Genomic DNA, 55,919 nt, shown 5'->3' with positions numbered 1-55,919 from the left:
GTGAAGCTCTATACCCGCTCCGGACTCGACTGGACGGACAGGTACGTGGGTCTGCCGGAAGCCTTTCAGGCCCTCGATTGCGACAACGCGCTCATAGACGGCGAAGTAGTCTCAAGCGATCCTGGCAAGGGATCGCCCTTCTCGGCCCTACAGCGTGACCTTGAGCAGGGTCGACCCGTCTTCTTCATAGCATTCGATCTGCTGGAACTGAACGGTGAAAACCTGACGAAGAAACCACTCGCAGAGCGAAAGGCGACGCTTGAGCAATTGCTGACCGGGAGGCCGAAAAATTCGCCCCTCCGCTACTCTGAACATGTGCGCGGTAACGGCGCGAAAGTGTTTGACGCGGTGCGGAAGGCTGGCGGCGAAGGCATTATCTCCAAAGCGGCCGACAGCAAGTATACCGGCGCGCGGAGCGGCGCATGGCTGAAGATCAAGGCCAGGCGCCGACAGGAATTCATCGTCGGAGGTTGGTCTCCGTCAAAGGCAAGAGGCAGACCGTTCGCCTCGCTCCTGGTTGGCTCACGGGAGAATGGCGATCTGCGCTATCGAGGGCGCGTTGGCGGCGGGCTCGGTGAAGACGATCTGGACATGCTGTGTGAAAAGCTGAAATCGCGTGGCCGCAAGTCATCTCCATTCGACGACGCGCCGTCCGAGGTCGCGCGTTCCGCGCGCTGGGTAACGCCCGATCTCGTCATCGAGGTTGAATACGCTGAACTGACGGATCAGGATGTCATCCGACACGGCGTATTCCAAGGTTTGCGCGACGACAAGGAGGCGTCTATGGTAAAGTTCGAAAAGCCGGAGACGGAGAGCACAGACGCGCCGGATTATCTTGGCGTTCGCGTCTCCAGCGCCGACCGCATCGTGTTTCCCGACGCCGGATGCACCAAGGGTGACGTCGCCGCCTATTACACCAAGGCGTCCGAACGCATGCTGGATCTCGCCGGGAACCGCCCCATCTCGCTGCTGCGCTGCCCCGACGGGCGCAAGGGCGACTGCTTTTTCCAGAAACATGCCGGAAAGGGCTTTCCAGGCGAGATAGGCTCCATCGACATCAGGGAAAGCTCCGGCAAGACCGAACCCTACATGGTGATCACCCGGAAGGCCGGCTTCGTCGCCGCCGCCCAGATGGGCGCCATAGAATTTCATATCTGGGGTTCGCGTACGGACAATTTGGAAAAACCCGATCGCATCGTCTTCGACCTCGATCCTGATGCGGGACTGAATTTCAGCGACGTCAAGAAAGCGGCCGGCGAAGTGCGCGACCTGCTTGCCGATATCGGCCTGAAAAGCGCGCCAATGGTAACGGGCGGCAAGGGGATTCACGTCATAGCGCCGTTGCGGCGCACCGCTGAATGGGAGACCGTCACTGCATTCACGCGAACGATTGCCGCCTTTCTCGCCGAGCGCGATCCGGATCGTTACGTCGCAACGATGTCCAAGGCAAAACGGAAGGGCAAAATCTTTGTCGATTGGCTGCGCAACGACCGCGGGTCGACGGCAATCGCGCCGTATTCCATTCGCGCACGCAAGGGTGCTCCAGTTGCGGTTCCGGTGAGATGGGAGGAACTGGTTGAGCTCGACAGTTCCAGTAGCTTCGACATGGCCACCGCGCTCAAGCGGTTGGCTGAAAATTGCCCGCTAATCTCGGTGAGTTCGAACCAGTCGATATCGGCATCGGTAGTTCGTGATTTAGAGAGCATGATCTCTCGGTGACCATAGAGCTATCTGAAAGCGGTGAGGCTTGATCGTCGCTGTTTTGGAAATTCTTCCATGATTACACGGGCGCGCTGCCTTATTCGCAGAATTCGGTTTGGTTATTCAGGCTGGGCACCATCTAATCTTCGTCCATTTTTGTCACATAGTTAGCGTTTGATACCGGATACATGGTGTAGTGCACCCCGATTTTGAGACAAAAGCCGGGTTAACCGTTTTCCGCAAAGGAGGACTGATCCCGCACCTGCAACTTCATACACCGCCAGAAATTCGGCAAGATTGCCCGTATGACCATCGCTTTTTGACCACAGAATATCGGTAGACCTATGGCTCATTGATGAAATGCGCCGCCATAGTCGCGGTCGCGCTGTTGAACTTCAACTGTTGAGCTGCGGCTCACTCTCGGATGTCGATTGGGTGCTGCCCGAATATGACGGCGAACTGCTTCCCGCATGCGCGAATATTTTTGACACTCCAGAATGTCGCGCACATTTTTTTCTTGTGCGAGCGCTTTTGACCTCTCCGTCGGGCATGCCCTGAGCGATTTGACAGCGGAGAGCCGCCATGATCTTACCGCCTGTTTTATGGCGCAATTCAACAGCTATCGGGACGCGCTTTGGCGCCTGGCGCCTGCCAAAGCACACAGACGGAGAAGACAGAAGACTGGCGCTGTGCTGAACAGGAAATGCTCGGGAAACTCCTGAACGCCGAGCGAACTGCTCGACAAAAACCCGACGCTTCTTTGCCCACACCCCTCGCACGCGTCCTTCAGAGCAGGCCTCACCGCGAAGCAAGATCGGTGATGATCGTGTTGGCGAGCGTGCCGAGCAGTTCGGTGGCCGGGACGTCAAAACGGTTGATGGCGGCGAATACGCCGACGCCGCGGGCGGGCGAAAACGCGAGGTGGCTGACGATGCCCGAGCGCGCGCCGGTTTTCTGATAGACGAGAGGCCGATCTCCGTCCGGGTGCATGATTACCCAGGCGAGCCCCATCGCGTCCATCCGGCCGATCTCGGCGGTCGAAAGGAAGATCGGCGACAGACCGTCCCGCGACATCCACTGGGCGTGGTCAAGCAGGCGTACTTCGGCGTCATCGTCCCGCTCGGTGCGCAGATGCCAGGAAAGCCAGCGCACCATATCGTCGGCGGTCGAGAAAAAGCCGCCGGATGCGTCGGCGGGCGCGACGCCGGCGTCGGGAATCTCCTTGCCGGAGGGGCTTTGTCCATGCAGACGATTGTCAAGCTGGCTCGCATCCGGCGTCAGCGTCGTCGACGTGAACCCGTTGGGCTGCAGGATCGTCTTTGTCAGATAGTCGAAATAGGGCTCGTCCGCCGCGGCCGCCATGACGTGGGACAGGAGATCGAAACCGACATTGGAGTAGCTCACACCAGTCCCGGGCGCAAATAGGAGCGGTCGACTGAAGGTTGCCTCGAAGATCGACTGGTCGACCGACGCGGCGGGATCGAGCGTCTGGCCCTCGGGCAGGACGAGATCCCGCGGCAAACCGCTTGCATGGGTCGCAAGGTCGATGACGCGGATGTCGCGGCCGTCCAGGGAAGGCCATTCGATGTCCCATTTCAGATAGGTTCCGGGATGGTCTTCAAAGCCCAGCCTGCCTTCGGACACCAGACTGGAGAGCATCGCCCCGCTGAAGGTCTTGTAAAGCGAGCCTGTCCGAAAAATTGTCGACCCGTCGGGCGCCGGCGAACCTGGTCCCGCCCGCTCGCCGAAGCCGACCACAACAGACTTTCCGTCATGGACGACCGCCAGGATCAATGCAGGTACGCCGGTCGCCGCCATGAAGGCGCCGCCCGATTGCTGCGCGATCGTCTCAAGCAGGGGATCATCGTCGGCCGCTGCGCCGGCGCCCGGCGCCATGACTGCTATCGCCGCCATTATCGAACCAATGATGAAACCTCGCATGATGCTGCTCCTTGATAGCCAACCGCCGGCGCGACGCTGTCCGCCGTCCGCCGTTTTCCCTGGGACTTTGCCAGATGTCTGTTAAAAATGCATGCACCCGGGAACAGGAGACGGCGACTCGATCCGCTCAATTGTCCGGTCGACAGCCTGGCCTGAACGTATGAGACAGGCAAACCGGCGTAATGAAAATTCCGGGCCCTCAACGCCATGAAGGTCGGGATTCCGGTCATCGCGCCGCCATCTGCGCTCCTTCAAGGAAGCCGGGCGGTGAATTCGAGACGATCGTCCATCGGTCTACACTCCGACATCCAGCAACAAAACGGGAGAGGCCTGATAGGCGTCCGGGGTTCCGATGAACTGACCGAAAACATCTTGGGCGTGATACGGGGGGATGGAGAGATAATTTGAGGCTCGCAAAAGCGTCGTGCTTCATCCGAACTGATTCTACTCGCGGTTTCGCTTTTCGAAACGCGGAAGCATCGCAGAGAAATCCCGTCCCGAACCGTCTTCGTCCTCGACAAAAATCCGGTAGAGGTCCGTGGCGCGCTGGCCCATCGGCGTGTCGGCGTCGACGGCTTCGGCCGCCTGCTGCGACAGGCGCAGGTCCTTGAGCATGAGGTCGGATGCAAAACCCGGCTTGTAGTCGTTGTCGGCCGGGCTTTGCGGGCCGACCCCGGGCGCGGGGCAATAGGCGTTCATCGTCCAGGAATAGCCGGACGAGGTGGACACCACGTCGAACATCTTCTGCCGGTCGAGACCCAGCTTGTCGGCGAGCGCGAAAGCCTCGCAGGTTCCGATCATGGTGATTCCGAGGATCATGTTGTTGCAGATCTTGGCGGCCTGGCCGGCGCCGGATTCGCCGCAGTGAACGGCCTTCTGTCCCATGATGTCGAAGAGCGGCTTCGCCTTCGCAAAGGCGTCTTCCGAACCACCCGCCATGAAGGTCAGGGTTCCGGCCGTCGCGCCGCCGACCCCGCCCGAAACAGGTGCGTCGACCGGCGCCAGTCCCGCCGCGGCAGCATCTGACGCCACGGCCCGCGCGCTTTCGACGTCGACTGTCGAACAGTCGATGAAAACGGTCCCTTTATCCATTACCGGGATGATTTCGGCGGCGACAGTGCGCAGGATCGCACCATTGGGCAGCATCGTGATGACGGCCTCCTGGCCGGCGGCGCAGGCGGCGGCGCTCTCAGCCCCGGAGACGCCTTCCGGGTACGGCGCCGAAATATCGAAACCGGTCACCTGGTGGCCCGCCTCCACGAGGTTGCTGGCCATCGGCCCGCCCATATTGCCAAGGCCGATAAATCCGATCTTCATGTGAGTTTCTCCTCCAGATTCAAACTGTTTTCGCCGAGCGGCGCCAGCATTTGCGACACATCCTCTGCGGAAAGGTCGTCGATGTTTTGGTGGCGCCAATGCGGATTCCGATCCTTGTCGATAATCTGGGCGCGGACGCCTTCCAGAAAATCGCCATGCTGCATGGCGCGGAAAGTATATCTGTATTCCAATTCGAGCGCTTCGCGGATGCTCGTCTCGCCGCGCATGCGACTGGTCATTTCGATCGTGACGGCGCACGAAAGCGGGGAATTGCGTTTCAGCGTCTTTGCGCTATCGCGGGCGAAATCACTGTCCATGTTTTCAAGGGCGTCCAGGATATCGGCGAGACTTTTGCCGGAAAATCCCCGGTCGATCTCCGACTGCATGCCAGCGAGTACGCCAGCCGGCGCTTCGACAGCCCGTCTTGTCACCGCTTCGACGTCGCCACTGGTCTCCAGATCCGCGATCAGTCCGTGCCAGTCGGCCTCGGGAAGATAAGCGTCGGCGAAACCGGCGTAGATCGCGTCGGCGGCGTTCATCCGCGCGCCCGTCGTACCCAGATATTCGCCGCTTCGACCGGGCGCCTGCGCCAGAAGCAGCGAACCGCCGACATCCGGCACCAGCCCGATGCCGCATTCAGGCATGGCGATGCGGCTCGTGTCTCCGACGATCCGGTGCGAACCGTGGCAGGCGATGCCGACGCCGCCTCCCATGGTGAACCCTTGCATGAAGGCGACATAGGGTTTGGGAAACTCGGCGACTTTCGCATTCACCCGGTATTCGTCGGCCCAGAACCGGCGACCATAGGCGTAATCGCCCGCCTTGCCGGTCGAATAAAGCTCGGCGATGTCACCGCCAGCGCAAAACGCCTTCTCGCCCTCTGCGTCGATGATGACCACGTCGACGTCGTCGTCGCTACGCCATTCGTCCAGCGCCTTCTCGATCGACAGAACCATGTCGTAAGTCAGTGCGTTCAGGGCTTTCGGGCGCTGGAGCGTAATGCGCCCCGCCTTGCCGGATGTCCTGATATCGATGTCGCTCATCGCCTGGCCTCTGCGAGCATCGCGCGACTGATGATCAGCCGCATGATCTCGTTGGTGCCCTCGAGAATCTGGTGGACCCTGAGATCGCGCACGATCTTCTCTATACCGTATTCGGCGAGATAACCGTAACCGCCATGCAGTTGCAGGCAGTCATTGGCGACGTCGAACGCGGTGTCGGTGACGAAACGCTTGGCCATGGCGCAGAATTTCGTCGCATCCGGCGCGCCCGTGTCCACTTTCCAGGCCGCCTGCCTGAGAAAGGTGCGGGCCGCCTGCAAGCCGGTTTCCATATCGGCGAGCTTGAACTGCAGCGCCTGGAACTGGTCGAGCGTCTGTCCGAAGGCCTTGCGCTCGCCCATATAGGTAATCGTCGCATCAAGAGCCTGCTGGGCGCCGCCCAATGCGCCTGCGGATATATTGAGCCTGCCGCCGTCGAGACCGGCCATGGCGTAGACGAAGCCCCTGCCTTCCTCTCCGACGAGATTCTCGGCCGGAACCATACAGTCGTCGAACTGCACCTGCGCCGTCGGCTGGGACAACCATCCCATCTTCTCTTCGCGCGCGCCGAATGACAGGCCGGGCGTTCCGTCATTGACGATGACCGTGGAAATTCCCTTCGGTCCGTTGTCGCCCGTCCGGCACATCACGACATACGCGTCGGAATAGCCGCCGCCCGATATGAAGGCCTTGGTTCCGTTCAGCTTGTATCCCTCATTGGTCCGGTCGGCGCGCGTGCGCAACGCGGCCGCATCGGAACCCGATCCCGGCTCGGTCAGGCAATAGGAAACGACGGTCTCCATCGGGCACATCTTCGGCAGCCATTCGGATTTCATCTCCTCGCTTGCGAACTTGTCGATCATGCCGGCGCACATATTGTGGATCGACAGGAAGGAGCCGACCGACGGGCAGGCCATCGCCAGAGCCTCGAAGACCAGCGTCGCATCCAGCCGGGACAACCCGGAGCCGCCATACTCCTCGGACACGTAGATGCCGCCCAGACCCAGCGCGCCGACTTTCGGCCAAAGCTCTTTCGGTATCGAGCCGGCTTTCTCCCACTCGCGCGCGAACGGCGCGATGTGTTCCTGCCCGAAATCCCGGGCCATCTCGAAAATGGCCTCCTGTTCCGCACTCAGTTCAAAATCCATGGTTTCCTCTTCCCAGGCGTGGCGCGAATCCGACCCTGGCGTTATTCTTGCGCAGGTATATTATACGCCTAATCTCCCCTATCGGGTTACACTGTTACCGCAAGGATAAATCCAGGCGGGAGCGCTCCCGGCCATGTATATGCCGGGATCGGCGAGGAACCAACTGCCGCGATCGCAATCGTGAAGTCAATGTGATGAATTGTACTGGCAGCCAGTAGTCGCAAAGGCAGGCAAGACCGCGTCAGGACTCTGTGTCGCCAAGCTCAAGGCCTTCCAGCCGCCCGACCAAAGATGGTCGAAGTGATTGAATGGCATGCCTCAGACGGAACCGATGAAGGGCTGATACGGGTTGTCAACACCCTTGTCGCGCAGGCAGGTGACGGAAACGGCGGGGCCAGCTAAACAGGATGAACATAACAAGACAGGATACGCGGACCGATGAGCGAAAAGGCAAAGGCGACGACATCGCCAGGCAGGCGCAGGTCGACGCAGAAGCCCGGCGCAGACAATACCCGGGACAAGATTCTGGACGCCGCCGAGGTGTTGTTCGGCGAGCGAACCTTCGACACCGTATCGCTGCGCGACATCACCCGGAAGGCCGACGTCACACTGGCGCTGGCGAGCTACCATTTCGGAACGAAGGAAAAGCTGTTCGCGGAAGTGGTCGGACGACGCGCGGACATTTTGTGCACGATGCGTCGCGAGCGACTGAAGGCGCTGGAGGACGACGGAAATCTCAGCACCAAAACAATCCTCGACGCCTTCATGCACCCGCTGTTCGAACAGATGATCAAGGGTTCGGAAGGCTGGCAGTCCTATCTGCTTATCCTGGCGCAACTCGGACAGTCCAATCGCTGGATCGATCTGCTGCACGAGAATTTCGATGAAACCGCGGCGCTGTTTCTCGACCAGTTGCGAATCCAGCTTCCGGGCGTAGCGGAACCGGTTCTGATCCGCGGGTTTTCGCTTTCGCTCGTGGCCATGCTGCAAACGCTGTCGAAAAATCGGCGCGTGGACGCCATCACGTCGGGAACGGTGTCTGCCGACCAGCTCGACGACGCCTACCCGGTTCTGCTCACGTTCGTGGTCAAGGGTCTGGAAGGTCTGTCGGACCTCGCCTGACACTGGCTTTCTCCTTTGACACACTGACCACACCCTTCTAGTAGTTGGTCGATCAACCAATATGCGGGGAGAGCATTCTTTCATGACATCGGCGCTGTTTGATCTTACAGGCAAGACGGCCCTTGTAACCGGCTCCCATCGCGGCCTGGGTTTCGCCATGGCGCGCGAACTGGGACGCGCGGGCGCCCGCGTCGTCATATCCAGCAACGAACCCGCCGGATGCGAAGCCGCGCGGCAGGAGATCGCCGACGAAGGCGTCGACGTTCTGTCCATTCCCTGCGACGTCGGCGTCGACGCCGAGCTCGATCGTCTGGTCGCCGAAACCGAAGCCGGCTTCGGACCGATCGACATTCTTATCTGCAACGCCGGGATCAACCCGCATTTCGGATCGCTGACCGAGGCGACGGACGACGAATATGACGCCATCATGCGCATCAATCTGCGCAGCGTGGTTCAGCTCTGCAACCGCGTGATCCCGGGCATGGCGAAGAGGAAGGACGGCGCGGTCATTCTGACATCGTCGCTTTCGGGCCTGCGCGGAAACGGCAAGATCGGGGTCTACGCCCTCTCGAAGGCGGCGATCGCCCAGCTTGCCCGAAACTACGCCGTCGAGTTCGGCCCGGACAATGTGCGCGTCAACGCGATTTCACCGGGCCTGATCGATACGGAGTTTTCAAAGCCGATGACCGGCAATCCGGACATCCTGGCGCCACGCATCCTGAAAACCCCGCTGCGACGCGTGGGAACCCCGGAAGACATCGCGGGCGCGGCCGTGTACCTCGCCTCGCCAGCCGGCGCCTTTGTCACCGGCCACAATCTCGTCGTGGACGGCGGCACGGTGATCGGCGACTGATCAGAAGTCCGCGCGCTCGACCGCTATCCTGAAGTGATGGACCGATGGCGGCTCGGCGAAAAAAGGTCCGACCAGACTGCGCCACTGCTGAAACAGCTCCGATTCGCGAAAGTCGACGGTATGGGCCTCCAGGGTCTCCCAGCGGATGATCGCCTGATAGAGCTCCGGCGCTTCGAAGCACTTCTGCAAATGCAGTCCCTTGCATCCCTTTGCCTGGCGAAAGACGTCGACAGCTTCGCGAAAAGCCGCCTCGAACCGGGCCTCGTCTCCCGCCTTTACCTTGATGGACGCCACTTCAATGATCATGTGCAATCTTCTGCCTCTGTCCGTCGGTCAGGTCTTTACCACGCGAGCGCCGCGCCATCGACGCGGAAATCCGCGCCGGTGACACAGGTCGATTCGTCCGTTGTCCCTTCCGATCTTCAAACCGAGCGCCTATCCTTCCGCGAGATCGAGGAAAGGCCTGTCGCTCATATCGTCACACAGGCTTGTACCGGGCGATGGTCTGGTCGATCGCTCCGAAAATCGACTGACCGTCGCCATCGAACACTTCCATTCGCACGCGATCACCGAACTTCATGAATTCGGTCTTTGCGCCTCCCTCCTCGATATTCTCGATGGAGCGACGTTCGGCGATGCAGGCCGATCCGACTTCCCGGTAAGCCTTGTTGGAAACCGTGCCCGAGCCGAACAGGGTGCCGGCGGCGAGCTTCCTCGTATGGGCCGCGTGTTCGATAAGCTCGGGAAAGGAGAAACTCATTTCCGACCCGTTCGGCCTGCCAAACAGCTCTCCGTTCCAGGTCACGTTGAGCGGCAGATGCAACTTGCCCTCCCGCCAATGATCGCCAAGCGTGTCGGGCGTCACCGCGACGGGCGAGAAAGCGGTCGACGGCTTGGCGTTCATCCAGCCGAAACCGACGGTGATCTCGCGCTTGACGAAAGCCCGGCAACTCACATCGTTGATGAGAAGAACGAGCTTGATGTATTGTTCGGCGTCCTCCGCCTTCGTTCCCATCGGCACTTCGCTCAGAATAACGCCGATCTCCCCCTCGAAATCGATCTGGTCTTCCTCCCTCGGAAGCGCGATCTCGCCCTGCGGGCGATAGAAATCATCTGACATGCCCTGATACATCAGCGGATAGGGAGAATTCATCTCGATTTCGGGATCGCGTCCGGTCGCCAGCGCCATCAGCTGCAAATGGTTCTTGAAGCAGGAGCCGTCGATCCACTGGAACGACCGCGGCAGGGGCGACAGGGTCCTGGACTGATCGAAGGCAAAACTTTCCTCCGCATCGCCCTCCTGCAGCCGGAACGAGAGGTCGCGCAACGCCAGTTCGTAACGGTCCCAGTCTTCCATGACCGTTAGCAGGTTGGGCGCTATCGCCTTGGCCGAAATCGCCCGGGAGAGGTCATCCGAGACGACGACGAGTTCGCCGTCCCGTGTTCCGTTATCGATTGTTGCAAGTTTCATCGGTTATTCCTCAAGCAGCGTTCTTGCCGCCGTAGCGGCGCACGCGGATATCGGCCTGTTCCTTGTGGCCGGCGAAATTCTCGATGGCGCAAAGCCGCGAGCAATATTCGCCCACCATGGCGCTGGCCTCGTCGGTCAGCACTTCCTGATAGGTGCAGGTCTTGAGGAACTTGCCGACCCAGAGCCCGCCGGTATAGCGCGCCGCCGTTTTCGTCGGCAGCGTGTGGTTGGTGCCGATGACCTTGTCGCCATAGGCGACATTGGTGCGAGGACCGAGGAACAGCGCGCCGTAATTGCGCATGTTCTCCAGAAACCACCGCGGATTTGCGGTCATGACCTGGACGTGCTCGGAGGCGATCCGGTCAGCCTCGGCCAGCATTTCCTCGTCCGTGTCGCAGAGAATGACCTGCCCGTGGTCTCGCCAGGACACCCGGGCGATATCGGCTGTCGGCAGCGTCTCGAGTTGCCGCGCGATTTCCTCCTCAATGGAAGAGGCGATCCGCTTCGACGTCGTCAGCAGGATCGCCGGCGACGTCGGCCCGTGTTCGGCCTGTCCCAGCAGGTCGACGGCGCAAATTTCAGCGTCGACCGTGTCGTCGGCGATCACCAGAGTTTCGGTCGGTCCGGCGAAGAGATCGATGCCGACCTTGCCGTAAAGCTGACGCTTGGCTTCGGCGACGAAGGCGTTGCCGGGTCCAACCAGCATGTCGACGGGCGCAATAGTATCGGTTCCGAGCGCCATGGCCGCCACGGCCTGGACGCCACCGAGCAGGAAAATCTCGTCGGCGCCGGCCTTCGCCATCGCGGCGATGGTTGCGGCAGGAGCCACGCCATTGAGCGGCGGCGTGCAGGCGATCACCCGGTCGACGCCGGCGACCTTTGCGGTCAGCACACTCATATGGGCCGAGGCGACCATTGGATAGCGTCCGCCGGGAATGTAGCAGCCGACGCTGCCGACCGGGATATGCTTGTGCCCGAGTTTGACCCCCGGCAGGGTTTCGATCTCGATATCCTTCATCGATGCGAGCTGGGCTTCGGCAAAATTGCGAATTTGCGCCTGTGCGAAGTCGATGTCGCTCAGCACTTCTTCCGGCAGGCTGTCGATCTGACTTGCAATCTCGGCGTCGGAAAGCCTGAAACTTTCCGGAGACCACTTGTCGAACTTCTCCGACAGCTCCCGCACCGCCTCGTCGCCGCGCGCAGTCACATCTTCCAGAATGGATTCCACGGTCTGGCGGACCTTGCGGTCGGCCTCTCCGGTTTCCGCCTCGTCGGCGCCCTTTTTCAGATATTCGATCACTTCACCTACTCCTGATGCGCGTTAGTGCTCTCGTTTTATTCCGCTGTCCAGCCGCCGTCGACGACAAGCGGAGCGCCCGTCACCATGGACGACGCATCGGAGGCCAGAAAGACAACAGCGCCCATCAAGTCTTCGATTTGCCCCACCCGTCCGAGCTTGATCTTTGACAAAACCTCGTCGCGAAACGCCGTGCTCTCGAAATACGGACGCGTCAATTCCGTTTCGATGAATGTCGGGCAAAGCGTATTGACCCGAACGCCCATTGGCGCGAGCTCCACCGCCATCGCCTTGGTAAAGCCTTCCATCGCATGTTTCGAGGCGCAGTAGAGCGTTCTGTTGGCTGCTCCGACGAGCCCCATCTGCGAGGATATGTTGATGATGGATCCGGTTCCCGCTTCCGCCGTCAGACGGCGGGCGAACGCCTGGGCCATGAAATAGGCGGCCCTGACATTCAGGGTCATGATGACGTCGAAATTCTCTTCCGTCGCATCCAGGAACGGGCCGGGCCGGTTGGTTCCGGCGTTGTTGACCAGTATGTCGTGGCGCTCGTCTTCGTCTATGAACTGGCGGACGGCGGCTGTATCCGTGACATCGAGCACTGCCGCGCGGGCGTCGCGGCCCTGCGAACGCAGGGCCTCCGCCGCGGCTTCGATCTCGCCGGCGCTTCGTGATATCAGCGTTACGGCCGCGCCGGCCTCCGCCAGCGCCGCAGCACAGGCGAACCCGATGCCCCTGCCGGCGCCCGAGATCAGCGCCTTTCGCCCGTCGAGCCGGAACGATGGCGTCCTTGGTACCGGTCGTGTCTCTTCCACCTGCATCTCTCCCGTCAATCTTGCTGGTCGAACGTCTCGGCAAGATTGGGATCGAATTCACCATCGGTCAATATAAAGGCCATACGGCAAATCTCATCCGTTCGGTTTGTCCAGGCATGAATAGTGCCGCGCTGGACGACGACGTCTCCCTGTTTGAGATGCACCTCGCTGTCGTCCAGCAGCAGGACAATCTCGCCGGACAAGACGATGCCGTAATCGATCGATTCGGTCCTGTGCATGAGCGGATGACGACTGGCCTTATGGTGCTCGGCGTTTTCTTCGAGCCCCACTGCCGAAAACAGCTTCTTAGCCTGTTCCTTGTCGAGTTGCGGTCCATCGGGACCTTCCGGCGGCATGTCGACGATGCGGATCACTGTTCCGTTCTTTGGCGGCGCAGTTCCCTCGTGCCGAACGGTCGGTTCGTCGAATTCCGGAAGGATTGTTGTCGGCGTTTCGCTGGTGTTCCATATCTCGAAGAAGGCGAGCCCCTCCTGCACCGGGCTGGTCGTCACCACTGGCGGATCACCATCCGTCAGCACGATCGCCTTGCCGTTCTCGTCATGCCCCGTGACGACCCGTCTGACCGGTTTGTTCATGCAACTGCTCCCGTATTCGCCGTATTGGTGGTTTCCAGATCGAGCGCCCGCGACACCAGGTCGGCTGCGGCGCCGTCATGGACGAAACCGGCGGCGTCGGCGATCGCCGATTCGATCGGCGGATAGGCGCCGAACTGCGCTTCCAGCGCCGCGTCCGGTTCGTAGTCGACCAGATCGCGCGCCGAAGGGCCGAAATGTTCAACCAGGCCTTCAACCAGTTCATCCATTGTGAGATGCAGCGCCGGCAGATTGAAACAGCGTCGATCGCCAAGCGCTTCGACCGAAACCGTCGCCGCGTGGATGAGATTATCCACGCAGCGGCGCCGCGACATGAACCAGGAAGTCGCCGTTCGCGAGACCGGGCAGGTGAATGCTTCCCCGGCTGCAAGCGCATGCAGAATGTCGCTCATATAGGACGAAAGATGCCCTCCGGGCTGGCGGGGTCGGGCAATGATCCCCGGAAGACGCACGGCAACACCGTCGATAAGGCCGCGTCGCGCGTAATCGGCAAGCAAAATCTCCATCATCAGCTTCTGGGCGCCGTAGCTCATGGTGGGAAGCGGCAGCGTCGCGTCGTCGACCCTGTCCTTCGGCAGCGGCACGCCGAACACGCCGATACTGGACGAAAACACCAGACGCGCCGGATTGTCCTGCACGGCGAGGGCGGTGAACAACGCGGCGGTTGCTTCGACATTGACGGACCAGCCGAGATCGTAATCGCGCGCCGCGGCGCCGCCAGGCACGGCGGCCAGATGAAAGATCACGTCGCAGGGCTTTTCCGCAATGCGTTGCTGCACCGACGCATCGCGAATGTCGCCTTCCACTACGACGATGCCTTCGCTTCCATCAGACACAACAGAATCGACCGCCACCAGTTCAGTAATCTTCGGTTTGTCCGGTGAAAGCCTGCCGCTGGTCGCCAGCCGCTGCACAAGAGAGGATCCGACGAATCCGCCGGCTCCCGTTATGACGACCCGCATGTCCTTCTCCCCGGCCATTTATAAATTGGTTGGTTGACCAAATAGTGAATTGCGCCATGACTGTCAAACGCAATCACTTATGACCGCTTGTCCGACCTGCTCGACGATTTCGACTATCTGCGCCGCAAGCGGATACCACCGCGCCCGCTCACCGGTGGCGGTGACGAGACCCACGCCGATCCGAGCCGCGCTCCCGAAGGAGCAGGCATTTTCCACGCCATCACCATGGCGCCCTACGACATCGAAGGTCACGGCGCCGCCTACTGGGATGAAATCCTGGAAGCCGAGGCCGACAAGAACCTCGAATACTACCGGAAATTCATCTCGAATCTCACCGACGACAACATCATCATGCGCACAACGTGGTCGCCCCTCGACATGGAGCGCTCGTCGCCCAACAGCTTCGTCAATGGCGACATGCACGGCGCCGCTCCCTTCCTCTACCAGTCGATGGGACACCGGCCGACACCGGATCTTGGCCAGTTCACCGTTCCGGGCGTCGAGAGACTTTACCTTGTCGGTCCGTTCATGCACCCCGGTGGCGGCGTTTTCGGCGCCGGGCGGGCGACAGCCATCCGCATGTTCGACGACATGGACATAGACTTCGAAAAGGTCATCCAATGAAGATCTACGACAATACCGGCAAGGAACTCATGGATGTAAGCGCGATTCGTCGCGACGGCGACATGCTGGTCGTCAAGGGCAAGATCTTCGGCGCCATGCCGATGACAGCCAAACTCTCGCCGGAAGAGGCCCGCAAGGGCCTCAAAATGCTCGATTTCAGCCTCGTGCTCTTTCTGCTGAGCTTCCTGTTCCGTTCGTCGTCGAAATGCGACAAGGACAAGAAGTAATGGCTTTGCTGTCTGATGCCATGTAGACGACGTCAGAATCAATCGACTTGGCCGGAAGATCAACCGCGCTGAGGCAGAATTTATAGCGCATCGCGCCGTCGGAACTGATTATTTAGCCAGATCAGGAACCGCCGAGCGCGGCATGATTATCACAACCAGTGATTTATTAACATCAAGCCGCCCCTTATGGCTTGGCTTGTACAGTTTTTTTAAGATATTTACCTTAGCAAGAACTATACAAAGCATGCATTTGAAATCACCGATGTAAAAGTTTGCCTGGAAAACAACTTTCAGGCCGAACATTCAACACCGCGTCCAACTGTAGTCCCACTGCATCGAGCGAACGAAGTGAATACTGTTTTCGACAATGAGCAAATTTTCGAACTTGCGCCCATCGCCATGTGGGTCGAGGATTTTAGTGGGGTCAAAGCTGTCTTCGATCGCTGGCGCGCAGAGGGGGTCACGGATCTCCGCTCCTATCTCAGGAGCGACCCGGATCGCGTCGCAGCCTGCTCGCAGGCCATCCGCGTGCTTCAGGTCAACCGCAGAACGCTCGAACTCTTCGAGGCAGAAGACATGGAGCACCTCGTCGCCAATCTGGATTCCGTGTTCCGCGACGAAATGCTGACGACTCATATTGAGGAACTGGCGCAGCTCTGGGAAGGAAAACTGGAATTTTCCAGCAACGCCGTCAATTACACGCTGAGCGGGAGGCGACTTGATATCCAGCTCCATGGTTCGGTTCTGCCTGGTCATGAAGAAACGCTCGATCGCCTGCTTCTGACGACTTCAGACGTCACCGAGCGCGAAGAACATCGGCGGCGGGAAAAAGCCCAGCGCCGCTACTCGGAAGGCATTTTCGAACATTCTCCGGTTTCGCTCTGGGTCGAGAATTTCAGCGCAATCAAGGTGCTGCTTGAAAGCATCCGCGATCGCGGCATCACCGACCTGCGGGTCTTCACCGACGTCCATCCGGAATTCGTGCGTCAATGCATGAGCGAGATTCGCGTCATCGAGGTCAACAACGCCACGCTCGACCTGTTCAGGGCTCCGGATCGCCGCACTTTGCTGCATCGTCAGCAGGAGATTTTCCGCGACGACATGGAAAAGTGCTTCCGCGAACAGCTTATCGAACTGTGGGAAGGCAGACTCCAGCACAGCCGTGAAGTGGTGAACTATGCGCTCGACGGGTCCGAACGCCATGTGCTCTTACAGTTTTCCGTCTTTCCCGGACACGAGAACGACTGGTCTCTGGTGCTCGTTTCGCTGACCGACATCACCGCGCGGAAGAAAGCCGAGGCTTATCTCGAATATCTCGGCAAGCATGATGTGCTGACGAAACTCTACAACAGGGCCTTCTACACCGAAGAGCTCAACCGCCTCGAGCGCAAGCAGTTACGGCCGGCGGGCGTCATCATCATCGACATGAACGGCCTGAAGGAAACCAATGACTCGCTCGGGCACGACGCCGGCGACAATCTGCTGCGGCGTATGGGCGAAGTCTTGAACGCCACGGTCTCAAAGCCGAACTGCGCCGCCAGGATCGGCGGCGACGAGTTCGTCATCCTCATGCCGGGCTGCGGCTGGATGGAGATCAATGTCATGATCGATGACTTCCAGAAGCTGCTGAAGACCAACAACCAGTTCTATTCCGAAGCCCGGATCGAAGTTTCGCTGGGCGCCGCCGTGAGCGAAGTGGGCGAATCCATGGAATCCGTGGTCCGCAGGGCGGATCTGAAGATGTTCGAACGGAAACAGGAATTCTACGCCAGGAAACGCAAGCTCTCGCAGAAGCAAAGCACCGTGGCGTAACGGCGCTCACACCGGAAGATAGCTGCTGCTCTTGACCTCTTCCATGACTGCGTAGGTGTGCGTCTCGCGCACGCCGGGAAGCGGCAGGATCACGTCGGACAAAAATGCGCGGTAGGCGTCCATGCCGGAAACACGCGCCTTGACCAGGTAATCGAAGCCACCGGCCACCATGTGGCATTCCATCACGTCGTCGCTGCGCTGCACGGCGCGGGCGAACGCGTCGAAAGTCTCCGGCGTCGTGCGATCAAGCTTCACCTGCACGAAAACGAGAAGATGACGGCCGAGTTTTTCAGGAGACAACACCGCCTGGTATCCCTCGATAAAGCCGTCGCGATGCAATCTCTTGACCCGTTCCGCCGTCGCCGTCGGCGAGAGGCTGACGCGGTCCGCCAATTCGATATTGGTCAGCCGTCCGTCGCGCTGGAGCGTACGGAGAATCTTTCGGTCAATCGCGTCAATGCTCTTCATCACACCGTCATTTTTCCAATACGCCCGGATAAACACTACAACTCGACGCTGAATTAGTGAATGGCGCGATACGAATTCAAGGCTTTTTCCTGTCGGAACGGCCCCAGGTGTCGCTCAGCCGGTAACCTTCCGGCCAGGGGTCGTCCGGATCAAGCATGTGCTGATGGGTCCCGGTGATCCAGCCGCGTCCGCTGATCTCCGGAACGATCGCCGGTCTGGTCCCGACAATCGCGGCTTCAGCGATACTTCCGGCGAAGCGCGATCCGAGGATCGAGGTCGCCGTGAACCGGTCTCCGACCTGCATTTGGCCTCGCGCGCAGAGCAGCGCCATCCGGGCGGAAACAGCGGTCCCGGTGGGGGACCGGTCGATCTTGCCCGGGCGGATAGCGACGGCCGATCGCGCCTCCAAACCGTCTGCGCCCTCGGTCAGCGGCCCTGCAAACAGGCAGAAGGAGATGTGACGCCATTCGGGAAGGTCCGGGTGTTCGAACCCGATTTGCGCATTGGCGGCGTCGCTGATCCGCATGCCGAGCTCGGCCAGGTCATGCGCCTCGTCCGCCACGAGATCAAAACCGAGAGCGGCGGCGTCGACCACGACGAAACTGTCGCCTCCATAGGCCGTGTCGACCTTCAACGTGGGAAGGCGCTCCACTTCCAGAGGCGCGTCGAGCCGTCCCGCGAATGACGCGACATTGCGAATGTGGATGCGCTCCGCCTTGCCGTTGCGGCATTCGGCCCGCACGCGTACGAGCCCGCCCGGCGCTTCCAGCGTGAGAAGGGTTTCCGGTTCCTGCATCGCGACGACGCCGCTGTCGAGCAAGACAGTCGACACGCATATCGAATTGGATCCGGACATGGGCGGCGTATCTTCGGGCTCCATGATGATAAAGCCCATCTGCGCCTCCGGATGCTTCGGCGGGACGAGCAGATTGACATGGCGAAAGACGCCGCCGCGCGGTTCGTTGAGCACAAAGTTGCGCAAGGTTCCGTCAGTCTCGATCCAGTTTCGCTGTTCCCACAGCGTCTCGCCCGGCGGCGGGGCGACGCCCCCGATAATGACGTCGCCGACCTCGCCCTCCGCGTGACAGGAGACCACATGAATTGTTTTCGTGCTGCGCATGAGACGAGCTTTCCCGATATGGCGTGATTCGAATGGCGCCAGAAGAATGATCCGCCGCCGCTTGTGAAGCAATCGGCTTCGACGCTATAGTCAGGCGGCTATCTTGGCGTCCGAACGCGGTTCACGTCGCTGTCAAGTTTCGGATGTAGAACCCTTCACGGCATCATTCAACGCAGATAATCTTCGCCCGACCGGCGGATCAGCGGATAAATTTTCATGAATTTCATCAATCAAGGCCAGTCGCCGACCTCTTCCGTTCCACACGAAAAGACCGCCGAAGATCAGAACGCCGAATCCTACCGTACAATTGACCGCATGCAGGAAGCCATGCTCGGACGCCTGACCGGCGGATTGTCGCCTGCGGCCCTTGCGCTTGCTTTCTGCGACTGGTCCATCCATCTCGCCGCAGCGCCAGGCAAGCGAATGGAACTTGCAGAGAAAGGTTTGCGCAAAGCTGCGCGATTCAACGAATATTTGACGAGCGGCGGTTCCGAAAAAGCAAGCGGCATAGTCCCCCTGCCCGGCGATCATCGTTTCGGCGGCGACGACTGGGACAAACAGCCCTACGCCGCGATGACCCAGGCGTTTCTCATGACCCAGCAATGGTGGCACAACGCGACCCACGCCGTGCCGGGCGTCAGTCCGCACAGCGAGGATATCGTCTCCTTTGCAACCCGCCAGATCCTGGACGTATTCTCCCCCTCCAACAATCCCTTCACCAATCCGAAAGTGATCGACAGGACGATCGAGACCGGCGGGCGACAGGCCTGTGGGCGCGGAAGCGTTCGTTCCGGGAAGGGATGTCGCTGTGACGCCGGGCAAGGTGGTCTTTCGCAATCACCTCATCGAACTGATCCAGTATTCCCCGCAGACCAAAGATGTGTTGGCGGAACCGGTCCTGATCGTTCCTGCCTGGATCATGAAATACTACATCCTCGACCTTTCTCCGGAAAATTCCCTCATTCGCTATCTGGTCAGCCGCGGGCACACGGTTTTCTGCATCTCGTGGCGCAATCCCGACGAGGAAGACCGCGACCGGACGATGGACGATTATCGCAAATCGGGTGTGATGGCGGCTATCGACGCGATCAGCGTCATTGCGCCGGAACGCAAGATCCATGCGGCCGGCTACTGCCTCGGCGGCACGCTGCTTTCGATTGCAGCCGCGGCGATGGGAAGAGTTCGCGACGACCGGCTGGCCTCGGTGACGCTGCTCGCCGCCCAGACCGATTTCACAGAACCCGGCGAACTCGCGCTGTTCATCGATCACAGCCAGATGAACCTGCTTGAAAGCATGATGTGGGATCGGGGCTATCTCTCCGCCGACCAGATGGCCGGCGCCTTCCAGATGCTGCGAAGCAACGATCTCGTCTGGTCGCACCTGGTGCAAGATTACCTGATGGGCGAACGCACGCCGATGATCGATCTGATGGCCTGGAATGCGGACACGACGCGCATGCCCTATCGCATGCATGCTGAATATCTGGAGAAACTCTACATCAACAATCAGCTGGCCGGCGGCCATTTCATGGTGGACGGCCGCCCGGCCGTTCTTGAAAACATCCGCTTGCCGTTATTCGTCGTCGGCACGGAAAAGGACCATGTCGCGCCCTGGCGCTCAGTCTACAAGATCCATCTGTTGACGGATACAGACACCACCTTCGTGCTGACGAGCGGCGGACACAACGCCGGCATCGTCAGCGAACCCGGGCATCCGCATCGTAACTACCGCATTGCCCAAAAAGGCGTTGACGATCCGCTGCTTGGCCCGGAAGAATGGTTGGCGTGTGCGCCAAGCAAAGATGGTTCGTGGTGGGAAGCCTGGAGCGACTGGCTCACCCGGCACTCGTCGAGGCAACGGGTCAGCCCGCCACAACCGTTCCCCGGCTCCGAGGGCTCGGCGCCACTCGACGACGCGCCGGGCGCCTACGTCTTCCAACAATGAGGGATCGATGAACAAGGAATTTCTGAAAAACCGGACATTCGACGAGCTGCAGCCGGGTGATGCCGCCTCATTGGTTCGTATTGTCGGACGCGACGACATCGACCTCTTCGCCGCCGTTTCGGGAGACGTCAACCCGGCTCATCTGGATGCAACCTTCGCGGCAACAGACATGTTCGGGCACATCGTCGCGCATGGCATGTGGACGGCGGCGCTGATTTCCGCCGTGCTCGGGACGAAACTGCCTGGACCGGGCACGATCTATCTTGGCCAGGACCTCAAGTTTCTCAAACCGGTGTCGCCCGGAGATACGGTGACGGCTTCGGTCAAGGTGCGCGAAAAGAAAGACGGAAAGCGGATTGTCATCCTCGACACGGAATGCACCAACCAGGATGGCGAGCAGGTTCTATCGGGCTCCGCCACCGTGATCGCGCCGGACACCATCATCGAATGGCCGCGTACAACCCTGCCGGATGTTTCGCTGCGCCGGCATGACCGCTTCGACGGCTACGTGAAGAAAGCCCGCGAATCCGGCATCGTTCCGGCTGCGATCGTACACCCCTGTTCGCCGGAAGCTTTGATCGCGGCTATCGAAGTCTACGAGCAAAAATTGCTGGAGCCCGTGCTCGTCGGCCCGGAAGCCAGGATCAGGGCGGCGGCCGAAGCCGCACAGGTTTCAATCGACCACCTTGTGATCGAGGACACGCCGCACAGCCATGCTGCGGCCGAACGCGCTGTCGAAATGGCCTCTGCGGGAAAGGTCGGCATGCTGGTCAAAGGCAGCCTGCACACGGACGAGCTCCTGTCGGCGGTTGTGGCGCGAGGTTCGCCGCTCCGCACAGAACGACGCATCAGCCATGTCTATGCGATCGATGTGCCGGCCTATGCGAAGCCTCTCGTCATCACCGACGCCGCAATCAACATCCAGCCCGATCTCAACGACAAGCGCGACATTTGCCAGAATGCGATCGATTTCCTGCTCCGGCTTGGATACGAGGAGCCGCTGGTCGCTGTGCTGGCCGCCGTTGAAACGGTCAACGAGAAGATGCAGGCGACGCTTGACGCCGCCGCGCTGACAGTGATGGCGGCCCGTGGTCAAATCACCGGCGCGAAGGTGGACGGCCCGCTTGCCTTCGACAACGCGATCAGTCCGGCCGCCGCCAAAACAAAGGGCATCATTTCGCCGGTCGCCGGCAAGGCGGATATCCTCCTCGTGCCGGATCTGGAGTCCGGCAACATGCTGGCCAAGCAACTGATCTATTTCACGGGCGCAACCGCCGCTGGCCTGGTGCTGGGCGCGCGCGTGCCGATCGTGCTGACCAGCCGCGCCGATTCCGTCGTCACCCGGATTGCGTCGGCGGCGTTTGCCAAGCTCGTGAGCGTCAGGGACCCACTCACAAGGATAGCCGCAGAATGACCAATCTTGCGGGTAAGCGCGGCCTCATCGTCGGGATCGCGAACCAGCACAGTATCGCCACCGGTTGCGCAAAAGCGTTTCACGCCGCCGGCGCGGATCTTGCCGTCACCTATCTGAACGAAAAGGCAAAGCCCTATGTGGCGCCGATCGCCGAGGCTCTGGAAGCCCCGATTTTCGTTCCCTGCGACGTGCGCGCGCCGGGGCAGCTTGAAGCGGTGTTCGACGAGATCGAGCAGACCTGGGGCCAACTCGATTTTCTTCTGCACTCAATCGCATTTGCGCCACGCGAAGATCTCCAGACGAGCGTTGTCAACAGTTCGGCGGAGGGTTTTGCGCTGGCCATGGACGTGTCGTGCCATTCCTTCCTGCGCATGGCGAAACTGGCAATCCCGCTGATGAAGGACGGCGGCAGCCTGCTGACTGTAAGCTTCTACGGCGCCGACAGGGTGGTCGAACATTACAATCTGATGGGTCCGGTCAAGGCGGCGCTGGAATCCAGCGTTCGCTATCTGGCTGCGGATCTCGCCGACCACGGCATTCGGGCGAATGCGATATCGGCCGGTCCGATCGCCACACGCGCAGCATCGGGCATCGACCGCTTTGATGCGCTTCTGGACGAGGTGCGGGCACGCACGCCGGCAAACCGTCTGGTCACGATCGAGGACGTCGGTAAAGTCGCGACTTTCCTGGCCAGCGACGACGGCGCGTCCATGACAGGCGCGGTCGTCTATTCCGACAACGGCTTCCATACGGTCGCCTGACCACGAATTTCAGCCTTCCTCGATTTCGGCGACGCGACCAAGGAGCTGTAGAAGCATTTGCTGCTCCTGCGGGTTCAGTGAAGCGAGCGTCTGCGCGGAGCTTTCGATTTCCAGCGGAATGAGCCTGGCGATCAGGCTCCGGCCCTGCTCTGAAAAATCCACGACCAGACGCCGCGCGTCATCCGGCGCCGGCCGGGTTTCAAGGAGACCGCGGCGTTTCAACCGCAGCACCACGTCGCGGATATTTGCGGGCTCCATGCCAACCAGTCGGCCTAGCCGGTTCTGCGACATCGAACCGCGCTCATGCAGCCGCGCCATGACGCTGAACTGCGCCGGAGTGAGACCGTGGTCCGCAATGCGCCGGAGCAGATTTCCGCTGGCGCGCTGATAGGCGCAACGCAACAGAAAGCCAATCTGACCGTCGAGACTGTACGCGGACAATGCGTCTTCAACGCCATGCGGCGCAACGGCCGCCTTTTCAGTCGACATTGCTTTCGTCGCGATACATCACCTTGTGACGGGTGCGGGCGATCCACTCGTCGATTTCCCCATCGGTCATGAAATGCGACTGGTCGAACCGGTTCCAGTTGACGACCTCGTCGAGTTTCTTCTTCCAGCGCTTGTACGGCTTCTTGGCTGCGGGGCCAAAACACATGATATCCAGCACGGAGAGTTCCTCGGGAATTCCCAGCAATGGCTTCATGGCCTTTTGCGCGGCTTCCTGGCCGATCGCAGTCACCCACCAGACATTATAGCCAAGCGCGGCGGCGGCGAGATGCGCCGACATGGTTGCGGCCGCGACGCTTTGCAGGAGAATGCGCTCGGCGTTCTCCTTGTACATCTTGTCGAGATCCGATCCGTCGTTCAGGACGGGAAAGGCCTTGATCCAGCGAAAATCGCTGGCGACAACGATCAGGCCCGGCGAGGTGGCGAGCCCACGATAATCCGGCGTCGGAAACTTCATCTTCAGCTTGGCGCGGGCGACCTGCTCGGCGCGGAAATATTCCATGATCTCGTTCTTGAGCGCCTGGTCCGTCACCACGATGAAATGCCAGGGCTGGGCGTTGGCGCCGGACGGCGCGTGCCGCGCGGCTTCCAGAATCATCTCGTAGTGGTCTTTCGGAACAACGTAGTCCGGGTCGAACGCGCGCACCGTCATGCGTCTTTCGACAACGTCCATCAAAGCGTCGTAACGGTTGCGATCGGTCTCTATCGCCTGTGACATGAATTCCTCCCATATCGTTATGATCATAACGATATGGGCGTCGATCCCACCTGTCAATCAGATCGTTCAGGGTTGCTGGCGCTCGGGTAATTCTGAGTCCAGTCGCGCCCTGACCTGATCAACGATCGCGCGGACTTCGGCGGCCATGCGCGCCTGCTGCGCGAACGCCCCCGTCGGGTCAACACCCGGATCCTCCTGCTGATCGAGAAGATCGCCATCCTGGACGATATGGTCGAGAAAACCGTCATCCGGCGACGTCCGGGCAATATACCAGACGAGATGCACGATAAGTTTTCGCTGTGCGTTAAGTTGACTTTCCAGTTCGCTCACCGTGAGTTCGGTCATGATTGTTTTCCTTCCTGCCAGTTGGAATTCTGGAAACGTTCCGGCCATTGCAGGCGTTCCCGACAGCACCGACTTTCGACCATATAGGATTGTTTCGCCGACTTTGGTGGACGCCGAACGCTCCTGCATTAGATTCCCATGAAGAATGACCGGCTTTGAATGGCTATCGACTTGAACTGGAATGAGGACGAGGAAATGAGAACACTGATTGCGCTTGCGTCAACCATTGCGATGCTCGCCACGCCTGCAATCGCACAGGACATGCGCTCCACCCAGGCAACGATTTCCGGAAACGGTGTCTCCGGCACGGTGACAGTTGCCGAAACAGCCTCTGGCATGGCGCACATGACAATTGACATCAAAGGCGTGCCCGCAGGCGCGCATGGATTCCACATTCACGAGAAAGGCGTCTGCGACGCCGATGAAAATTTCAAATCCGCCGGCGGGCACCTTTCGGGCGGCATGAATCACGGGGTCGAAGACAGCATGGGTCCACACGCGGGCGACCTGCCGAACCTGCACGCCGGCGAAGACGGGATCGTGCAGGTTGAGTATTTCACGGATGGTTTCAGCCTCGATCCGGACGCCTCGCCCACGATCGCAGGACCCGACGGCGCGGCTGTCATTTTGCACGCCGGCGCCGACGACTACGCCTCGCAGCCTTCCGGCGACGCCGGAGACAGGTTGGCTTGCGGCGTTCTGTACCCGCAGCAATAGGCTCGACCGAACCCAATCCGGACAATGAACCACAAGGAATGGAACGGGCGGACGGCATGGAGCACTGGCGTCAATCCTCGATGATCGGATCCTGGGTGAACTTCCCGCCCTGGTATATGGCGACCGGATCATCCGGCTCGGGTTCCGGTTCGTCGGCGTATACGCGATCGCGAAATACGGCCGAATTGTCCTTCGGCCGCCAGCCGAGATAGCGCACGGAACTGTTGTCCCACCACACGGTGTCATTGTCGGAAACGCCATAGATCACCGGGCAACCCAGTTTCGGCGCCTCGAATACATAGACGATCAGCGAGATCAGGTCGTCATAGCTGAGCCAGGTTGCGAGGAACCGCCGGTTTGTGGCTTCAGGAAAGCTTGAGCCGATCCTCACCAGCGCCGTCTCGACGCCGAACTTGTCGTGATACATGCTTGCCAGGTTTTCAGCGAAGCACTTGGAGACGCCATAGAGACCGTCCGGCCGCAACGGCGCATTCGCATCGAGACGCTGGTTTTGGCGATGAAAGCCAACGACGTGATTGGAGCTCGCCATGAATATGCGGGGACCGCCATTTTTCCGCGCCGCCTCATAGAGGTTGTACACGCCCTCGATATTGGCTTTCAAAATTCTCGAGAAGCTGTCCTCAACGGATATTCCTCCGAAATGGACCACTCCGTCGCATCCGGCCACCAGATCGTTGACGGCGTCATGATCCGCAAGGTCGCAATTGACGATCTCCTCATGCGGGGCGGCTTCTCCCAGATCGACGATATCGGAAACCCTGATCGTGTCGGCGATGTAGGACAGGCGCTCTCGCGCCACCTTTCCAAGGCCACCGCCGGCCCCGGTGATCAGAAGCCGTTTCAAGATCTTGGTCATAGCAATCGATCCTTTTCGCTGCTTTCTAACGTCGGTATGTGAGGATCAGCGGGTGAGATCGCCGATATAGGCCTGATGAAAACGTTTATAGCCCCGCTCCGTCGTCCGCAGGTGGTCGCGCACAAGCCTGTGCAGTTCCGGCAACTTGTAAAAGGGAACGACGGGGTAGCTGTGGTGTTCTGAATGATAGGGCATGTTCCAGGCAAGCTGCCGCACGACGATATTGGTGAATGTCGTGCGGCTGTTTTCGAGCATGTTGGCGACGAAGGGGCAGCGGCCATGCTCGGCGAGCAGGTAGAGCCGCAAAAAGGGTTGCCCCAGAAGAACCGGGACAATCCAGACATAGACCGGCAAGGTCGAGCCGGCATAGATCGAGACGATCGCCAGCGCCACGTAGAAACCGAGCATCGCCCTTGCTTCCCTGCGCACTTTCAGCCGTCCCGAGGGCGGCGTGAAAATGTCGCCGCCGCCTTCGAACGCAAGGCGGAACAGCGTCTTTATCTGGCTCCGCCAGACGGGAATTCCGGAAATGTGCAAGACATACTGGGCGACGGTTTCGGGTTTCGGCTCGGCCAGTTCCGGATCGTTTTCCGGATCCTGCGTGTGGCGGTGGTGCGCAAAATGGAAATAGCGAAACCACTCGGACGGCAGCAGGATCGCCAGCCCGCAAATACGCGCGACCCAGTCATTGATCCACTGCGACGCAAAGGCTGTGCGGTGGACGGTTTCGTGCAGAAGCGTGAACAGAAAAACGATGAGGACACCCTGGACGGGTAGCAGAAGCGGCCAGAAGGGCGCGCGCCATGCGATCAGAAAGCCGACCACCACGATCGCGCCCCAATGCAGGCACAACGCTAGCAAACCACGGAAATCGGATTTCAGCGTCAGGCTGCGGCGTTGTTCAGCGGAAAGCGTCCGTATGAAGGCGCGGTGATCCATGGTTCGTCAATCTTTGAAAGTATCGGCGAACCAGTCATAGACGACAGCGTTGGAGAGTGGAAGGTTGCCAAGCTGGCAGTGCATGTCGGCGCCTTCCTCGACGGTGAATATCCGGCTTGTCGCTGGCCCCGAAACGCCGTCGCAGAAGGTCTTGTGCTGGTTCAGCGCTTCCGCGCCCTCGCCGGTTCCAACCATGCCGAGAACCGGGCATGAAATATCGGCGAGGCGGTCCGTCGCCCGATAGGCTTCGAGCTTCTCAAACCAGCCGGAAAATGTCGTTACGCCGAACCGCCGGCATGCGGCCTTGAAACCGAGTTTGACGCTGGACGGCATGTATTGTTCGGGAACGTCGTCCACCTCGTCGAGGCTGACGTCCCCGTCCTCGTCGCCCTCGCCCGCATGGACGAACCCGCTCATGTAATCGAGCAGGTATATGATCGGCGAATTGGCGACGAGCGCTCGGATCCTTTGATCGCCTGCGGCGCCGCGAATCGTGAAGTATCCGCCAAAACTGATGCCGTACAGGCCGAGTTTTTCCGGATTGACACCATCGAGATCCAGGCAGAAATCGACAATCGCGGCGATCGGCGTCTCGTAATCGGGCCGGAAGACCATCTTCGGATCGCGCCTGAGAGCCCCGACCTGTCCCGGACCCTCGGCGATCAGCAGATTGAATCCATGCGCAAGTCCATCGGCGGCGGTCTGGAAATAGAGTTCTTCTCCGGTTCCGTCGAAGCCCGTCATCAAGATCACCGTTCGGCCGTCCGGCGCTCCGCCCGCAGGCTGAAGGAAATAACCCGGCAGCATTTTTCCCTCGAACGGTATGTCCACCGGCTTCACGGAATGCGGCAAGCGGGCGGCGGCCCTGATGAAGGCGTCGCGGCTTTTCAATCCGTAACCGAGACCGTCCGGGCCGAACGGATCAGAGAAATATTCTGCTGACCGGTAATAGCTCGACGCGCGCAGAAGATGACCGCAGGCGCTTACATCGTGGCCCCCCGCTATGGCCATTTCGGCAAGATCGGAGAGCCTGTCGGCCTGGTCGACGAAGGCCGCCGGCCATGCGAATGCATTGTCGTCCGCGATTTTTGCCCGCGCGGCAAAGATCTCGCCCGGAGCGCCGCCGCCGGCGGTCGCGGCTCCCAGCTGGCGCATAAGCTGGAAATCCATCTCAGGCGACGTAAATCCGGCAATTCTGGTGGAAGTCCGCTCAACGCCTGTCATGTTACCGCTCCTGTTTCGCCAGACAACGGTGAAGCGAAGCGCGCAGTCCTGTCAAGGTGGGTGGAACGACGCATGAGATCACCTCGAGGACTGGTCTATTTCACGAGAGAACGCTAAAGAGTCCCGTCAAAGAACAAAAGGCGGAAAACCGTCATCCCCGGGGAAGCGTCCGACAGGCGAAGAAAACACAAGAACGAGAGCTTCGGCAAGAAACATCCATGTCCATATCCACCGCAAGGCGCAACCATCTCTGGCTGTGGTTCCTCTGGCTTGGCGCGTTCTACACCGCCTGGACCTGGCTGGTGTTCGGAATGGACAATGTCGCCGCGACGCTCGCCCACTGGCCGATCGCCGCGGCCATGGCTCTTGGCAGTTATGTGGCCGGTTCGACCCCGATGGGCGGCGGGACTGTGGGGTTTCCAGTCCTCGTTCTCTTCTTCGACATGCCAGCGAGCATGGGCAGGGATTTCAGTTTCGCTGTCCAGTCAATCGGCATGACCAGCGCCAGCATCTTCATCCTGTGCAGACGGCAGGGTCTTGCCCGCTCCATGCTGTTCGGGGCCATGCTTGGAGCGACGCTCGGCGTTCCACTCGGCATATTCTTTGTCGCGCCACTGTTTTCCGATCTCTGGATCAAGATATCATTCGCCGTCATCTGGTGCGGGTTCGGACTTCTGCATCTCTATCGCCTGGGAGAAATCGCCAGTCATCAGGGCATGACGGAGTTCAGCGAGACCTGGGATTTCCGTATTGGCGCGGTTCTCGGCTTTTTCGCCGGCGCGACCGTGGTTTCCGTTACAGGCGTCGGCATCGACATGGTGGTCTACGCCTGCCTCGTTCTGCTGTTCCGCACGGACCTCAAGATCGCCATCCCGACGTCGGTGATCATCATGGCGTACTGTTCGGTCTACGGCGTCCTGATCAAGCAATTCACCACCGGAATGCAGCCCGGGACCTACGAGAACTGGCTTGCGGCTGCGCCGGTCGTGGCGCTCGGCGCGCCGCTTGGCGTCTTCATCGTCAGCCTGATTGGCCGCAAGCCGACGCTGTTTTTAGTGGCGATCCTGTGCGTCGGACAATATGTCTGGACCTGCTTCAACGCCTTTCCCTCGCTCGGATGGTTGGGCATCGCGGTCGCCTGCGTCCTGGTCGGAATTCTCCTCTATGCTTTCGAACGTCTGCGCCGCTACGGCGATGTGCTGGCCGGCGACCGGCCGGTCTCCGATGTCAGCCACGAGGCGCATCTGTCGAGCCTCGGCGTCGAGGAGATCGAGCCGCATGTTCACACCGAAGCGCAACAATGAGATTTAGTAGTTGTAGGAACCAGGCAGTTCTCCGTAACAGTGCTCCTGTACGACGCCCGCCACCCAACTCGCCAATCCATCGTAAAGTGCATCGCCGAGTTCCGGCGTCGCTATTGATGGGTATCCGAGTATTCCTTCAAATTCGGGATCTGTGTTGGTTGTCTTGCGAGGCACGTAAAGTCCGCCACCGGATACAACAGGGCCGAGAAACGGCAGGTCTCCGGGTTGCGTCTCGCTTCGGTAGTCGCGGTGGCGCTCCATAACGACCAGTTCCGCGTTCTGCCACATCATGCGCGCAGTTTCGCCAGCGCCGCCGTGGCCATCGCGTGCATTGGGGGGCACCATGTTGAAAATATCATCGGGGATTCTGCGACGGATGTCCGGCGCCATGCGCGAGACCAGTGGCAGCCAGTTGATAACCACGGGTCTCAGTTTGTCGGACGTTTCGCTAGCGAGCTCTCGCGCTGCGACCATCAGAGCGCCGAGGCTCATATCGTGCCCCATACATAAGGCGATGTTATTGACGCCGTCGCGATGCAGATTGAGGCAGACCTCTTTCACAAGTTCAATCAAGAGCGTGGGACTGATGTCGATGGACCCTTTGAACTGGAGGTTCGAAACAGGTGCAAACGGGATTGTCGGACCGATGACAGCCGCGTGGCCCGCGTCTTCTAGTTTCAGCCAGGCCCGGCGGACGATTTCCTCTATCTGGAAGTTATCCTGACCAAGCGGCAAATGACCGGCATGTTGCTCAATGGCGCCAAGGGGCACGAGAGCGACATCTGTATCGCGCAATTTTCTATCCAACTCCTGTGACGTCATGGTCGACCAGGATGCTGGACCTCGAACGGAATAGAGGATTTCGTCGTTCATGGAATCTTCGTGTTCTCCTTTCCTGAACCCGGCTGACGGCCAGCATGTTTCCCGACTGGAGAATAGAAAAGGTCTTGGTCTGTTCAAAGAACCCTTTCTCGCGCATCATGCTGCCAAACAGTCATCGGTCAGGATTATTGTCCTATGTTGCATTCTCAACGTCTCCGGTATCTCGACGCTATCGCCCGCCACAAATCGATCCGCGCGGCAGCGGGCGAACTGCACGTTGCTTCGTCGGCTGTGAATCGACAGTTGCTTGCCTTGGAGGACGCGTTGGGATGTCAACTGTTCGAGAGGTTGCCGCGGCGGCTGAAACTGACCGCAGTCGGAGAGATCATAATTGAACATGTGCGCGAGACCCTGAAGGCTGAAGCGCGGGCATTCGCACGGATCGACGCGCTACGCGGCAACCAGCGAGGAATCGTTACCATCGCCACTACACCCGGTCTTGCAGACGGGCCGATGCCCGAGATCATATCCAACTTCCTTTCAACCCGACCTTTCATACAGATGGGACTGCGCTCTATGCCAGCACAGGATATCGGCGTGGCGGTGTCTGAAGGCGAGGTTGATCTCGGCCTTGGATACTACCTCATGCCAAACGCCGGCCTCCGAAATCTTATGATGCTGAAAACCGAGTTCGGCGTTGTGGTTGCGCCTTATCACCCACTCGCGACACAGAAGAGCGTGCGGTTTTCGGATCTGATGAACCACAAGTTCGTACTGACGGAAAATGGTTCTTCGATGCGCAATACGATCGAACAGGCGCTGGCGCGACACGGCATGTCCCTGACTCCCGCAGTGCAGACAAATTCAATCGAGACACTGAAGCGAATTGTAGCGACCGGCGACTACGCAACGCTTCTCAATCCCTTCGATGCGAGCCGGGAGTGCATCAGCGGTCAGCTCGTTTTTCGAAAGATAGAAAGCGGACGACTCGGAGGACAGCATTTAACCCTGGTTGCCAGAACCGGAACCACCGCCAATCCGATCGTGAACGTTTTTGTCGAAGAGTTGCGCAATGCGCTGTCCTTCGCCGCCTCCTTTGCAGAGGAAAGCTGAAGGATTTACCTACTGATGCCTTTTCGGCATCGCAATGCTCGACAATCAGTGCTTTCTCCGAAGCCGGAAATGGCATTCTCTGTTCGCGTAAATCCGAAATGGAGCGAACTGAATGGCTAATGCCGACATACTGTATTCGGTCAGGGGACCCAAATCATGGGTCACGATGACATCTCACGAACTGCGCGAGAAGCTGGAGTTGACCGATGTTGTGCTCGTGCCGGTCGGAGCCATCGAACAGCATGCCGGTCATCTGCCTCTGGGTCAGGATAATTTTCAGATAGAAGAGATCGTGCGAAGAGCGGTTCTCAAATTGGAGGACGCCGGCAAACATGCGATCTTCGGGCCAACAATTCCATTTGGACCCGTTCCGAACCTGCGCTTCCGCGGCTCGATCGATATCAAACCCACCACGTTGATCAAGCTGGTGAAGGAGATTTGCCTGAACCTGCACCGCGACGGAGTCGTGAACATCGCATTGTGTATGGGGCACGACATGAGTTTGGGCGCATTGATGGTCGCGGCGCGCGAGCTGGCAAGCGAAACGAACGATGCTCTCAAGGTCATCGTTCTGAATTGGCTGCCCTATGTGGTGCAAATCCTGCCGAAATTACTCGAAGCGCTTCCCGAGGAAACGCGAAATAACATCCCCCTCGACGCCCGCGACGGTCATGGCGGCATGGGCGAAACGGCGCGGCTGCTTTGGCAGCATCCGGAGCTCGTTAGGATCGACATGATGAAAGACTACGTACTGAAGTCGGCGCCGCCGGACCTTCCCTACGCAAGCCCGGTTGCTTCCGGAGGCGGCGTTTATGCGCCTCGAAGCAACACCAATTCCGACCCCGAATATGGCGGCATATTGGGTTTTCCATCCGCTGCGACGCCCGAGATGGGCGACATGCTTCTCGATGCGCTTGCGGAATGGGTGTCCAAGGTTGTCGCGGACAACTGTTACGGCAGTCTCTCGAAATCTTACAGTTACTGATATGGAGCCAGATTATGCACAAGTCTCTTAGCCTTGCCCTTGGAATAGTCCTTTCAGCCACACTGAATCATGCCGCTATCGCTGAGATGGCGCCGGTCACACTCAACAGTGGATGGGTCCTGAATGGCGGCAGTTCACCACTGCTCCTGGCGGATGAGCGAGGGTATTTTGAAGAAGGCGGCGCCGACGTTGACGTCCAGCGCGGCTTCGGATCCTCGGACGTCGTTGCCAAGGTAGCAGCTGGCACGTATCAGGCCGGGACGGGGTCACTCCCGGCTCTTGTCCGCGCCATCGCCGAAAACCCCGACCTTGACGCCATCGCGGTGATGATCTCCTACGACGCTTCTCCCGATGCGATCGTCGGTCCTCTCTCGACAGGCATAAAGGAGCCGCTCGATCTAGCTGGTCGGACAATCAGCACACAGCCCAACTCCACCACACAAGCGATATTTCCACCCTTTGCCGAAGCCACAGGAGTAGCCCCCGATTCGGTCAAATGGCTGGAGGTCGGCCCCGAATTGCTGGGCGTGACAGTTTCCAACGGAGAGTCCGACGGCATTGGCCAGTTCGCGGCATCCGCTATCTCGAACTTTGCGCGCATGGGCGTGCCTAAAGAGGAACTCTACGAATTCAAGTTCTCCGACTATGTCGAGAACCTATATGGCAATGGTCTGATCCTGCAGAAATCATGGGCTGAAGCAAATCCGGAAGCGGCCAAGGCAGTGGTTCGCGGCTATGCACTTGGACTGATCGATTCCTATAAGGATCCGACGGCAGCCATCGACGTTCTGATGGAGCGCGAGCCCCTGCTGACACGCGAGGTTGAAGAAGCCGATCTGGCCTACTCCATCGAAAACTACTATTTTACGCCAAATGTGCTTGAGAATGGCCTCGCCTACCACTCGGAAGAAGACGTGCAGGGCTTCATCGATCTGCTCGCTGCGGCGTTCGAAATGCCCCGCGTTCCAACAGCTTCAGAGGTTTTCTCGTCCGCGTATCTGCCCTCAGCCAAAGAGCTGGCCATAAACGAGTGAAATCGCAACCCGAAGCAACGCCAATAATTGGGGAAGGGGGGGGCGACGCGCCTCCCCTTTTTGAGGCTCGTCAAGTCACCGTCCGCTTCGAACACTCCGGGAAACGTGGAAATCGCGACTCGGTGCTTGCGCTTGAAGGGGTGAATTGGCGGATCAGAAAGGGCGAGTTCGTGAGCTTTGTCGGTCCTTCAGGCAGCGGCAAAACCACGATGTTGAAGTTGATCACTGGCGCAGTACGGCCGACAAAAGGAGTAATTCTCCAAGACGGCCAACGTCTGGAGCACACACCACAGGCAATCGGCATGGCGTTTCAGGACGCCTTGTTGCTTCCCTGGCGCAACGTCATGGACAACGTTCTCCTGCCGGTGGAGATACGAAACAAGCCGCGCAGGGAAGTCGCCGACAAGGCCGAGGCGTTGCTGGCGACGGTGGGGTTGTCAGGATTCGAGAAACGCGCCGTCTGGGAACTGTCCGGCGGAATGCGACAGCGGGTGAGCCTTTGCCGCGCGCTTATAAACGATCCAGAAATTCTGCTTCTCGATGAACCGTTTGCTGCGCTCGACGCCTTTACGCGTGAAGATATGTGGCTCGTATTGACTGCTCTGCATCAGAAAATGGGATGCACCACCGTGCTGATCACCCATCAGATCAATGAAGCTGTTTTTCTTTCAGACCGGGTGCTGGTTGTTTCCAAAAGACCGGGTCGGATCGTTCATGAGCAGCAAATTGCCGCTCCCGATTCGAGAACGCTGGATTGGCCGGCGACGCCCCACTTCGCGGAGCAGATCTCCGATCTTCGCCGCAGAATTGACCGATAACCATGCGCTCGTTCAGAAATCCGGCCATTGAGAGCCTCCTCGCCCTTATCCTTCTGTTCGTTCTCTGGGAAATGGGGGTGCACATCTCCGGCGTTCCATCTTTTATCCTGCCGGCGCCTTCGGAGGTCTTCGAAGCGATGCTGCCGCATATGTCGGTGTTGTGGCGCCACAGTATGGTGACGCTCGGGGGCACGCTTCTCAGTCTGGTGCTTGGAGCAGGACTGGGAATGCTGGCGGGACTGGCGATAGGCTATTCGCCCGGCGTCAGTCGATTGCTGTATCCTATTCTGGGAGGGCTGCATGCGCTGCCGATGTCTGCATTTATTCCGATCTTCGTGGTCTGGTTCGGCACCGGAATGTTCCCGAAGGTTCTCGCGGGTTTATTGATCGCATTCTTCCCAGTTACGGTAAACGTCGTGACGGGCCTTCGCACGATTGAAAGCGAGCTTTGGGAAATGCTCCGCACCATTGGCGCTACACGGGCGCAGATATTCCGCAAGATTGGCGTACCGAATACACTGCCGTACTTTTCGGCGTCTCTTAAGGTCGCCGTCGCTGGAGCTTTTATTGGAAATGTCGTTGGAGAAATGATTGCCGCCGGTTCCGGTCTCGGATACGTCCTCATTCTCTCGACTAACGGAATGAATATGCCGCTCGCTTTTGCGGCGCTGTCCATTCTGCTGCTTTTCGGGGTTGCTTTGTTTACCGTTTTCGATACTCTCGAAAGGTTTATTGCCCCGTGGGCGTTCCGCAAGCTGACGGACTGATCTCGTCGTACTGCCGATACGCGACGCTGCATTCTTTCTCATCCTATCAGGAAAAGCAGCGCAATAGCTTCCGTTTGGACCTAGGTCCGCGGCTTCAAGCGAGAACAAGATTGCTTCCGTAATATCGACGCCCGAAATGAGACTGACAGCCAGGCGGCGACGCATTAAAGTACCGCCATGCTGTTTCGATTGCCCAACCACGACACACTCTACCAGGCGCTTTTAGACCGCGACGAAGCCTATGACGGACGCGCCTTCGTCGGCGTGACGAGCACGGGCGTATTCTGCCGATTGTCTTGTCCGGCGCGAAAACCCAAGACTGAAAATTGCACGTTCTTCGCGTCCGTGCAGGAGTGTCTGGAAGCCGGTTTTCGTCCGTGCAAACGGTGTCTTCCCATGGCGCCGGCGGCGGAAGCCGACGCTTCTATCCAGCGGCTCGTCAGCGCGCTCGAAGAGCGTCCGGAGCATCACTGGAATGAAGGTGACGTGGCCGCCATGGGACTGGATCCATCAACCGTGCGGCGTGCCTTCAAGCGACACTATGGAATGACGTTTCTGGAAATGGCGCGGCTTACACGCATCCGATCGGGCTTCGAGACACTGTCGGAAGGAGGCCGCGTCATAGACGCCCAGCTTGACGCCGGTTTCGATTCGCCGAGCGGCTTTCGCAACGCCTTCGCGCGACTGCTCGGTCAGCCGCCCGCCTCCTTCACCGGGCGCGAACTCCTGAAAGCAAGCTGGATCGACACGCCGCTCGGAGCCATGATCGCCGTCAGCGATCGGCATGTGCTGCATCTCCTGGAATTCATCGACAGAAAGGCGCTTCCGGCGGAACTGAAGCGCCTGCGCGCCCATGCGAAAGGCGGGGTCGGCATCGGCCGCGAACCACCGACGGAACAGGCGGAAGCGGAGCTCGCAGCCTTTTTCTCCGGCAAAAGCGCCGAGTTTACCGTTCCCATGAAGTTTCATGGAAGCTCGTTTACCCGTGAGGTCTGGCGGGCGCTGAGGGAAATACCGGCCGGCGAAACCCGCAGCTACAGCGATCTCGCGCGAACCATCGGAAGGCCGACCGCGACGCGCGCCGTCGCGCGCGCCAACGGTGCCAATCAACTCGCTCTTGTCGTGCCCTGCCACAGGGTCATCGGCGCGGACGGTTCGCTGACCGGATATGGCGGCGGCCTCTGGCGCAAGCAGCAGCTTATCGAACTCGAGCGGCAATATGCGTCGCCTGCCCGGCGCGCGGATCATCGGGAGGAAATTGCATGAATCAGTCAGAGAAGGCGGCGGCATTCGCAGCCCTGCATGTCAAAGGCGACCCGGTCATCCTGTTCAATATCTGGGACGCAGGCAGCGCCAAGGTCGTCGCGGACGCCGGCGCGCCGGCCGTGGCGACGGGAAGCTGGTCGGTCGCAGCCGCGCACGGCTATCAGGACGGGGAATCGATCCCGCTGGAGCTTTTGGAGGTGGTGACGAGCCGCATTGCGGCGGCAGTCGACGTTCCGATGACAGTGGACTTCGAAGGCGGATACGCGGCGGGGCCGGAAGGCGTCGCGGCCAATGTGATCCGTATCATCCGGTCCGGCGCAATCGGCGTCAATTTCGAGGATCAGATCGTCGGCGGAGAGGGTCTGTATGACATCGACATCCAGGCGACGCGGCTGCGGGCTGCTGTTCAGGCAGGCGCTGAAAGCGGAATAGCCCTCTTCGTCAACGCCCGCACGGATATCTTTCTCAAGGAACGCGACCGCTCAAAGCATCCGGCGCTGTTGCAGGCGGCCAAAGACCGGGCTGAGGCCTATGCAGAGGCCGGCGCCAGCGGCTTTTTCGCGCCTGGCCTCGTCGATGTCGATCTTGTCGCGGATTTGTGCGCGGCGTCTTCGCTGCCCGTCAACATCATGATGATGCCGGACGCGCCGTCACACGCCGACCTTGCACAGGCCGGCGTCGCACGCATCAGCTATGGCCCCGGCCCTTATCGCCGCTACGCCGCGATGCTTGCCGAGATGTACAGAACCGCGATGCACGACTGAGTGGTCAGTCGCCCTTCCTGATTTCAACCTGATGCGGATAGGGAATGGAAATGCCGGTCTCGTCGAAAGCTTTCTTGACGTCCTTGATAAATGCGAATTTGAGCTCCCAGTAATCGGACGCGTTACACCAAATACGCACTCCCAGATCGACGGATGAATCACCGAGATTGACCACTCTCACCCAGGGTTCGGGATCTTTCAGAACCCGTTCGTCGGCCGCCGCCCGGTCAAGAATGACGGACATCGCCTTGTCAGCGTCATCGTCATAGTCGATGCCAAACTGGACGTCGAGCCGGCGCGTTGGGTGCGCCGAGTAGTTGGTGATGATCGTGCCCCAGACCTTGGCGTTCGGCACGATGATCTGCACATTGTCGGGCGTCGCCAGTTCCGTAAAGAAGAGATTGAGATCCTTCACCGTACCGGCGGTGCCGCCCACGTCGACATATTCACCGAGCTTGAACGGCCGAAAAATGATCAACATTACGCCCGAGGAGACGTCGGCCAGCGTGCCTTGCAGGGCAAGGCCGATCGCCAGGGTGGCGGCGCCGAGAATGGCGACAAGACTGGTCGCCTGAAAGCCGAACAGCTGAAGAACCGCGATTATAACAACCGTCAGGATCAACCATTTCGCGATGGAGGAGAAGAACCCGCCCAGCGTATCGTCGATTCGTGGGTTCGAAACGATTCGCCTCTTGATGAAGCCCGACACCATGTTGGCGACAATGTAGCCAACCACCAGGAAGACTAACGCCTTGACGGCGTTGATGATCAGCGGGATGTAGGGTTCTATGTGACTGGTTACCTGGTCCATTGCTTGTCCTTTTTTGATTAAACCATAGAAACAACTTCGAGCCGCGAAGTCAAAGCCGGCGAAGGCGACATTCTCCTTATAATTGCTGGCCGCAAACACCTTCCGCCACTATCATTCGCCGGCAATCCATTTCAAGAAGGGGAAAAGGTCGTCGGCACGCTCAACCTTCCCGACGGGATCGACAATCCACCGGTTATCGTTCTTTTTCACGGTTTTACGGGTTCACGCGACGAACTGGTGATCCCGGCCGTTGAAGAGGGCGTCTTCCGGCGGGCCGCGCGGATGTGGGCCGACAAGGGTATTGCGAGCCTGCGGATTGATTTCCGCCATTCCGGCGAGAGCGGCGCGGACTACGAGAACACGACGGTTGGCGGGCAGGTTATGGACGGACTTGCCGCGCTCGATTACCTGGCGGCTTCCGGTGAAGTCGACGCCGACCGCATGGCGATTGTCGGCTGGAGCATGGGCGGCACGGTGGGCGCAACCGTCGCCGGCCGGACGGACCATGACCTCGACGCCGTGGCGCTGTGGGCGCCCGGCGCCAATCTGGCGTCAGCGATAATCCTGCTTCTCGGCCCGGATTCATTCAAGGAAGGCCTGGCGAGCGAAGGCGAAGCCGTGACGTCCATGCTGCCCTGGGGCGCCGAAGTAACGCTGAAACCGGCGTTTTTCGACAGCCTGTTCGAGATCGACCCGGTCGCCGAGATCGCGGGATATGATGGTCCGCTCTTCGTGGCTGTCGGCTCCAACGACACGATCGTCTTCCCGCAGCCTGAGTCGGGCCAGGTGTTCCTCGACTACCATGACGGCGAAGAAGAGCTGTTCGTCCGGCCGATGGATCACACGTTCAATGCATTCACGGATGAGAAAACGGTGGATGAGCTGATCAACGCGACAGGCGACTACATTTCGGCCCGTTTCGACTAAGGATCAGCGCCGTCCCCGCCTTTTTCAAAGCATGGCTTCGATGAGGCGGGGACCACGAATGGAAGCAAATGTGTCGAAAGCAGTCGCAAATTCATCCGTCGTTTCCACGCGCTTCGCTTCGACGCCGTGACCCCGTGCGAGACTAACCCAATCCGGTTCGGGCTCAGTCAGCGAAATCATTGGCGCGCTGTCGGCGTCAGGCGCGCCTGCGCCGATATTGGACATCTCGTTATTGAGGATCCGGTAGGACCGGTTGGCCATGATGATGACCAGGACATCGAGGCGGGAGCGCGCCATCGTCCAAAGCGCCTGCAACGTATAGAAGGCCGAGCCGTCGCCGGTCAGCGTGATGACCTTGCGATCCGGACAGGCGACCGCACATCCGACCGCAACGGGCAAAGAGTAGCCGATCGATCCGCCGCGATTGGTCAGCCAGTCGTGCGCGCCGGCAGCTGCGCACATCGGATAGAGATGGGCGCCTGAAGTGATGGATTCGTCGACTACAATCGCATTGTCGGGAAGCCGGTTGGCCAGCAACTGACCCAGGCTTTCCGGCGTGATCGCTCCGGACGGCGGCAATGCAGGCCGCTCCTTCGCCTGCGGCTCTCCAGCCGTTACGCCGAGTTCCGCGGCAATTGCCTCAAGCGCGGTTTCAAGATCAGCGCGCGGCGGGCTCAGCGTCAGAACGTCTGCGCCATCTGGAAGCAGGCGGCTCGGCCGTCCGGGATAGGCGAAGAAGGCCACCGGATTGCGAGCGCCGGCCAACACCACGCCGCGAATGTCCTTGAGCCGTTTGACCGCAAGATCGACATGAAACGGGATGCGCTCGAGCGCCGGCGTTCCGTCGCCGCGCTGCATGCGGGCGACAGCGGCTTCGGCCAGAACCGTGCAGCCGGTCGCTCTGGATATCGCATCGGCGAGGTATGCGCTTCGGGCGCAGATGAACGGCGCGCCGATGACGAGAGCCGACGTCTCGCCCTTGCGAAGCGTCTCGATCGCCTTGTCGACGACAGACCGGTCGAATTCGGGTCGCGGCGGCGCATTCCTTCGGGTGGCGCTGGCGGCGGTTTCCGACCAGACGACGTCATTGGGCGCGACAAGCGTTCCAATGCCGCCTTCGGGCCCAGCCATGTCGGCCAGCATGGTTGCGGCGAGATCGCCTATGCCGTCAGCGCTGCGGGCAGTCTCGACATAGCGGCTGACAGGACGGGCGATGCCTTCGATGTCCGAGGTCAGAGGCGCATTGTGACGGATATGGTCGATCGCGTGCTCGCCGATTACGTTGAATGCCGGCGTATCCGCCTTCTTCGCATTGTGCAGGTTGGCGACGCCGTTCGCCAGGCCCGGCCCCAGATGCAACAATGTCGCCGCCGGCTTTCCGCTCATGCGCGCATAACCGTCGGCGGCGCCTGTCGCGACCCCTTCGAACAGGCAAAGATGCATCGCCAACGCCTTGTTGCGCGACATTGCGGTCAGAAGATGCATTTCCGTCGTTCCGGGATTGGCGAAACAGGTGTCAATTCCATTGTCCACCAGGGTTTCGACAAGCAGGTCAGCGCCGGTTCTGGGCATCAGGGCATCATCTCCTTTGAAACATGTCTTCAAAGCGCGCCGCTGCGCGCAATGGATTCCGCTTGACACAAAAACACGGCCGCGACAAGATATCCAATATGGATATTGAGTATTCAAATAGAATACAACAAGAGAAAGCCGGCGTCCGCCCGCTCTCCACGGCTCTGAAGACCATGGCCGTGCTCGACGTGCTTGCGTCGGATCGCAGGGGCATGCGGCTCGCCGAAATCGCCGATGCGATGAAGCTCTCCCGTCCGACCGCCTATCAGAGGCTTCTGACCCTGATCGAAGCCGGCTGGGTCGAGCTCGACGATACGGGACGTTACCGTCTGTCGCTGCACGCGTGCCGTATCAGCGCTGCGGCGCTGGAACAGGCAAGCCTCGGACAACGCGTCGTTCCGATCATGGAAAGGCTGGTGGAGAAGACCCGCGAGACCGCGTCCATCTCGGTCCTTGACGGCGGCGTTCCCTGCATCATTCAACGCGTGGAATCGGAGAACGTGCTTCGCGCCGAGCAGAAGATCGGCACCACGATGTCGCTCGAGGGTTCGGCGTCGGGCCGCGTGCTCGTCGCCTATGCCGACGAGCTGACGCTGGAGCGGCTTTCCGAAGGCGCGCAAACCCTTCCGGCGGCAGACGTGCTGGAAGAGGTTCGCGATGAGGGCTACGCGGTTTCCACCGGCTACACCATGGTCGGCGTGAGAGCGGTCGCCGCCCCGGTGTTCGACTATCTTGGCAAGTGCTCCGCCGCAATTTCACTTGTGGCGCCAGACAGCCGCTTCCATCTCGACGCCTTGCTCGAGCCCCTGCTCGCAGCAGCCGAAGACATCACCTTGATGCTGCAGGGAAAGCGGGACTGACAATGGCCATGGTCGCAAACAACGCAACCGCAGAACAACTGAAACCGGCGCCGAGGCCTACGGAAAAGGTGATGCTGCCGGCGACGCTCGCAGCCATGCAGCCGACGCGCCTGAGCGGCGCGCGCGCCTTCATGAACAAGATGATTGGCGAACGCTGGGACATCGGCGTCGACCGGTTCGATATCGATGAGACGGGAACCGGAACGGCTGTCTACCATATCCGGGCTCCGGGCCAGGAATTCAGCTTTATCGCCTTTTCACGACCACCCAGCAGCAAGATGCGGACGGGCCGCATCATTGGCCGGGCCTGGGACATGATGGGCGCGCTGAACGAAGGTCCCGCAACGGAGACGCATATCGAGGCGGCGCGCGCGGAACTTCCGAAACTCTACCGCGGCCGCTCCAGCAAAAACACGCTGGTATGGTGCCGCTCGAACCGGTCGATGCGCGTATTTGACCACACGGTGGAATCGCTCATGCGCGGCGAGCAGCCGGACGTCGCGGAGATCGCCGGCTCCTGCTACCTGATGCGCAACACCGGCCTTGACGGCAACGGCACTTTCGGAACCCGATCCTTTCCTTCCCTCGGACCAGACCACGCGCTTGGCGGCGCTCTGGAGGCGCAACTCCTCAACGCCTACCTGATGCGCGAATTCTCCTGCGATCTCGTCGAACATCTGGCCAGACTGAAATCCGACAATGCAGCGCCGCTCAATCCCGCAATCCGCCGGTTTGTCGGCGTCGGCAACGGGTCGGCGCTGGGTCTGATCTTCTTCATTCACCGGCACCCGCGATTGATCAATTCGTGGCTAAAGGCGCGGGAATTCGCAATCGCGGAGGCGCGTGGACTCGAGTTGCAGAAGGACGATCCACGGATCGACCGGCTGCTCTTGCTTCTCGACAAGGCGATCGCCTTTCGCAGGCAGGACCGGATGACCTACGAGACCTTTGCATCGAGCGCCGATATCGCAAGGGATCTGGACCGGGTTGTCGGGACCCTCCGGTCCTGGCGCGAGACCGGCGCGATGGAAGGCGCATCCCCGCGGCTGCCGCTCGATTGCCTTGCGACGCTTTTCGAGGACCGGATCTTACCGGAAAGTTTCGAAACGCTTTTGTCGCTTCTGATTGAACTGATACCCGAGACCGCAGATCAGCTTGCGACCGGTATCGGCGGAAAAGACGAACTGACGCTGCAGGCAAGCCGAACCGTCGGCGAACTGCAGACCCTGATCAACGCAGAGTATCGATGGGCGCTCGACCTCGACATGGATGGTCCCGAAGCCCGGACTTATATCTGGTACAAATCCGAAACCGCGGAAGAGCCGCGACGCGGACCGCGGTCGGAGGTTCCCGATGCGCTGGATCTGGGCCTCGACCTTCCCGGCGGCATTCAGAAACTGAAAGCCGATCTCGACGGTTTCGACGAGACAGCGTTTCTGTCCCGTTTCCTATTGAAGCATCCCGAGCACCGCTATCTGGTCGGGCGGCTGCAGAGCCTTGCGGGCGAGCCCTATCACTCGCCGATCGCCAACATCAACGCGGCCGACTTCGTGCCGATCGAACTCGTGCGCCTGATGAACGTCACGGTGCACGGCATCGACAAGACCCGCGATTTCCTGAACCGGAACTTGCGCGGCGTGCTCTTTCACGGTGCGCCGACGACAGACGATATCCGCGCCGGCAAGGGTGAGTTCTGGTACTATCCCGAGGAGCCGGCTCCATGACAACGCATGCCGAAACCCTCCGCATAATGCCGCGCGAGATGCGCATGATGAGCGAGCGCATCCTGCAGCAGACGGACCTTCCCATGGGGTTCGTTCTGACCATCTACGATCTGCCGATGTATTCCCAGATGATGGGGCTGGGTGGACTGCATCTCCTGGAACAGCGGTTTTCCCGACTGAAGACCGCCGATCCGCGCAAACTGCGCATCGTCTCGGAATCATCCGGCAAGCTCACCGTCGACTGTGGCGCCGAACACGCCTGGATTGCCATTCCGGCCTTGATCGACCTGCTATGCGAACTGACCGAACGTTTCGGCGCGGGCCAGATCGAGATCCTCAATGTCGACGATCCCAAGGAGTTGAAGACCGCAGAAGGTTTCGGTCGTCGCTACGGGCTGGAAGTCGCCTTTGCAGACGCCGCGAGACCGGTGTTCTCGGCGCACAATCTCGAAACAGAAGATCATGCGCATCAGGACACCGTGCTTTGGCGTGCGCTCGAAAACGGAACCGACGTTCCAGCCGATCTGTGGTGGCGCATCTACGCACTCGCCAAGCAGGCGCTTGCGCCGGACACGGTGGTCTCCCGCCGCCATGCAGGACCGGTGATGGTGACCGATGACGGCCAGGTGATCGGTCGCGCGGACAATGACGACGACACTGATCTGGAATTCCTTGTCAGGCCGAAGATCAGCGAAGAATGAAGGACAAACGCCTCCGATGATGATTGACGGATTACAGTGCGGCCATTTCGACAGAGCAGCCTTCGAGTCGCTGCGCAAGGGCGGCGTCGCGGGGGTCGTGGTCACATGCGGGTTCTGGGAAGGCGCGGTCGATTCGCTCGACTCGCTCGCCAGGTGGCGTGACCTCCTGCGTGACAACGCCGATATCGCCGGTATTGCGACCACGCCGTCGGAAATTGCGCGTTTCGCCGGCGAAGACAGGCTCGCCATCGTCCTCGGTTATCAGAACTCCAATCTCTTCGAGGGACGCATCCGCTTCGTTGAACTGTTCGCGGAACTCGGCGTGCGCGTCGTGCAACTGACCTACAACAATCAGAACGAACTTGGCAGCAGTTGCTACGAGGCCGAGGACGGAGGCCTCGCCCGGTTCGGCCGCGAGGTAATTCTCGAAATGAACAGGGCCGGGATGCTGGTTGACTGCAGCCATGTCGGCAATCGCACCACGCTCGATGCAATCGAGGCGTCCGAAAAACCGATCGCCGTCACCCATGCCAACGCCAAATCGCTGTTCGATCACCGCCGCAACAAGTCCGACGACGTCATTCGGGCGCTCGGCGAAACCGGCGGCGTCATCGGATGCGCGACATACCGCAACATTACCGGCGACGACTACTGCAAGACCGTCGAAGCCTGGTGCGGCATGGTCGCCAGGACCGCAGAGATCGGCGGCGTCGACGCTGTCGCGATCGGCACTGACCGCAGCCACAATTTCACCGCCCCCGACTACGCCTGGATGCGCCAGGGCCGCTGGACCCGCGGCGTCGACTACGGCGCTGCGTCGGCCGCGCGGCCGGGTAAAGCGCCGCCGCCGGAGTGGTTCCAGAACGTCGAGGACATGCGCGTAATTCCCGATGGCCTCCGGGCGGTCGGCTTCTCCAAGGAGGAAGTCGACAAGATAACTCACAAGAACTGGATGCGGCTCTACGAGGCTACTTTCCGCAAACCATCGATAGAGGTGAACTGACATGCAAAGCAAAAATACCGTTCTCATCAATCCGACCGTCAATACCGGCCGCCGGACCGTCCTGAAAGGCGCGACGGCGCTCGCCGCCACCGCGCTCGCAACGCCCTTTATCGGCCGCGCCCGCGCAGCCGACGTCCTGTACATCAACACCTGGGGCGGCCCCTGGCAGGAAGCCGCCACGAAGAACCTGTTCGAGCCGTTCACCGAGGAAACCGGCATCGAGATCCGCACCGTGTCTCCGGTCTCCTTCGCCAAGCTCGCTGCCCAGGTGAAGACCGGCGTCTACGAGTTCGACGTAACGACGCTTGGAGGCGGAGACATCCTGCGCGCCAACCAGGCCGGCATCATCGAGGAACTGGAGCCACCCTATGAAGGCGGCCTGTTCCAGAACGGCGTCGCCAGCCACGCCTTTGCAACGGTGCTTGCATGGCGCACCGACAAATATACGGATGAAAGCCCAAAGGATTGGGCGGACTTCTGGAACGTCGACAAGTTCCCCGGACCGAGATCGCTGCAGCGATACCCGGCCCGTGTGCTGCCGATCGCGCTTCTCGCCGACGGCGTGAAGATCGAGGATCTCTATCCGCTGGATATCGACCGGGCTTTCGCCTCGCTCGACAAGATCAAGCCGCATATCCGCGTCTGGTGGACAGCCGGCGCTCAATCGACCCAGATCCTGCGCGACGGCGAGATTGACATGATCGGCATCTGGCACGGTCGCTACTACGAAGCGCTCGATGCGGGCGCTCCGGTCGCCATGACCTGGAACCAGGCGGAAATCGACCGGGCTTACTGGGTCGTCGCCAAGGATACGCCCAATATGGAAGCCGCGAAGAAGTTCGTCGCCTTCGCCACCAGCGCAAAGCCGCTCGCCGGCTTCGTGACCCAGGGCCAGTACGGCGCGCTCAATCCCGCGGCCAACGAATTCGTACCGGCATCGGCGGCCGAACGCAGTCCGACGTCGCCGGAGAACTATCCGAAGGTGTTCGAACAGGACGTGGCGAATTTCGGCGCCGATCCGAACGAGGTGGCGCAGCGCTTCGAGGAATGGATCGCCAGCTAGTGCGGCGCATCGGGGCAGGAGTGTAACGGATGTCCGTGAGCACAGGCGGTATTCAGGACCGCGGCCAGTTCTGGCCGTGGCTGCTGCTCCTGCCTCTTGCCGCCTATCTCCTGGTTTTCTTTATCGTCCCGCTTGTCGATGTCGCAATCATGAGCGTAACGGAGCCCAAGTTGTCGCTCGACAACTACACCAAGGTGCTGACGGGCTCCCTGTACCGGAAAGTATTCATCAACACCTTCGCAACGGCCGGTCTGGTAGCCGTCTGCTGCCTGCTCGTCGGCTACCCTCTCGCCTATCTGATGGCGCACAGCAGCGACCGGACGGCGCTGCTGATCCTGCTGTTGGTGACGATGAGCTTCTGGACCAGTTTCCTGGTCCGCACCTATGCCTGGATGGTTCTGCTCGGCAATCAGGGGCCGGTGATCTGGTTCATGGAGCTGATTGGCATAGCGGACCCCCCGCACCTGCTTTTCACGCGGTTTTCCTCGACGCTCGCCATGGTCCACATCCTGGCGCCCTACATGATCATGAACATCTACACTGTGATGAAGAAGATCGATCCGGCGCTCGTCAAGTCGGCGGAAAGCCTGGGAGCCAGGGGATTTTCGGTGTTCCGGCACGTCTATCTGCCGCTGACCGCGCCAGGCATCGCCAACGGCCTGGTGCTGGTTTTCGTGATCTGTCTCGGATTCTATGTCACGCCCGTTCTTCTTGGCAGCCCGCGCGAACAGATGATCGCCGGGCTGATCGGACACCAGATCGAGGAGTTCCTCGCCTTCGGCCTCGGATCCGCCATGGCCATGGTGCTGCTGGCGATCACGATGGTGATCCTCGCCATCTATCACCGCCGCTTCGGCCTCGACAGGTTGTGGGGGTAACGGCGTCATGAACGGATTGATGAAAGCAATCGGTTTCGTCGTTGTCTGCTTTATCGCAGCGCCGCTGGTCATTGTGGTGCCGATGTCATTCTCGGACGCGCGGTCGCTGCAATTCCCGCCGCCCGGATACTGGCTCGGCTACTACGACGCCTATTTCAGGGACATGTCCTGGCTGCGCCCTACCTGGAACAGCATCCTGATCGCGTCGGCGACTACGGTGCTCACCATGACCCTCGTCGTGCCGGCGACCTTCGCGCTGGTTCGCCACAAATTCTACGGCAAGAGCGTCGCCAATGTGATGATGCTGATGCCGATGGCTGTGCCGCATATCGTGATGGCTGTCGGCTATTACTCCTACTTCGGCCAGATGCGGCTGGTCCACACCCATCTCGGCGTGATCCTCGCCCATTCCTGTCTGTCCGTTCCGATCGCCTTCCTGGTTCTGTCTGCAAATCTCAAGGGGTTCGACCGCACACTTGAGAGAGCTGCGCAGAGTCTCGGCGCCAGTCCGGTCAGAACCTTCATCCACATCACATTGCCGATCCTGCGGCCGGGTTTGCTGATCAGCGCGCTATTCGCGTTCATTCAGTCCTTCGACGAGACGGTGGTCGCAATCTTCATCTCCGGCCGTGACGCCGAAACGCTGCCGCGCAAGATGTTCGACAGCATCCGTCAGGAGGCGGACCCGGTGATCGCGGTGATTTCCACCCTTCTGTTCGTCGTGGTTCTGATCGGTCTTCTCACGCCCTATCTCGTCAGGGGGCTCCGTGGACGGCTGCGCACCAGAAACGCCGGGCAAGAACCGCCGCCGGCGGCCCTCGCCCCCCAGGAGTAACGATGAGCAGTTATCTCAATCTTAGCGGCGTCAACAAGATGTTCGGCGATTTTCAGGCGCTGGACGACGTCAATCTGGATATCGAACGCGGCGAATTTGTCACTTTTCTGGGGCCCAGCGGATCCGGCAAGACAACGACGCTGATGATCATCGCCGGCTTCGAACAGGCCACGAAAGGCCACATCACCATCGATGGGAAACCACTGGACGGCTTGAAGCCCTATCAGCGCAACATTGGCATTGTCTTCCAGAATTACGCTTTGTTTCCGCACAAGACCGCGGTTGATAACGTCTACTTCCCGCTGCAGATGCGGGGCGTCGGTCGCAGGGATGGCCTGGAGAAAGCCAACCGGATGCTTGAACTCGTCGGCCTGAAAGGCTTCAGCGAGCGCCATTCCAAGGAGCTGTCGGGCGGTCAGCAACAACGCGTGGCCCTGGCGCGTGCACTGGTGTTCGAGCCATCCCTGCTTCTTCTCGACGAGCCGCTCGGCGCGCTGGACAAGAATCTGCGCGAGCAGATGCAGATCGAGATCAAGCGCATCCAGAAGCGTCTTGGCGTGACGACGATCTTCGTCACACACGACCAGACGGAGGCCATGTCGATGTCCGACCGTATCGTCGTCTTCGACAAGGGCCGGATCGAACAGGTCGCCGACCCGCTGGATCTTTATCACCGTCCAAACACGCGTTTCGTCGCTGGCTTCGTCGGTGAAAGCAACATCATGGCGGGTCATGTCGTCGACGCCGCCGCGGGTGTTGCCGAATGCGCGGTTTTCGGAACCTGCCGCTATACGGCCGACGCCCGGTTCTCGAACGGCCAGGCGGTCAACATCCTGATCCGTCCGGAACATCTGAAGATTTCCCGCAAACCGCCCGAAAGCGGAGAATGGGCGACCATGACCGTCGACACGATCGTCAATTACGGCGACAATGCCCTTGTGATCGGTCACAGTGGCGATCATCCGGTCAGGGTGCGCGTGCTTGGCGCAGACGTCGTGATTATCCGGGAAGGTGAGGACTGTCACATAAGCTGGCGGCCGGACGCCGTACACATCATCGCCGAGACCTGACCTTCGGATCGGCTTTCTTGCAGGAAAGCAATGTCCTTCAGGCGGGCCTTTCCGACTGAACGGCGGATGAATGGACAGTTCAGAAGACATTCAATACGTTCGTCGCATAGTCGGAATCATCGGGAAGCCAACAAAGGAACGAACCCATGAGAAAGACCCTCCTCACCGCAATGGCGGCGACAACACTGATTGCGACATCCGGCTTTGCCAACGCCCTGGACCTGCAGTCCGGCGGTCAACCGAAACTGAAGGTGGCCCAGGTGCAGATGGGCATCCAGTCGCCCAAGACCAACGCCTGTCCGACCGAGGCCAAGATGATGGTCTGGGTTTTCACCAACAAGCCCGGAACGGTTCCGGTCTACATAGCGCGCGACGGCGGCGGCAGCGTCTCCGGCCCTTATCAGGTCAAGACAAAGGCGACCGGTAACGGAAAATATATGGGCGTCTATTCGCGCACGCTGAAAATCCATCAGCCGATCGATGCGCGCTACCGCGCATCCGCGCCGAATTTCAAGAAGCTGAGCAACTGGGTTCCGCTGAAGGCGAGCTGCAAGATCGGACTTGGCGGCGGCGGTCTGGTCAAGCAATAGACCAAGGCTTGCACCCCAAAAAACAAGAAACCCGGCCTGGAAGCCGGGTTTTCAATTTTTTGGTTTCAGACACTCCCGTTTTCGGCGGCAATCCCCGAAGGCGCCGCAAATCAGGACGCTCAGCATCAGCATGCGGATACCGGCAATACTGGCCTCCGCCCTGGTGATGTGAACGCCCTCGCGGATCAGCGCCATGGGGACGAGTTCCGGATCCATCATCAGTCGATGTCCCGGAATACGCCGCGTCCGCTTGAGACGCCAAAGGCGACGTCGCCGCGGCATAAACCGATATCGCGCAGTTCATGGGAAGACATCGCCAGCAGCGTGGCGTGTTCCCGGCGATTGCGATTGGCCGCCCTGATGCGGCCGGGCATGCCCATTACGCGCCGCCACATAGAGCCGGCAAACGCATGTCCTGCAACGTGACTGGTCGTCGTAGTCATTTCAAGATCCCTTCATGCTGGCTCCCTCACACTGTGCGGGAGTTCATTTTCGATGCTGCATATTTAGGGAGCTGCTGTTTCAGGTTGATTTCGCTGAATGCTCTTTGATGTTTCAATTGTGGGAAATATCCAATATAATTTTTTATTATATTTCAATAAGATAAATGATCTTTCAGTCCACTCTTGAAACATCTGAAACATTCCGGGGCCGGGATCGGCGCCGTCTCGTTGCGAAGACCGGACGGATGAGGCGAACGCGAACAACGATTGACCGCGACATTGCAAGGCGCTCGGCGTCGCCGCAAAAAAAATCGCCGCTTGCAAAGCGGCGCAGTCGGGAGGAGTTTTTCGGGCGCCTATCGGCCCCGCGTTCGACGCCAGTGTCTGTAGATACCGCCATCGACGCCGTTGAGTGAGCGCTTCACGCCCCTGCCTGCGTCAATTGAATGTCGGCTTGTGTCTATCCGGACGTCTTTCGGGAATATCGGCATATCTTTCTCCTTGTCATGCGTTGAAGTGGTGAGTCCGCCGCGAAATGCGTCCGAGTTCGGCCGTCGCATTCTCTTCTACGGGCAGGCGCGAAACCTCGAAGAGGTCGCCTCGTCTCAGACCTATGTCACGCAATTGCGCGTCATTGAGTTCGTGTGTTTCACGAAGCGCCTGCATGTCCCTGGAGCGACGGGCGCGATTGCGCAGCGCCTGTTCCGCCCGCGCGAAGAAATGGCGAAACATCTCTTCGAAACCCGGGAACGAATCATATGCATGTCTCTTTAGCGTGTTCATTTGCTCTGCCTTTCACGTGGCTGAATTGGATTTCCGATGACCAAACAGTAGGATGCCGTCGTTTCTGTCTGATTTCGCAAGGGAGCGAGATTTGTTTCCTTTGTTTCGGAGGCCGGACTGAAAAAGGACCGTCCGACGCGTCAATGCAGCGCGCGCGATTCGACAAGATCCTTGACGAGGCGCTTCACTCCGGCTTCCCGGCGGTTCCCCATGACCGCGAATCCACATCGGCGAGCGAGTCCCAGCATCGCGTGATTGTCTTCCAGCGTATCGCAGAACAGTCGGTGAAGACCGGCCGTGCGGGCGCGATCCTCAAGGGTTTCCATCAGTCGGGCAGCGATGCCGCGTCCCCGCCAGCAATCATCGACCGCAAGTGCGAATTCCGCCTCGTCCGGTCGTTCCGAATCGACGACGTAGCGCGCTTCGCCAACCATCCTTTTCGAGCCCTGCGTCGAAACCTCGGCCATGAAAGCGACGTGTCGCCTGCCGTCGAGGCGGCTCAGGGTCCTCAGGAGGTAGTCCGGCATCTCGCTGACCGGGTGCAAAAACCGCTCCCGGCGCGACTTGTCAGTGAGTTCGTTGAGAAACGCCCTCAGCTTCCAGGCGTCGAACGCCGTCATGGGGCGGAAACTGACGGCGCCACCGGCAAAAAGCGGCTCGGCGGCAGGATAACCGTGCGAGAGCGGACTTGTCTGCAATCCTGGTCGTGATCTGTCGAACATCGCCCGACTTCCTTTTCTGCTTGAACAGGAAAAGGAAACTGGACCCCGGATGTTTCATCCGTATATCGTGCATCGTGAAAAAGGGTTTCAATTGTAACGGGAGCCGCTTTCGCGACGTGTATCACCCTTCCGGATCGTAAATGTAGCCGATGCCGCGCACCGTCTTGATGATCATCGGCTTTTCCGGATTGACCTCCACCTTGCGCCGAATGCGCGAGATCCGGATATCGATGCTGCGATCGAACGGGTCCCAGGACCGATCATGCGCCTGTTCAAGAATCTGGTCGCGGGTCAGCGCCCTGCCGCGGTTTTCGGCGAACACCTTGAGGAGACTGAACTCCATGGCGGTGAGCGGCACTTCCGCTCCGTCGCTCGCCAGCAGCTTGGCGGCTTCGATATCGAGCTGGAATTCGCCAAATCGGGCCGAGCGCGTCTTGTCTTTCGACTGTTTTTCGGTCTCGCCGACTGACCTGCGGCGCAACACCGCCTTGATGCGGGCTTCCAGTTCCCGAAGATCGACCGGCTTCCCGAGATAGTCGTCCGCGCCCATCTCGAGCCCGATGATCCGGTCCACCACTTCGCCCGCAGCCGTCAGCATGATGACCGGCGTCGCATTGTCCGGTCGAAGCGATCTCAGGATCGAGAGTCCGTCTTCTCCCGGCATGTTGATGTCGAGAATGATCAGATCGACGCCGAGTTCCGCCAGGACCTCGCGCAGTTCCACGCCGTTGCCGGCGGTCGACACCATGAAGCCGCGTTTCTGCAGATATTCCTGCAGCATTTCGCGCACGTCGCGTTCGTCGTCGCAGACGAGTATGCGGATATCGCCGTTTTCCATCTAAAGCTTCCCCTCGCTATCGTTTCCCAGCAGCTTTCCTACAAGTTCACGCAGATCCGCTGGCGCAACCGGTTTCTCAAGATAAGGCCTCCCGGTCTCCTCCAGAAGCCTCTGCGAGGCCTGGCCCATCGTATCTCCGGTGATGAAACCCAACCGGTCCAGCATCTCGGGGAATTCTTCGCTGACAGCCTCGTACAATCCGCGCCCGTCCATCCCGGGCATATTGAGATCGCTCAGAATGATATCGTATCGGGCGCGGCGCAGACACGCGACTGCGTCGGGGCCGGATTCGGCCGTGTCGGGCTGAAAACCCTCCCGTTTCAGGATAAGCGAGATCAGCTCCGCCACGTCCTCCTCGTCGTCGACAACCAGTATCCGGACAGTGTTTTTCGCTTCGATGGGGTGGGGCGCTTCCGCCGCGGGTTCCGGCTGGTCGCGAACGGGCAACCTGATGCCGAAACGGCTGCCTCCCTGTCCGCCTCGGTCCAGCCATATCTGGCCGCCATGCGAAAGGATGATGCGGTGACAAAAGGCAAGGCCGATGCCGGTGCCTTCTCCGACGTCCTTGGTGGTGAAGAAGGGTTCGAAGATCCGCGGCCGGATTGCCTCCGCAATGCCCGGACCGTCGTCGTCAACATAGATCTCGACAGATCCATGGGCGCCGGTCCTGGTCGTGACCTCGATGCGGCTGCCTGTTCCGGACCTGGTGATCGCATGTTCCGCGTTGATGACAAGATTGATCAGAACCTGCGTGATCTGGTCGGCGTCCGCGACGATTTCCGGAAGACTGTCGTCCAGGATGCAATTGATCTCTATGCCGTCGGCGGCGTGACCGTAGCCGGCGACGTCCACCGCCGTGCGGATTATGGCGTTGATATCCGTCTTCTCCATCCGCGCCGGCTGCTGTCTCGCCATCGCCAGAAAGGTCTTCACGATCCTGGCGCAGCGTTCGGCGGCGGCGTTTATCTTTTCGACGCGCTTGCGCGCCTCCGGATCCTCGATGTCCTCCAGCATCATCATCGAATGTCCGACGATAACTGTCAGCGGATTGTTGAGTTCATGCGCGACGCCGGCGAGCAGTTCGCCAAGGGCCGACATCTTCTCGTTCTGAAAAAGCAGCTCGCGTTGCCGTTCCAGTTCGTCCTGCATCGCAAGGTCGTCACTCAGATCGCGCGTATTGGAGACAATGACTTCCTGTCCCTGGAACCCGATCATCCGGGACGAAACGGCGCCCCAGAACGTGTCGCCGCGCGCATTGCGGAATTCGGCCCGATAATTCTTCACCCAGCCGCGACGCTTGAGCTCATCCAGATATCTCACCCTGGCGAGCTCGTCGACATAATAGGATCTGGACGATTCGACCGGACCGAAGAGCGCCGTGGTCTCCGGGCTGGCGAAAAGGATCTGCCCGGAATCGGCGATGGTCATCTGGATGGGAACGGGACAGGCCTCGAGCACCTGACGGATCAGCGCCTCCGCCTCGACCTGGGACGTCAGGTCTATGGTGGTGGCCACCACAACTTCCTCACCTTTGTACTCCGCCATGCGCCCCGAGATCGAGGCCGGAAACGGTTGCCCGCGGGCATTGAGAAGGTTGATCCTGTAATCGTCCACCCCGCCTTCGGGCATCATGACCGTAATGTAGTCGGCGCGATCCTCGGGACTGAGGAAGAAGTCGCGCGTCGACTTCTTGTCTCCGAAGAGTTCGCGGGCGGCTTCCGAGCGGTAGATGATCATGCCGTCGCCGAGCCGTGACATGATGACGTTTGCGGGGCTCGATTCCAGCACGGTCCGGATCAGGAGTTCACTGTCGCGTTCCGCCGCCTCCGCCTGCTTGCGGATCGTGTTGTCCGTGCCGGTGACCGCGAAGCCGCCAAGCTTCGTCGGATGAATGGACACCAGGTAGCTGGAACCGTCCAGATGTTCCAGTTCCAGATCCTGCACATATTCCAGCGTATCGCTGAACAAGGTGGCGGTCCATGCCTCATCCCGGCCGACGCCGTGAAGCCGCATACCGCGACGCGCGGCTTCCCGCAGCAGGATCTCCCAGTTGAGACCGGGTTCGAGAAGCGGCTCGATAGGCCGGAACATCTCGACGAAGCGCCGGTTGAACAGGACGAGACGATTGTCCTCGTCGCAGAGCGCAAATGCCTCGGCCAGGGATTCCACCGCGTCGCGTAGAAGATCACGCGCTTTGTCGTCCTCGCTGTGGCTCGTTTCATCCTGCATTGTCATTCTGTACCCGATCAACGTTTCAACCGGTTTTCTGCGGCGGCGCGAATTGTTTCAATTGTTTCAGCGCACGGGTTCGTCCTCCGCAATCCTTCCTCTCGGCCCGTCCGGTCGATCCTGCGACGTCGCGCGTCAAAAAGCCAGCCCGAACCTGCGCTTCCCGAGGTCAGGCGCCAGAACGCGGCTTGTCGAAAACCGGCTTCACGAGCCGCCCAATGGCCAACAACTCTCGCGTGCAACAATTGAAACCCGATGACCCCTTGGCCGGTATCAGACTGAAACAAGGCGAGCCTAGAACGGCGGTTGTCGCAGGACAGCGACAACGCGAAATCAACCAAACCACACTTGCAAAGGACCACACCATGAACTCCGAAACCAGCACAAGGCCCGCCAAGGTCGCCATGAACGGCGTCGACGTTCCGACGCTTCTGGCCACGATCGGCGCAGTCGGCGATACGCGGGAGCTCGCCAAATTCACCTTCCGCGCCAAGGGCGACTGGATCAACGGCGCCCACAGCCGGGTTTCCATGCGGGACTATTTCGGCGCCGGCGCCGAACAGGATCGCGAGCGTACCATGACGGTCGACGCCGACCACACGACAGTGCTCTGCGGCGACGACGAAGGCCCCACTCCGGTGGAACTGCTGCTTGCCGCGCTTTCGGCTTGCATCACGGCCGGAATCGGCAACATCGCATCCGCCCGCCAGATCAAGCTGAACTCTGTCGAGACGACCGTTGAAGGCGACATCGACGTGCAGGGCATTCTTGGCCTGAACGACGAAGTGCGCAATGGCTTCAGCGGCATTCGCGCCACGTTCAAGATCAGCGGCGACGCATCCGCCGAACAACTGCGCAAGATCGTCGAACAGTCGATCGCCCGCTCGGCCGTGTTCGACGTGCTGGCCAACGGCGTTCCCGTCGACATCGTCGCCCAGACCGCCTGACGACAGGACCGGCGGGCGCACAGAGCGCCCGCCGCAACTCCAATTCAACGCCATCCGGAGCTTTTCCCGTGTCATTTCGCAGCGACGTCGTCATCATTGGAGCAGGACAGGCCGGCCTCGCCACAAGCCGCTGCCTGACCAGCCTCGGCATCGATCATGTCCTGATCGAACGCGGCCGCGTCGGCGAGCGCTGGCGCAGCGAGAGATGGGATTCGCTGCGCCTGCTGACGCCCAACTGGATGACCAGATTGCCGGGGCACCTGTATTCCGGCGACGACCCGAAAGGCTTCATGCATTGCCGGGACGTTGTCCGGCTGCTCGAAGACTATCGTCAGGCCTTTGCCGCCCCCGTCATGTCCAACACCCGCGTCACACGGCTTTGCACATCAACCGGCGGCTACCGGATCGCCACGGACAGGGGCGAATGGTTCGCGCGCACGGTCGTTATCGCCACAGGCGCATGCGACAAACCTTTCATTCCGGCCATAGCCAACGGCTTGGCCGACCGGATCCTGCACCTGGCGCCGTCCGATTACAAAAACGCGGACAATCTGCCAAAAGGCGGGGTGCTGGTCATCGGCGCGTCAGCGTCCGGCATCCAGATCGCCGAGGAGATCCGCCGTTCAGGCCGCAACGTCGCAATCTCGACCGGCCGGCATGTGTCGGTCCCGCGAAGCTATCGCGGCCGCGACATCACGGAATGGCTCGACCTGTGCGGCTTCCTTTCCGATGAGCGCCGGCTCGACGCCGACCCGCAACAGCTGGCAAGACAGCCTTCATTGCAGTTGATCGGCAGCGACAACCGCCGCTCCATCGGCCTTGCCGAGCTTTCTCGACAAGGCATCCGAATTCTCGGACGCGCCGTCAACGCCGAGGACCGGCATATGCAGTTCGCGGCTGACCTCGATACTGAGTGCAAGGCCGCGCGTGAGCGCCGGCATCGACTGCTCGCGCGCATCGACGCCCATATCGACGACAACGCGATAGAAGCGCCGGAAGATCCCGCTGCCAGGGAGTGCGGCTATGTGCCTGACAATCCCGCAGGATGGCTCGACTTACGGGCCGAGGGGA

General features: G+C 60.1%; 56 protein-coding genes and 1 pseudogene (2 of these 57 cut by a window edge). 30 read left to right on the top strand and 27 right to left on the bottom strand.

All coding sequences use genetic code 11. From position 1 onward, the window contains the following. Positions 1-1,719 carry the 3' portion of a DNA ligase D gene (ligD, locus tag AAFN47_RS10940; protein ID WP_499809256.1) on the top strand. Its footprint begins 774 nt before the window's first position, so only the last 1,719 of its 2,493 coding nucleotides appear in the window; its start codon lies off the left edge, out of view; the stop codon is at positions 1,717-1,719. A gap of 780 nt (positions 1,720-2,499) precedes the next feature. On the opposite strand, the gene AAFN47_RS10935 is transcribed toward ligD, so the two are convergent. The 4 genes from AAFN47_RS10935 to AAFN47_RS10920 all read right to left on the bottom strand — a co-directional run bounded on the left by AAFN47_RS10935 (position 2,500) and on the right by AAFN47_RS10920 (position 7,147). Next, complete coding sequence (locus AAFN47_RS10935) at positions 2,500-3,642, bottom strand: serine hydrolase (RefSeq protein ID WP_499809255.1); 1,143 nt, start codon at positions 3,640-3,642, stop codon at positions 2,500-2,502. A 444-nt stretch (positions 3,643-4,086) separates the two neighbouring features. Continuing rightward, positions 4,087-4,959, bottom strand: a complete 873-nt coding sequence (gene mmsB / locus AAFN47_RS10930) for a 3-hydroxyisobutyrate dehydrogenase (protein ID WP_499809254.1) — start codon at positions 4,957-4,959, stop codon at positions 4,087-4,089. Then, complete coding sequence (locus AAFN47_RS10925) at positions 4,956-6,002, bottom strand: enoyl-CoA hydratase/isomerase family protein (protein ID WP_499809253.1); 1,047 nt, start codon at positions 6,000-6,002, stop codon at positions 4,956-4,958. Before AAFN47_RS10925 ends, mmsB begins: the two co-directional genes overlap by 4 nt. After that, positions 5,999-7,147, bottom strand: a complete 1,149-nt coding sequence (locus AAFN47_RS10920) for an acyl-CoA dehydrogenase family protein (protein WP_499809252.1) — start codon at positions 7,145-7,147, stop codon at positions 5,999-6,001. Before AAFN47_RS10920 ends, AAFN47_RS10925 begins: the two co-directional genes overlap by 4 nt. 438 nt (positions 7,148-7,585) lie before the next feature. On the opposite strand from AAFN47_RS10920, the gene AAFN47_RS10915 reads away from it, so the two are divergent. Both AAFN47_RS10915 and AAFN47_RS10910 read left to right on the top strand, forming a co-directional pair. Further along, positions 7,586-8,269: a TetR/AcrR family transcriptional regulator gene (locus tag AAFN47_RS10915; protein ID WP_499809251.1), complete on the top strand. Its 684-nt coding sequence runs from the start codon at positions 7,586-7,588 to the stop codon at positions 8,267-8,269. A gap of 82 nt (positions 8,270-8,351) precedes the next feature. Next, the gene (locus AAFN47_RS10910) at positions 8,352-9,122 is read left to right on the top strand and encodes an SDR family NAD(P)-dependent oxidoreductase (protein ID WP_499809250.1); all 771 of its coding nucleotides are present in this window, start codon (positions 8,352-8,354) and stop codon (positions 9,120-9,122) included. Here the strand turns inward: AAFN47_RS10910 and AAFN47_RS10905 are convergent, their stop codons facing one another. From AAFN47_RS10905 to AAFN47_RS10880, 6 genes are all read right to left on the bottom strand, one after another. Beyond that, on the bottom strand, positions 9,123-9,428 hold the full coding sequence (locus AAFN47_RS10905; protein ID WP_499809249.1) for an antibiotic biosynthesis monooxygenase family protein: 306 nt from the start codon (positions 9,426-9,428) through the stop codon (positions 9,123-9,125). It lies immediately after the preceding gene. 172 nt (positions 9,429-9,600) lie between these two features. Beyond that, positions 9,601-10,593 carry a fumarylacetoacetate hydrolase family protein gene (locus AAFN47_RS10900; protein WP_499809248.1) on the bottom strand — a complete coding sequence of 331 codons (993 nt, stop codon included), beginning with the start codon at positions 10,591-10,593 and terminating at the stop codon, positions 9,601-9,603. A 10-nt stretch (positions 10,594-10,603) separates the two neighbouring features. Next, on the bottom strand, positions 10,604-11,893 hold the full coding sequence (gene hisD / locus AAFN47_RS10895; protein WP_499809247.1) for a histidinol dehydrogenase: 1,290 nt from the start codon (positions 11,891-11,893) through the stop codon (positions 10,604-10,606). A gap of 35 nt (positions 11,894-11,928) precedes the next feature. Next, positions 11,929-12,705 (bottom strand): SDR family NAD(P)-dependent oxidoreductase, encoded by a 777-nt coding sequence (locus tag AAFN47_RS10890; RefSeq protein WP_499809246.1) that lies wholly within the window; start codon positions 12,703-12,705, stop codon positions 11,929-11,931. Between the two features lie 14 nt (positions 12,706-12,719). Further along, entirely contained in the window at positions 12,720-13,301 is a 582-nt protein-coding gene (locus tag AAFN47_RS10885) for a cupin domain-containing protein (RefSeq protein ID WP_499809245.1), read from the bottom strand. Then, on the bottom strand, positions 13,298-14,281 hold the full coding sequence (locus tag AAFN47_RS10880; protein ID WP_499809244.1) for an NAD-dependent epimerase/dehydratase family protein: 984 nt from the start codon (positions 14,279-14,281) through the stop codon (positions 13,298-13,300). The genes AAFN47_RS10885 and AAFN47_RS10880 overlap by 4 nt, the downstream gene beginning before the upstream one ends. 87 nt (positions 14,282-14,368) lie before the next feature. Between AAFN47_RS10880 and AAFN47_RS10875 the strand changes: the two genes are divergently transcribed. The 3 genes from AAFN47_RS10875 (at position 14,369) to AAFN47_RS10865 (ending at position 16,944) form a co-directional block, all read left to right on the top strand. Continuing rightward, positions 14,369-14,905, top strand: coding sequence for a hypothetical protein (locus tag AAFN47_RS10875; protein ID WP_499809243.1), 537 nt, complete (start codon positions 14,369-14,371; stop codon positions 14,903-14,905). Continuing rightward, positions 14,902-15,132 (top strand): hypothetical protein, encoded by a 231-nt coding sequence (locus tag AAFN47_RS10870; protein WP_499809242.1) that lies wholly within the window; start codon positions 14,902-14,904, stop codon positions 15,130-15,132. Before AAFN47_RS10875 ends, AAFN47_RS10870 begins: the two co-directional genes overlap by 4 nt. A 399-nt stretch (positions 15,133-15,531) precedes the next feature. Continuing rightward, positions 15,532-16,944: a sensor domain-containing diguanylate cyclase gene (locus tag AAFN47_RS10865; RefSeq protein WP_499809289.1), complete on the top strand. Its 1,413-nt coding sequence runs from the start codon at positions 15,532-15,534 to the stop codon at positions 16,942-16,944. Positions 16,945-16,950: 6 nt separating this feature from the next. Here the strand turns inward: AAFN47_RS10865 and AAFN47_RS10860 are convergent, their stop codons facing one another. Continuing rightward, a complete protein-coding gene (locus tag AAFN47_RS10860) occupies positions 16,951-17,412 on the bottom strand; it encodes an Lrp/AsnC ligand binding domain-containing protein (RefSeq protein ID WP_220228297.1) in 462 nt (153 codons plus the stop codon). A gap of 76 nt (positions 17,413-17,488) precedes the next feature. Continuing rightward, on the bottom strand, positions 17,489-18,532 hold the full coding sequence (locus tag AAFN47_RS10855) for a trans-3-hydroxy-L-proline dehydratase (RefSeq protein ID WP_499809241.1): 1,044 nt from the start codon (positions 18,530-18,532) through the stop codon (positions 17,489-17,491). 315 nt (positions 18,533-18,847) lie between these two features. Here AAFN47_RS10855 and AAFN47_RS10850 point away from each other — a divergent pair. The 3 genes and pseudogenes from AAFN47_RS10850 (at position 18,848) to fabI (ending at position 22,652) form a co-directional block, all read left to right on the top strand. After that, positions 18,848-20,477 (top strand): annotated as a pseudogene (locus tag AAFN47_RS10850) (PHA/PHB synthase family protein). A gap of 7 nt (positions 20,478-20,484) precedes the next feature. Then, positions 20,485-21,891 carry a bifunctional enoyl-CoA hydratase/phosphate acetyltransferase gene (locus AAFN47_RS10845; RefSeq protein WP_499809240.1) on the top strand — a complete coding sequence of 469 codons (1,407 nt, stop codon included), beginning with the start codon at positions 20,485-20,487 and terminating at the stop codon, positions 21,889-21,891. After that, entirely contained in the window at positions 21,888-22,652 is a 765-nt protein-coding gene (fabI, locus tag AAFN47_RS10840; RefSeq protein WP_499809239.1) for an enoyl-ACP reductase FabI, read from the top strand. Before AAFN47_RS10845 ends, fabI begins: the two co-directional genes overlap by 4 nt. A gap of 9 nt (positions 22,653-22,661) precedes the next feature. On the opposite strand, the gene AAFN47_RS10835 is transcribed toward fabI, so the two are convergent. The 3 genes from AAFN47_RS10835 to AAFN47_RS10825 form a co-directional block, all read right to left on the bottom strand. Continuing rightward, entirely contained in the window at positions 22,662-23,141 is a 480-nt protein-coding gene (locus tag AAFN47_RS10835; protein WP_499809238.1) for a MarR family winged helix-turn-helix transcriptional regulator, read from the bottom strand. Continuing rightward, complete coding sequence (locus AAFN47_RS10830) at positions 23,131-23,877, bottom strand: nitroreductase family protein (protein ID WP_499809237.1); 747 nt, start codon at positions 23,875-23,877, stop codon at positions 23,131-23,133. Before AAFN47_RS10830 ends, AAFN47_RS10835 begins: the two co-directional genes overlap by 11 nt. Before the next feature lie 66 nt (positions 23,878-23,943). Continuing rightward, positions 23,944-24,222, bottom strand: a complete 279-nt coding sequence (locus tag AAFN47_RS10825) for a hypothetical protein (protein WP_499809236.1) — start codon at positions 24,220-24,222, stop codon at positions 23,944-23,946. Positions 24,223-24,417: 195 nt separating this feature from the next. Here AAFN47_RS10825 and AAFN47_RS10820 point away from each other — a divergent pair, with 195 nt between their 5' ends. After that, positions 24,418-24,939 (top strand): superoxide dismutase family protein, encoded by a 522-nt coding sequence (locus tag AAFN47_RS10820; protein ID WP_499809235.1) that lies wholly within the window; start codon positions 24,418-24,420, stop codon positions 24,937-24,939. Between the two features lie 70 nt (positions 24,940-25,009). Here AAFN47_RS10820 and AAFN47_RS10815 read toward each other — a convergent pair whose 3' ends face one another. Genes AAFN47_RS10815 through AAFN47_RS10805 form a run of 3 tightly spaced genes read right to left on the bottom strand, consistent with a single transcriptional unit; the run spans position 25,010 to position 27,979 of the window. Further along, positions 25,010-25,816 carry an NAD-dependent epimerase/dehydratase family protein gene (locus tag AAFN47_RS10815; RefSeq protein ID WP_499809234.1) on the bottom strand — a complete coding sequence of 269 codons (807 nt, stop codon included), beginning with the start codon at positions 25,814-25,816 and terminating at the stop codon, positions 25,010-25,012. A 45-nt stretch (positions 25,817-25,861) separates the two neighbouring features. Beyond that, on the bottom strand, positions 25,862-26,755 hold the full coding sequence (locus tag AAFN47_RS10810) for a fatty acid desaturase family protein (protein WP_499809233.1): 894 nt from the start codon (positions 26,753-26,755) through the stop codon (positions 25,862-25,864). A 6-nt stretch (positions 26,756-26,761) separates the two neighbouring features. Next, complete coding sequence (locus AAFN47_RS10805; RefSeq protein WP_499809232.1) at positions 26,762-27,979, bottom strand: alpha/beta hydrolase family protein; 1,218 nt, start codon at positions 27,977-27,979, stop codon at positions 26,762-26,764. 218 nt (positions 27,980-28,197) lie between these two features. On the opposite strand from AAFN47_RS10805, the gene AAFN47_RS10800 reads away from it, so the two are divergent. After that, positions 28,198-29,283: a sulfite exporter TauE/SafE family protein gene (locus AAFN47_RS10800; protein ID WP_499809231.1), complete on the top strand. Its 1,086-nt coding sequence runs from the start codon at positions 28,198-28,200 to the stop codon at positions 29,281-29,283. A gap of 3 nt (positions 29,284-29,286) precedes the next feature. Here the strand turns inward: AAFN47_RS10800 and AAFN47_RS10795 are convergent, their stop codons facing one another. Then, positions 29,287-30,156, bottom strand: a complete 870-nt coding sequence (locus AAFN47_RS10795) for a creatininase family protein (protein ID WP_499809230.1) — start codon at positions 30,154-30,156, stop codon at positions 29,287-29,289. A gap of 144 nt (positions 30,157-30,300) precedes the next feature. Here AAFN47_RS10795 and AAFN47_RS10790 point away from each other — a divergent pair, with 144 nt between their 5' ends. The 7 genes from AAFN47_RS10790 to AAFN47_RS10760 all read left to right on the top strand — a co-directional run bounded on the left by AAFN47_RS10790 (position 30,301) and on the right by AAFN47_RS10760 (position 36,852). Continuing rightward, positions 30,301-31,218, top strand: a complete 918-nt coding sequence (locus AAFN47_RS10790; RefSeq protein ID WP_499809229.1) for a LysR family transcriptional regulator — start codon at positions 30,301-30,303, stop codon at positions 31,216-31,218. Between the two features lie 112 nt (positions 31,219-31,330). Further along, the gene (locus AAFN47_RS10785; protein ID WP_499809228.1) at positions 31,331-32,203 is read left to right on the top strand and encodes a creatininase family protein; all 873 of its coding nucleotides are present in this window, start codon (positions 31,331-31,333) and stop codon (positions 32,201-32,203) included. A gap of 14 nt (positions 32,204-32,217) precedes the next feature. Next, a complete protein-coding gene (locus AAFN47_RS10780) occupies positions 32,218-33,237 on the top strand; it encodes an ABC transporter substrate-binding protein (protein WP_499809227.1) in 1,020 nt (339 codons plus the stop codon). Positions 33,238-33,359: 122 nt separating this feature from the next. Continuing rightward, positions 33,360-34,055 (top strand): ABC transporter ATP-binding protein, encoded by a 696-nt coding sequence (locus AAFN47_RS10775; RefSeq protein ID WP_499809226.1) that lies wholly within the window; start codon positions 33,360-33,362, stop codon positions 34,053-34,055. A 2-nt stretch (positions 34,056-34,057) separates the two neighbouring features. After that, complete coding sequence (locus AAFN47_RS10770; protein WP_499809225.1) at positions 34,058-34,822, top strand: ABC transporter permease; 765 nt, start codon at positions 34,058-34,060, stop codon at positions 34,820-34,822. Positions 34,823-34,999: 177 nt separating this feature from the next. Beyond that, entirely contained in the window at positions 35,000-36,088 is a 1,089-nt protein-coding gene (locus AAFN47_RS10765) for a bifunctional transcriptional activator/DNA repair enzyme AdaA (protein ID WP_499809224.1), read from the top strand. Continuing rightward, positions 36,085-36,852 (top strand): isocitrate lyase/PEP mutase family protein, encoded by a 768-nt coding sequence (locus AAFN47_RS10760; RefSeq protein WP_499809223.1) that lies wholly within the window; start codon positions 36,085-36,087, stop codon positions 36,850-36,852. Before AAFN47_RS10765 ends, AAFN47_RS10760 begins: the two co-directional genes overlap by 4 nt. A gap of 4 nt (positions 36,853-36,856) precedes the next feature. Here the strand turns inward: AAFN47_RS10760 and AAFN47_RS10755 are convergent, their stop codons facing one another. Further along, a complete protein-coding gene (locus tag AAFN47_RS10755; protein ID WP_499809222.1) occupies positions 36,857-37,663 on the bottom strand; it encodes a mechanosensitive ion channel family protein in 807 nt (268 codons plus the stop codon). Between the two features lie 24 nt (positions 37,664-37,687). Between AAFN47_RS10755 and AAFN47_RS10750 the strand changes: the two genes are divergently transcribed. Continuing rightward, positions 37,688-38,590: an alpha/beta hydrolase family protein gene (locus AAFN47_RS10750; protein WP_499809288.1), complete on the top strand. Its 903-nt coding sequence runs from the start codon at positions 37,688-37,690 to the stop codon at positions 38,588-38,590. 24 nt (positions 38,591-38,614) lie between these two features. On the opposite strand, the gene AAFN47_RS10745 is transcribed toward AAFN47_RS10750, so the two are convergent. Then, positions 38,615-40,162, bottom strand: a complete 1,548-nt coding sequence (locus AAFN47_RS10745) for an acetolactate synthase large subunit (protein WP_499809221.1) — start codon at positions 40,160-40,162, stop codon at positions 38,615-38,617. A 98-nt stretch (positions 40,163-40,260) separates the two neighbouring features. Between AAFN47_RS10745 and AAFN47_RS10740 the strand changes: the two genes are divergently transcribed. From AAFN47_RS10740 to AAFN47_RS10700, 9 genes are all read left to right on the top strand, one after another. After that, positions 40,261-41,022, top strand: coding sequence for an IclR family transcriptional regulator (locus AAFN47_RS10740; RefSeq protein WP_499809220.1), 762 nt, complete (start codon positions 40,261-40,263; stop codon positions 41,020-41,022). 2 nt (positions 41,023-41,024) lie between these two features. Then, complete coding sequence (locus AAFN47_RS10735) at positions 41,025-42,746, top strand: hypothetical protein (RefSeq protein ID WP_499809219.1); 1,722 nt, start codon at positions 41,025-41,027, stop codon at positions 42,744-42,746. Then, entirely contained in the window at positions 42,743-43,447 is a 705-nt protein-coding gene (locus AAFN47_RS10730; RefSeq protein WP_499809218.1) for a hypothetical protein, read from the top strand. The genes AAFN47_RS10735 and AAFN47_RS10730 overlap by 4 nt, the downstream gene beginning before the upstream one ends. 16 nt (positions 43,448-43,463) lie before the next feature. After that, the gene (locus AAFN47_RS10725; protein ID WP_499809217.1) at positions 43,464-44,450 is read left to right on the top strand and encodes a dipeptidase; all 987 of its coding nucleotides are present in this window, start codon (positions 43,464-43,466) and stop codon (positions 44,448-44,450) included. A gap of 1 nt (position 44,451) precedes the next feature. Next, on the top strand, positions 44,452-45,513 hold the full coding sequence (locus AAFN47_RS10720; protein WP_499809216.1) for an ABC transporter substrate-binding protein: 1,062 nt from the start codon (positions 44,452-44,454) through the stop codon (positions 45,511-45,513). 29 nt (positions 45,514-45,542) lie between these two features. Continuing rightward, positions 45,543-46,391 carry an ABC transporter permease gene (locus AAFN47_RS10715; protein ID WP_499809215.1) on the top strand — a complete coding sequence of 283 codons (849 nt, stop codon included), beginning with the start codon at positions 45,543-45,545 and terminating at the stop codon, positions 46,389-46,391. Between the two features lie 7 nt (positions 46,392-46,398). Continuing rightward, the gene (locus AAFN47_RS10710) at positions 46,399-47,226 is read left to right on the top strand and encodes an ABC transporter permease (protein ID WP_499809214.1); all 828 of its coding nucleotides are present in this window, start codon (positions 46,399-46,401) and stop codon (positions 47,224-47,226) included. A 2-nt stretch (positions 47,227-47,228) separates the two neighbouring features. Beyond that, the gene (locus AAFN47_RS10705; RefSeq protein WP_499809213.1) at positions 47,229-48,296 is read left to right on the top strand and encodes an ABC transporter ATP-binding protein; all 1,068 of its coding nucleotides are present in this window, start codon (positions 47,229-47,231) and stop codon (positions 48,294-48,296) included. A gap of 146 nt (positions 48,297-48,442) precedes the next feature. After that, the gene (locus AAFN47_RS10700) at positions 48,443-48,886 is read left to right on the top strand and encodes a hypothetical protein (RefSeq protein WP_499809212.1); all 444 of its coding nucleotides are present in this window, start codon (positions 48,443-48,445) and stop codon (positions 48,884-48,886) included. Positions 48,887-48,937: 51 nt separating this feature from the next. Here the strand turns inward: AAFN47_RS10700 and AAFN47_RS10695 are convergent, their stop codons facing one another. The 6 genes from AAFN47_RS10695 to AAFN47_RS10670 form a co-directional block, all read right to left on the bottom strand. After that, positions 48,938-49,105: a hypothetical protein gene (locus AAFN47_RS10695; protein ID WP_499809211.1), complete on the bottom strand. Its 168-nt coding sequence runs from the start codon at positions 49,103-49,105 to the stop codon at positions 48,938-48,940. After that, positions 49,105-49,329 (bottom strand): DUF1127 domain-containing protein, encoded by a 225-nt coding sequence (locus AAFN47_RS10690; RefSeq protein WP_499809210.1) that lies wholly within the window; start codon positions 49,327-49,329, stop codon positions 49,105-49,107. Before AAFN47_RS10690 ends, AAFN47_RS10695 begins: the two co-directional genes overlap by 1 nt. 504 nt (positions 49,330-49,833) lie before the next feature. Further along, the gene (locus AAFN47_RS10685) at positions 49,834-50,112 is read right to left on the bottom strand and encodes a hypothetical protein (protein WP_499809209.1); all 279 of its coding nucleotides are present in this window, start codon (positions 50,110-50,112) and stop codon (positions 49,834-49,836) included. 140 nt (positions 50,113-50,252) lie between these two features. Next, positions 50,253-50,834 carry a GNAT family N-acetyltransferase gene (locus tag AAFN47_RS10680; protein WP_499809208.1) on the bottom strand — a complete coding sequence of 194 codons (582 nt, stop codon included), beginning with the start codon at positions 50,832-50,834 and terminating at the stop codon, positions 50,253-50,255. A 121-nt stretch (positions 50,835-50,955) separates the two neighbouring features. Beyond that, entirely contained in the window at positions 50,956-51,672 is a 717-nt protein-coding gene (locus AAFN47_RS10675) for a response regulator (protein ID WP_499809207.1), read from the bottom strand. Further along, positions 51,673-53,907 (bottom strand): hybrid sensor histidine kinase/response regulator, encoded by a 2,235-nt coding sequence (locus AAFN47_RS10670; RefSeq protein ID WP_499809206.1) that lies wholly within the window; start codon positions 53,905-53,907, stop codon positions 51,673-51,675. Between the two features lie 359 nt (positions 53,908-54,266). On the opposite strand from AAFN47_RS10670, the gene AAFN47_RS10665 reads away from it, so the two are divergent. Then, positions 54,267-54,848: an OsmC family protein gene (locus tag AAFN47_RS10665; RefSeq protein ID WP_499809205.1), complete on the top strand. Its 582-nt coding sequence runs from the start codon at positions 54,267-54,269 to the stop codon at positions 54,846-54,848. A 68-nt stretch (positions 54,849-54,916) separates the two neighbouring features. Beyond that, on the top strand, positions 54,917-55,919 hold the 5' portion of the coding sequence (locus AAFN47_RS10660) for an NAD(P)-binding domain-containing protein (RefSeq protein ID WP_499809204.1). 251 nt of this gene lie beyond the right edge of the window; the window shows 1,003 of its 1,254 coding nt (coding positions 1-1,003); the start codon lies at positions 54,917-54,919; its stop codon lies off the right edge, out of view.

It is taken from the genome of Hoeflea sp. CAU 1731 (assembly GCF_039888615.1).
Taxonomy (GTDB): Bacteria; Pseudomonadota; Alphaproteobacteria; order Rhizobiales; family Rhizobiaceae; genus Flavimaribacter.
Note: the sequence above shows the minus strand (reverse complement) of the source record. Positions and strands in the feature narration are given on the sequence as shown.

Excerpts from the sequence above, each read along its gene's own strand:
- AAFN47_RS10935 (WP_499809255.1), bottom strand. The coding sequence starts at position 3,642 with ATGCGAGGTTTCATCATTGGTTCGATAATGGCGGCGATAGCAGTCATG.
- mmsB (WP_499809254.1), bottom strand. The coding sequence starts at position 4,959 with ATGAAGATCGGATTTATCGGCCTTGGCAATATGGGCGGGCCGATGGCC.
- AAFN47_RS10925 (WP_499809253.1), bottom strand. The coding sequence starts at position 6,002 with ATGAGCGACATCGATATCAGGACATCCGGCAAGGCGGGGCGCATTACG.
- AAFN47_RS10920 (WP_499809252.1), bottom strand. The coding sequence starts at position 7,147 with ATGGATTTTGAACTGAGTGCGGAACAGGAGGCCATTTTCGAGATGGCC.
- AAFN47_RS10915 (WP_499809251.1), top strand. The coding sequence starts at position 7,586 with ATGAGCGAAAAGGCAAAGGCGACGACATCGCCAGGCAGGCGCAGGTCG.
- AAFN47_RS10910 (WP_499809250.1), top strand. The coding sequence starts at position 8,352 with ATGACATCGGCGCTGTTTGATCTTACAGGCAAGACGGCCCTTGTAACC.
- AAFN47_RS10905 (WP_499809249.1), bottom strand. The coding sequence starts at position 9,428 with ATGATCATTGAAGTGGCGTCCATCAAGGTAAAGGCGGGAGACGAGGCC.
- AAFN47_RS10900 (WP_499809248.1), bottom strand. The coding sequence starts at position 10,593 with ATGAAACTTGCAACAATCGATAACGGAACACGGGACGGCGAACTCGTC.
- AAFN47_RS10885 (WP_499809245.1), bottom strand. The coding sequence starts at position 13,301 with ATGAACAAACCGGTCAGACGGGTCGTCACGGGGCATGACGAGAACGGC.
- AAFN47_RS10880 (WP_499809244.1), bottom strand. The coding sequence starts at position 14,281 with ATGCGGGTCGTCATAACGGGAGCCGGCGGATTCGTCGGATCCTCTCTT.
- AAFN47_RS10870 (WP_499809242.1), top strand. The coding sequence starts at position 14,902 with ATGAAGATCTACGACAATACCGGCAAGGAACTCATGGATGTAAGCGCG.
- AAFN47_RS10865 (WP_499809289.1), top strand. The coding sequence starts at position 15,532 with ATGTGGGTCGAGGATTTTAGTGGGGTCAAAGCTGTCTTCGATCGCTGG.
- AAFN47_RS10860 (WP_220228297.1), bottom strand. The coding sequence starts at position 17,412 with ATGAAGAGCATTGACGCGATTGACCGAAAGATTCTCCGTACGCTCCAG.
- AAFN47_RS10855 (WP_499809241.1), bottom strand. The coding sequence starts at position 18,532 with ATGCGCAGCACGAAAACAATTCATGTGGTCTCCTGTCACGCGGAGGGC.
- AAFN47_RS10845 (WP_499809240.1), top strand. The coding sequence starts at position 20,485 with ATGAACAAGGAATTTCTGAAAAACCGGACATTCGACGAGCTGCAGCCG.
- fabI (WP_499809239.1), top strand. The coding sequence starts at position 21,888 with ATGACCAATCTTGCGGGTAAGCGCGGCCTCATCGTCGGGATCGCGAAC.
- AAFN47_RS10835 (WP_499809238.1), bottom strand. The coding sequence starts at position 23,141 with ATGTCGACTGAAAAGGCGGCCGTTGCGCCGCATGGCGTTGAAGACGCA.
- AAFN47_RS10830 (WP_499809237.1), bottom strand. The coding sequence starts at position 23,877 with ATGTCACAGGCGATAGAGACCGATCGCAACCGTTACGACGCTTTGATG.
- AAFN47_RS10825 (WP_499809236.1), bottom strand. The coding sequence starts at position 24,222 with ATGACCGAACTCACGGTGAGCGAACTGGAAAGTCAACTTAACGCACAG.
- AAFN47_RS10820 (WP_499809235.1), top strand. The coding sequence starts at position 24,418 with ATGAGAACACTGATTGCGCTTGCGTCAACCATTGCGATGCTCGCCACG.
- AAFN47_RS10815 (WP_499809234.1), bottom strand. The coding sequence starts at position 25,816 with ATGACCAAGATCTTGAAACGGCTTCTGATCACCGGGGCCGGCGGTGGC.
- AAFN47_RS10810 (WP_499809233.1), bottom strand. The coding sequence starts at position 26,755 with ATGGATCACCGCGCCTTCATACGGACGCTTTCCGCTGAACAACGCCGC.
- AAFN47_RS10805 (WP_499809232.1), bottom strand. The coding sequence starts at position 27,979 with ATGACAGGCGTTGAGCGGACTTCCACCAGAATTGCCGGATTTACGTCG.
- AAFN47_RS10800 (WP_499809231.1), top strand. The coding sequence starts at position 28,198 with ATGTCCATATCCACCGCAAGGCGCAACCATCTCTGGCTGTGGTTCCTC.
- AAFN47_RS10795 (WP_499809230.1), bottom strand. The coding sequence starts at position 30,156 with ATGAACGACGAAATCCTCTATTCCGTTCGAGGTCCAGCATCCTGGTCG.
- AAFN47_RS10790 (WP_499809229.1), top strand. The coding sequence starts at position 30,301 with ATGTTGCATTCTCAACGTCTCCGGTATCTCGACGCTATCGCCCGCCAC.
- AAFN47_RS10785 (WP_499809228.1), top strand. The coding sequence starts at position 31,331 with ATGGCTAATGCCGACATACTGTATTCGGTCAGGGGACCCAAATCATGG.
- AAFN47_RS10780 (WP_499809227.1), top strand. The coding sequence starts at position 32,218 with ATGCACAAGTCTCTTAGCCTTGCCCTTGGAATAGTCCTTTCAGCCACA.
- AAFN47_RS10770 (WP_499809225.1), top strand. The coding sequence starts at position 34,058 with ATGCGCTCGTTCAGAAATCCGGCCATTGAGAGCCTCCTCGCCCTTATC.
- AAFN47_RS10765 (WP_499809224.1), top strand. The coding sequence starts at position 35,000 with ATGCTGTTTCGATTGCCCAACCACGACACACTCTACCAGGCGCTTTTA.
- AAFN47_RS10760 (WP_499809223.1), top strand. The coding sequence starts at position 36,085 with ATGAATCAGTCAGAGAAGGCGGCGGCATTCGCAGCCCTGCATGTCAAA.
- AAFN47_RS10755 (WP_499809222.1), bottom strand. The coding sequence starts at position 37,663 with ATGGACCAGGTAACCAGTCACATAGAACCCTACATCCCGCTGATCATC.
- AAFN47_RS10745 (WP_499809221.1), bottom strand. The coding sequence starts at position 40,162 with ATGCCCAGAACCGGCGCTGACCTGCTTGTCGAAACCCTGGTGGACAAT.
- AAFN47_RS10740 (WP_499809220.1), top strand. The coding sequence starts at position 40,261 with ATGGATATTGAGTATTCAAATAGAATACAACAAGAGAAAGCCGGCGTC.
- AAFN47_RS10735 (WP_499809219.1), top strand. The coding sequence starts at position 41,025 with ATGGCCATGGTCGCAAACAACGCAACCGCAGAACAACTGAAACCGGCG.
- AAFN47_RS10730 (WP_499809218.1), top strand. The coding sequence starts at position 42,743 with ATGACAACGCATGCCGAAACCCTCCGCATAATGCCGCGCGAGATGCGC.
- AAFN47_RS10725 (WP_499809217.1), top strand. The coding sequence starts at position 43,464 with ATGATGATTGACGGATTACAGTGCGGCCATTTCGACAGAGCAGCCTTC.
- AAFN47_RS10720 (WP_499809216.1), top strand. The coding sequence starts at position 44,452 with ATGCAAAGCAAAAATACCGTTCTCATCAATCCGACCGTCAATACCGGC.
- AAFN47_RS10715 (WP_499809215.1), top strand. The coding sequence starts at position 45,543 with ATGTCCGTGAGCACAGGCGGTATTCAGGACCGCGGCCAGTTCTGGCCG.
- AAFN47_RS10710 (WP_499809214.1), top strand. The coding sequence starts at position 46,399 with ATGAACGGATTGATGAAAGCAATCGGTTTCGTCGTTGTCTGCTTTATC.
- AAFN47_RS10705 (WP_499809213.1), top strand. The coding sequence starts at position 47,229 with ATGAGCAGTTATCTCAATCTTAGCGGCGTCAACAAGATGTTCGGCGAT.
- AAFN47_RS10700 (WP_499809212.1), top strand. The coding sequence starts at position 48,443 with ATGAGAAAGACCCTCCTCACCGCAATGGCGGCGACAACACTGATTGCG.
- AAFN47_RS10695 (WP_499809211.1), bottom strand. The coding sequence starts at position 49,105 with ATGATGGATCCGGAACTCGTCCCCATGGCGCTGATCCGCGAGGGCGTT.
- AAFN47_RS10690 (WP_499809210.1), bottom strand. The coding sequence starts at position 49,329 with ATGACTACGACGACCAGTCACGTTGCAGGACATGCGTTTGCCGGCTCT.
- AAFN47_RS10685 (WP_499809209.1), bottom strand. The coding sequence starts at position 50,112 with ATGAACACGCTAAAGAGACATGCATATGATTCGTTCCCGGGTTTCGAA.
- AAFN47_RS10680 (WP_499809208.1), bottom strand. The coding sequence starts at position 50,834 with ATGTTCGACAGATCACGACCAGGATTGCAGACAAGTCCGCTCTCGCAC.
- AAFN47_RS10675 (WP_499809207.1), bottom strand. The coding sequence starts at position 51,672 with ATGGAAAACGGCGATATCCGCATACTCGTCTGCGACGACGAACGCGAC.
- AAFN47_RS10670 (WP_499809206.1), bottom strand. The coding sequence starts at position 53,907 with ATGACAATGCAGGATGAAACGAGCCACAGCGAGGACGACAAAGCGCGT.
- AAFN47_RS10665 (WP_499809205.1), top strand. The coding sequence starts at position 54,267 with ATGAACTCCGAAACCAGCACAAGGCCCGCCAAGGTCGCCATGAACGGC.